Source organism: Pseudomonas sp. PB120, assembly GCF_009761815.1.
Taxonomy (GTDB): domain Bacteria; phylum Pseudomonadota; class Gammaproteobacteria; order Pseudomonadales; family Pseudomonadaceae; genus Aquipseudomonas.
Genome location: NZ_RWIN01000055.1, coordinates 1 through 56,763 on the forward strand (window position 1 = coordinate 1; position 56,763 = coordinate 56,763).

55 protein-coding genes and 1 pseudogene are annotated in these 56,763 nt (G+C 60.7%); 7 read left to right on the top strand and 49 right to left on the bottom strand.

All coding sequences use genetic code 11. The annotated features are described in order from the left end of the window. Positions 1 to 430: pseudogene (locus EJA72_RS12395) on the bottom strand (electron transfer flavoprotein subunit beta/FixA family protein); the annotation flags it as partial. A 536-nt stretch (positions 431 to 966) separates the two neighbouring features. On the opposite strand from EJA72_RS12395, the gene EJA72_RS12400 reads away from it, so the two are divergent. Next, complete coding sequence (locus EJA72_RS12400) at positions 967 to 2,631, top strand: electron transfer flavoprotein-ubiquinone oxidoreductase (RefSeq protein WP_178129331.1); 1,665 nt, start codon at positions 967 to 969, stop codon at positions 2,629 to 2,631. Between the two features lie 183 nt (positions 2,632 to 2,814). On the opposite strand, the gene EJA72_RS12405 is transcribed toward EJA72_RS12400, so the two are convergent. Continuing rightward, positions 2,815 to 3,705 carry an AraC family transcriptional regulator gene (locus tag EJA72_RS12405; protein ID WP_157711736.1) on the bottom strand — a complete coding sequence of 297 codons (891 nt, stop codon included), beginning with the start codon at positions 3,703 to 3,705 and terminating at the stop codon, positions 2,815 to 2,817. A 190-nt stretch (positions 3,706 to 3,895) separates the two neighbouring features. Between EJA72_RS12405 and EJA72_RS12410 the strand changes: the two genes are divergently transcribed. Continuing rightward, positions 3,896 to 4,948, top strand: a complete 1,053-nt coding sequence (locus EJA72_RS12410; RefSeq protein ID WP_157711737.1) for an NAD(P)-dependent alcohol dehydrogenase — start codon at positions 3,896 to 3,898, stop codon at positions 4,946 to 4,948. 11 nt (positions 4,949 to 4,959) lie between these two features. Here EJA72_RS12410 and EJA72_RS12415 read toward each other — a convergent pair whose 3' ends face one another. From EJA72_RS12415 to EJA72_RS12440, 6 genes are all read right to left on the bottom strand, one after another. Further along, positions 4,960 to 5,763, bottom strand: a complete 804-nt coding sequence (locus EJA72_RS12415) for an IclR family transcriptional regulator (RefSeq protein ID WP_157711738.1) — start codon at positions 5,761 to 5,763, stop codon at positions 4,960 to 4,962. Between the two features lie 60 nt (positions 5,764 to 5,823). Next, the gene (locus tag EJA72_RS12420; protein WP_157711739.1) at positions 5,824 to 7,134 is read right to left on the bottom strand and encodes an MFS transporter; all 1,311 of its coding nucleotides are present in this window, start codon (positions 7,132 to 7,134) and stop codon (positions 5,824 to 5,826) included. Between the two features lie 198 nt (positions 7,135 to 7,332). Continuing rightward, positions 7,333 to 8,481, bottom strand: coding sequence for a galactonate dehydratase (gene dgoD / locus EJA72_RS12425; RefSeq protein WP_007903915.1), 1,149 nt, complete (start codon positions 8,479 to 8,481; stop codon positions 7,333 to 7,335). 46 nt (positions 8,482 to 8,527) lie between these two features. Then, positions 8,528 to 9,148 (bottom strand): 2-dehydro-3-deoxy-6-phosphogalactonate aldolase, encoded by a 621-nt coding sequence (locus tag EJA72_RS12430; protein ID WP_157711740.1) that lies wholly within the window; start codon positions 9,146 to 9,148, stop codon positions 8,528 to 8,530. 19 nt (positions 9,149 to 9,167) lie between these two features. Continuing rightward, entirely contained in the window at positions 9,168 to 10,160 is a 993-nt protein-coding gene (locus tag EJA72_RS12435; protein WP_157711741.1) for a 2-dehydro-3-deoxygalactonokinase, read from the bottom strand. 149 nt (positions 10,161 to 10,309) lie between these two features. Continuing rightward, entirely contained in the window at positions 10,310 to 10,792 is a 483-nt protein-coding gene (locus tag EJA72_RS12440) for a GNAT family N-acetyltransferase (protein ID WP_157711742.1), read from the bottom strand. A gap of 345 nt (positions 10,793 to 11,137) precedes the next feature. Between EJA72_RS12440 and EJA72_RS12445 the strand changes: the two genes are divergently transcribed. Beyond that, entirely contained in the window at positions 11,138 to 12,343 is a 1,206-nt protein-coding gene (locus EJA72_RS12445; protein WP_157711743.1) for an MFS transporter, read from the top strand. A gap of 145 nt (positions 12,344 to 12,488) precedes the next feature. Then, positions 12,489 to 12,743, top strand: coding sequence for a hypothetical protein (locus EJA72_RS12450; RefSeq protein WP_157711744.1), 255 nt, complete (start codon positions 12,489 to 12,491; stop codon positions 12,741 to 12,743). A gap of 147 nt (positions 12,744 to 12,890) precedes the next feature. On the opposite strand, the gene EJA72_RS12455 is transcribed toward EJA72_RS12450, so the two are convergent. The 26 genes from EJA72_RS12455 to EJA72_RS12580 form a co-directional block, all read right to left on the bottom strand. After that, on the bottom strand, positions 12,891 to 13,820 hold the full coding sequence (locus EJA72_RS12455) for a PfkB family carbohydrate kinase (RefSeq protein WP_157711745.1): 930 nt from the start codon (positions 13,818 to 13,820) through the stop codon (positions 12,891 to 12,893). Beyond that, positions 13,813 to 15,279: a cytosine permease gene (locus tag EJA72_RS12460; protein WP_157711746.1), complete on the bottom strand. Its 1,467-nt coding sequence runs from the start codon at positions 15,277 to 15,279 to the stop codon at positions 13,813 to 13,815. Before EJA72_RS12460 ends, EJA72_RS12455 begins: the two co-directional genes overlap by 8 nt. Positions 15,280 to 15,488: 209 nt before the next feature. Further along, positions 15,489 to 16,487: an ADP-ribosylglycohydrolase family protein gene (locus EJA72_RS12465; RefSeq protein WP_157711747.1), complete on the bottom strand. Its 999-nt coding sequence runs from the start codon at positions 16,485 to 16,487 to the stop codon at positions 15,489 to 15,491. Further along, complete coding sequence (locus EJA72_RS12470; RefSeq protein ID WP_157711748.1) at positions 16,484 to 17,197, bottom strand: GntR family transcriptional regulator; 714 nt, start codon at positions 17,195 to 17,197, stop codon at positions 16,484 to 16,486. The genes EJA72_RS12465 and EJA72_RS12470 overlap by 4 nt, the downstream gene beginning before the upstream one ends. Positions 17,198 to 17,414: 217 nt before the next feature. Next, positions 17,415 to 18,383 carry an L-arabinose ABC transporter permease AraH gene (gene araH, locus EJA72_RS12475; protein ID WP_157711749.1) on the bottom strand — a complete coding sequence of 323 codons (969 nt, stop codon included), beginning with the start codon at positions 18,381 to 18,383 and terminating at the stop codon, positions 17,415 to 17,417. A 9-nt stretch (positions 18,384 to 18,392) separates the two neighbouring features. Then, positions 18,393 to 19,937 (bottom strand): L-arabinose ABC transporter ATP-binding protein AraG, encoded by a 1,545-nt coding sequence (araG, locus tag EJA72_RS12480; protein WP_157711750.1) that lies wholly within the window; start codon positions 19,935 to 19,937, stop codon positions 18,393 to 18,395. Between the two features lie 66 nt (positions 19,938 to 20,003). Further along, positions 20,004 to 21,008, bottom strand: a complete 1,005-nt coding sequence (locus EJA72_RS12485) for a substrate-binding domain-containing protein (protein WP_157711751.1) — start codon at positions 21,006 to 21,008, stop codon at positions 20,004 to 20,006. Between the two features lie 337 nt (positions 21,009 to 21,345). Beyond that, complete coding sequence (locus EJA72_RS12490; RefSeq protein WP_157711752.1) at positions 21,346 to 22,221, bottom strand: SMP-30/gluconolactonase/LRE family protein; 876 nt, start codon at positions 22,219 to 22,221, stop codon at positions 21,346 to 21,348. 70 nt (positions 22,222 to 22,291) lie between these two features. Beyond that, positions 22,292 to 23,038 carry a FadR/GntR family transcriptional regulator gene (locus EJA72_RS12495; RefSeq protein WP_157711753.1) on the bottom strand — a complete coding sequence of 249 codons (747 nt, stop codon included), beginning with the start codon at positions 23,036 to 23,038 and terminating at the stop codon, positions 22,292 to 22,294. 209 nt (positions 23,039 to 23,247) lie between these two features. Next, positions 23,248 to 23,808 carry a DUF1285 domain-containing protein gene (locus EJA72_RS12500; protein ID WP_157711754.1) on the bottom strand — a complete coding sequence of 187 codons (561 nt, stop codon included), beginning with the start codon at positions 23,806 to 23,808 and terminating at the stop codon, positions 23,248 to 23,250. 16 nt (positions 23,809 to 23,824) lie between these two features. Further along, positions 23,825 to 24,433, bottom strand: coding sequence for a DUF4823 domain-containing protein (locus EJA72_RS12505; RefSeq protein WP_157711755.1), 609 nt, complete (start codon positions 24,431 to 24,433; stop codon positions 23,825 to 23,827). Between the two features lie 234 nt (positions 24,434 to 24,667). Further along, the gene (locus tag EJA72_RS12510; RefSeq protein WP_157711756.1) at positions 24,668 to 25,636 is read right to left on the bottom strand and encodes a GTP 3',8-cyclase MoaA; all 969 of its coding nucleotides are present in this window, start codon (positions 25,634 to 25,636) and stop codon (positions 24,668 to 24,670) included. Positions 25,637 to 25,775: 139 nt separating this feature from the next. Further along, entirely contained in the window at positions 25,776 to 26,414 is a 639-nt protein-coding gene (locus EJA72_RS12515) for a TetR/AcrR family transcriptional regulator (RefSeq protein ID WP_008152317.1), read from the bottom strand. Between the two features lie 342 nt (positions 26,415 to 26,756). Further along, complete coding sequence (locus EJA72_RS12520) at positions 26,757 to 27,542, bottom strand: TatD family hydrolase (RefSeq protein ID WP_157711757.1); 786 nt, start codon at positions 27,540 to 27,542, stop codon at positions 26,757 to 26,759. Positions 27,543 to 27,556: 14 nt separating this feature from the next. After that, positions 27,557 to 27,913 carry a PilZ domain-containing protein gene (locus EJA72_RS12525; protein ID WP_157711758.1) on the bottom strand — a complete coding sequence of 119 codons (357 nt, stop codon included), beginning with the start codon at positions 27,911 to 27,913 and terminating at the stop codon, positions 27,557 to 27,559. A gap of 42 nt (positions 27,914 to 27,955) precedes the next feature. Further along, complete coding sequence (locus EJA72_RS12530) at positions 27,956 to 28,942, bottom strand: DNA polymerase III subunit delta' (RefSeq protein WP_178129332.1); 987 nt, start codon at positions 28,940 to 28,942, stop codon at positions 27,956 to 27,958. Beyond that, entirely contained in the window at positions 28,935 to 29,567 is a 633-nt protein-coding gene (tmk, locus tag EJA72_RS12535; RefSeq protein WP_178129333.1) for a dTMP kinase, read from the bottom strand. Before tmk ends, EJA72_RS12530 begins: the two co-directional genes overlap by 8 nt. A 19-nt stretch (positions 29,568 to 29,586) precedes the next feature. Continuing rightward, positions 29,587 to 30,771: an endolytic transglycosylase MltG gene (gene mltG / locus EJA72_RS12540; protein WP_178129334.1), complete on the bottom strand. Its 1,185-nt coding sequence runs from the start codon at positions 30,769 to 30,771 to the stop codon at positions 29,587 to 29,589. 3 nt (positions 30,772 to 30,774) lie between these two features. Then, positions 30,775 to 31,590, bottom strand: coding sequence for an aminodeoxychorismate lyase (gene pabC, locus EJA72_RS12545; protein WP_157711759.1), 816 nt, complete (start codon positions 31,588 to 31,590; stop codon positions 30,775 to 30,777). Beyond that, positions 31,590 to 32,834 (bottom strand): beta-ketoacyl-ACP synthase II, encoded by a 1,245-nt coding sequence (gene fabF, locus EJA72_RS12550; protein WP_178129335.1) that lies wholly within the window; start codon positions 32,832 to 32,834, stop codon positions 31,590 to 31,592. Before fabF ends, pabC begins: the two co-directional genes overlap by 1 nt. Positions 32,835 to 32,942: 108 nt before the next feature. Further along, complete coding sequence (acpP, locus tag EJA72_RS12555) at positions 32,943 to 33,179, bottom strand: acyl carrier protein (RefSeq protein ID WP_003442511.1); 237 nt, start codon at positions 33,177 to 33,179, stop codon at positions 32,943 to 32,945. A 191-nt stretch (positions 33,180 to 33,370) separates the two neighbouring features. Then, positions 33,371 to 34,114 (bottom strand): 3-oxoacyl-ACP reductase FabG, encoded by a 744-nt coding sequence (gene fabG, locus EJA72_RS12560; RefSeq protein ID WP_008014356.1) that lies wholly within the window; start codon positions 34,112 to 34,114, stop codon positions 33,371 to 33,373. A gap of 16 nt (positions 34,115 to 34,130) precedes the next feature. Next, on the bottom strand, positions 34,131 to 35,069 hold the full coding sequence (gene fabD, locus EJA72_RS12565) for an ACP S-malonyltransferase (protein ID WP_157711761.1): 939 nt from the start codon (positions 35,067 to 35,069) through the stop codon (positions 34,131 to 34,133). A 125-nt stretch (positions 35,070 to 35,194) separates the two neighbouring features. Beyond that, positions 35,195 to 36,205: a phosphate acyltransferase PlsX gene (gene plsX / locus EJA72_RS12570; RefSeq protein WP_157711762.1), complete on the bottom strand. Its 1,011-nt coding sequence runs from the start codon at positions 36,203 to 36,205 to the stop codon at positions 35,195 to 35,197. A gap of 3 nt (positions 36,206 to 36,208) precedes the next feature. Further along, positions 36,209 to 36,391 (bottom strand): 50S ribosomal protein L32, encoded by a 183-nt coding sequence (gene rpmF, locus EJA72_RS12575; RefSeq protein ID WP_004371305.1) that lies wholly within the window; start codon positions 36,389 to 36,391, stop codon positions 36,209 to 36,211. A gap of 13 nt (positions 36,392 to 36,404) precedes the next feature. Further along, positions 36,405 to 36,932 carry a YceD family protein gene (locus EJA72_RS12580; protein WP_004371317.1) on the bottom strand — a complete coding sequence of 176 codons (528 nt, stop codon included), beginning with the start codon at positions 36,930 to 36,932 and terminating at the stop codon, positions 36,405 to 36,407. A 105-nt stretch (positions 36,933 to 37,037) separates the two neighbouring features. On the opposite strand from EJA72_RS12580, the gene EJA72_RS12585 reads away from it, so the two are divergent. Beyond that, positions 37,038 to 37,616, top strand: a complete 579-nt coding sequence (locus EJA72_RS12585; RefSeq protein WP_157711763.1) for a nucleoside triphosphate pyrophosphatase — start codon at positions 37,038 to 37,040, stop codon at positions 37,614 to 37,616. A gap of 65 nt (positions 37,617 to 37,681) precedes the next feature. On the opposite strand, the gene sppA is transcribed toward EJA72_RS12585, so the two are convergent. From sppA to rluC, 3 genes are read right to left on the bottom strand one after another with little or no spacing between them, the layout of a single operon-like run. Next, entirely contained in the window at positions 37,682 to 38,671 is a 990-nt protein-coding gene (sppA, locus tag EJA72_RS12590; protein ID WP_157711764.1) for a signal peptide peptidase SppA, read from the bottom strand. A gap of 24 nt (positions 38,672 to 38,695) precedes the next feature. Then, positions 38,696 to 39,358 (bottom strand): HAD-IA family hydrolase, encoded by a 663-nt coding sequence (locus EJA72_RS12595; RefSeq protein WP_178129336.1) that lies wholly within the window; start codon positions 39,356 to 39,358, stop codon positions 38,696 to 38,698. Further along, positions 39,345 to 40,307 (bottom strand): 23S rRNA pseudouridine(955/2504/2580) synthase RluC, encoded by a 963-nt coding sequence (gene rluC, locus EJA72_RS12600; protein ID WP_157711765.1) that lies wholly within the window; start codon positions 40,305 to 40,307, stop codon positions 39,345 to 39,347. The genes EJA72_RS12595 and rluC overlap by 14 nt, the downstream gene beginning before the upstream one ends. Positions 40,308 to 41,008: 701 nt before the next feature. On the opposite strand from rluC, the gene rne reads away from it, so the two are divergent. Continuing rightward, entirely contained in the window at positions 41,009 to 44,218 is a 3,210-nt protein-coding gene (gene rne, locus EJA72_RS12605) for a ribonuclease E (RefSeq protein ID WP_157711766.1), read from the top strand. Between the two features lie 164 nt (positions 44,219 to 44,382). Here the strand turns inward: rne and EJA72_RS12610 are convergent, their stop codons facing one another. From EJA72_RS12610 to EJA72_RS12665, 12 genes are all read right to left on the bottom strand, one after another. After that, entirely contained in the window at positions 44,383 to 44,973 is a 591-nt protein-coding gene (locus EJA72_RS12610) for an NTP transferase domain-containing protein (protein ID WP_157711767.1), read from the bottom strand. Then, entirely contained in the window at positions 44,970 to 45,953 is a 984-nt protein-coding gene (locus tag EJA72_RS12615) for an XdhC family protein (RefSeq protein WP_157711768.1), read from the bottom strand. Before EJA72_RS12615 ends, EJA72_RS12610 begins: the two co-directional genes overlap by 4 nt. Then, a complete protein-coding gene (locus tag EJA72_RS12620; RefSeq protein WP_157711769.1) occupies positions 45,953 to 48,283 on the bottom strand; it encodes a xanthine dehydrogenase family protein molybdopterin-binding subunit in 2,331 nt (776 codons plus the stop codon). The genes EJA72_RS12615 and EJA72_RS12620 overlap by 1 nt, the downstream gene beginning before the upstream one ends. After that, on the bottom strand, positions 48,280 to 48,750 hold the full coding sequence (locus EJA72_RS12625; RefSeq protein WP_157711770.1) for a (2Fe-2S)-binding protein: 471 nt from the start codon (positions 48,748 to 48,750) through the stop codon (positions 48,280 to 48,282). The genes EJA72_RS12620 and EJA72_RS12625 overlap by 4 nt, the downstream gene beginning before the upstream one ends. 241 nt (positions 48,751 to 48,991) lie before the next feature. Beyond that, entirely contained in the window at positions 48,992 to 50,011 is a 1,020-nt protein-coding gene (gene murB / locus EJA72_RS12630) for a UDP-N-acetylmuramate dehydrogenase (protein ID WP_157711771.1), read from the bottom strand. Then, positions 50,008 to 50,472 carry a low molecular weight protein-tyrosine-phosphatase gene (locus EJA72_RS12635; protein ID WP_157711772.1) on the bottom strand — a complete coding sequence of 155 codons (465 nt, stop codon included), beginning with the start codon at positions 50,470 to 50,472 and terminating at the stop codon, positions 50,008 to 50,010. Before EJA72_RS12635 ends, murB begins: the two co-directional genes overlap by 4 nt. After that, positions 50,472 to 51,236, bottom strand: coding sequence for a 3-deoxy-manno-octulosonate cytidylyltransferase (gene kdsB / locus EJA72_RS12640; RefSeq protein ID WP_157711773.1), 765 nt, complete (start codon positions 51,234 to 51,236; stop codon positions 50,472 to 50,474). The genes EJA72_RS12635 and kdsB overlap by 1 nt, the downstream gene beginning before the upstream one ends. Continuing rightward, a complete protein-coding gene (locus EJA72_RS12645) occupies positions 51,233 to 51,418 on the bottom strand; it encodes a Trm112 family protein (RefSeq protein WP_007945752.1) in 186 nt (61 codons plus the stop codon). The genes kdsB and EJA72_RS12645 overlap by 4 nt, the downstream gene beginning before the upstream one ends. 25 nt (positions 51,419 to 51,443) lie before the next feature. After that, positions 51,444 to 52,454: a tetraacyldisaccharide 4'-kinase gene (gene lpxK, locus EJA72_RS12650; protein ID WP_157711774.1), complete on the bottom strand. Its 1,011-nt coding sequence runs from the start codon at positions 52,452 to 52,454 to the stop codon at positions 51,444 to 51,446. Further along, the gene (locus EJA72_RS12655) at positions 52,454 to 52,879 is read right to left on the bottom strand and encodes a biopolymer transporter ExbD (protein WP_178129337.1); all 426 of its coding nucleotides are present in this window, start codon (positions 52,877 to 52,879) and stop codon (positions 52,454 to 52,456) included. Before EJA72_RS12655 ends, lpxK begins: the two co-directional genes overlap by 1 nt. Beyond that, complete coding sequence (locus tag EJA72_RS12660; protein WP_178129338.1) at positions 52,876 to 53,511, bottom strand: MotA/TolQ/ExbB proton channel family protein; 636 nt, start codon at positions 53,509 to 53,511, stop codon at positions 52,876 to 52,878. Before EJA72_RS12660 ends, EJA72_RS12655 begins: the two co-directional genes overlap by 4 nt. A 98-nt stretch (positions 53,512 to 53,609) precedes the next feature. After that, a complete protein-coding gene (locus EJA72_RS12665; protein WP_157711775.1) occupies positions 53,610 to 55,844 on the bottom strand; it encodes a DNA internalization-related competence protein ComEC/Rec2 in 2,235 nt (744 codons plus the stop codon). Positions 55,845 to 55,980: 136 nt separating this feature from the next. On the opposite strand from EJA72_RS12665, the gene EJA72_RS12670 reads away from it, so the two are divergent. After that, complete coding sequence (locus EJA72_RS12670; RefSeq protein WP_157711776.1) at positions 55,981 to 56,496, top strand: DUF2062 domain-containing protein; 516 nt, start codon at positions 55,981 to 55,983, stop codon at positions 56,494 to 56,496. The last annotated feature ends 267 nt before the right edge of the window (positions 56,497 to 56,763 follow it).

Below are 56,763 nucleotides of genomic sequence, written 5' to 3' on the forward strand. Positions count from 1 at the left end.
ACGCGAAGGTGCCCTGACCGTAGCCGCTCAATGCAGCAAGCATCTGGCCGGTCTGGTTGTTGTCGCTGTCGATGGCTTGTTTGCCCAGGATCACCAGCTGAGGCTGTTCCTTGTCGACAACGGCTTTGAGCAGCTTGGCAACAGCCAGGGAAGTCAGGTCTTCGGCGGATTCGACGAGGATGGCGCGATCGGCACCCAGAGCCAGCGCGGTGCGCAGTTGCTCTTGAGCGGTGGACGGGCCCACGGAGACGACGACGATTTCAGTCGCAACGCCTTTCTCTTTCAGGCGTACGGCTTCTTCCACTGCGATTTCGCAGAACGGGTTCATCGACATCTTGACGTTGGCGAGGTCGACGCCGGAATTGTCCGCCTTGACGCGAACCTTGACGTTGTAATCCACAACGCGTTTGACAGCTACAAGAACCTTCATGGATTCCTCGTTACTCTCCGGTGAAAAGAAAGTCGCCTAGGCGAACCTGGCGGATGATGCTCATCGGCACAAGGGCACCTCTAAAAACGCTGGCTCAGGTCTCGAGTGGTCATCGCTCACAACAATAACGACCGTTCGTCAGTGATGACCGAGGAGTCATTCATTATCGCGACGTGTAAACTGCGCGCTCAAAGATCGCAACGCATCACCCGGTACCGCCATCGCCCTGTCTTTAGAGGTGCTCTTGAAACCTTTAGTCAGCCTACGGCGAGCGCAAAACCGACCGTATCTTGACCGGAACGCCTATTCCGGTCAATACGCCAAAATAGCCGTTCATAAGCCGCGTGACTTTGATTTATCTAGCCTGGAGCCGATTCAAACAAACGTTTGTATTGGACGCTGGGAGTGGTGTAGATATAATGCGCCACCCAGAGAGAAAGGTGGCTGCTCTCCCCGGCTTGCGCAGGGGTTCATGGATGCGACACCAAACCTCCAATTAGAAAAAAAACTGTTGAGCCTTGAGTAGGAGATAACCTGTGGAACGCGAATACATGGAATTCGACGTGGTCATCGTCGGTGCCGGCCCCGCTGGTCTTTCCGCTGCCTGCCGATTGAAGCAGAAGGCCGCCGAAGCCGGTAAGGAAATCAGCGTCTGCGTGGTTGAAAAAGGCTCCGAAGTCGGTGCTCACATCCTGTCTGGTGCCGTGTTCGAACCACGTGCCCTGAACGAATTGTTCCCGGACTGGAAAGAACTGGGCGCCCCGCTGAACACGCCGGTCACGCGCGATGACATTTTTGTCCTCAAGAACGCTGACAGCGCGCAAAAGGTTCCAGACTTCTTTGTGCCCAAGACCATGCACAACGAAGGTAACTACATCATCTCCCTGGGCAATCTGTGCCGCTGGCTGGCCCAGCAGGCCGAGAACCTGGGTGTGGAAATCTACCCGGGCTTCGCCGCTCAGGAAGCGCTGATCGACGAGAACGGCGTGGTTCGCGGGATCATCACCGGCGACCTGGGCGTTGACCGCGAAGGTCATCCGAAAGAAGGCCTGTACACCCCCGGCATGGAACTGCGCGGCAAGTACACGCTGTTCGCCGAAGGCTGCCGCGGCCACATCGGCAAGCAGCTGATCAAGCGCTTCAACCTCGACAGCGATGCCGATGCCCAGCACTACGGCATCGGCCTGAAAGAAATCTGGGAAATCGACCCGGCCAAGCATCAGCCGGGCCTGGTGGTTCACACCGCCGGTTGGCCGCTGGACGTCATGGGCACCGAGAACACCGGCGGCTCGTTCCTCTATCACCTGGAAAACAACCAGGTGTTTGTCGGCCTGATCGTCGATCTTTCCTACAGCAACACTTACCTGTCGCCGTTCGACGAGTTCCAGCGCCTCAAGCATCACCCGGTGCTCAAGCAGTACCTGGAAGGCGGCAAGCGCATCAGCTACGGCGCTCGCGCCATCTGCAAGGGCGGCCTGAACTCGCTGCCGAAAATGGTGTTCAAGGGCGGTGCGCTGATCGGCTGCGACCTCGGCACCCTGAACTTCGCCAAGATCAAAGGCAGCCACACCGCGATGAAGTCCGGCATGCTCGCCGCTGAATCCGTGGCCGAGGCGCTGTTCGCTGAAAAAGACGGCACCGAAGAGCTGACCACTTACGTCGACGCATTCAAGAAGAGCTGGCTCTACGACGAATTGTTCGCCAGTCGCAACTTCGGCCCGGCGATCCACAAGTTCGGCGCCATCGTCGGCGGTGGTTTCAACTGGCTCGACCAGAACATCTTCGGCGGCAAACTGCCGTTCACCTTGCACGACAACAAGCCGGACTACGCGTGCCTGAAGCTCGCGGCCGACTGCAAGAAAATCGACTACCCAAAACCGGACGGCAAACTCAGCTTCGACAAGCTGAGCTCGGTGTTCATCTCTGGTACCAACCACGAAGAAGAGCAACCGTGCCACCTGAAGCTGACCGATCCGAGCATCCCGATCAGCAAGAACCTGCCACTGTACGATGAACCGGCCCAGCGCTACTGCCCGGCCGGCGTGTACGAAGTGGTGACCAAGGAAGACGGCGAGAAGCGCTTCCAGATCAACGCCCAGAACTGCGTTCACTGCAAGACCTGCGACATCAAGGACCCTGCACAGAACATCACCTGGGTGACACCGGAAGGTGCTGGCGGCCCGACTTACCCGAACATGTAAGCCGAACGCTTGAACATCAAGGCTCCCGACCTGGGGGCCTTTTTGTTGCCCACTATTTATGCCGCACCACAAAACCCTGTGGGAGCGAGCCTGCTCGCGATGACGGATTACAATCCAGCATTAATGCCGACTGACACACCGCAATCGCGAGCAGGCTCGCTCCTACAAGGGATTGGTGGTGAATCAGGCAGCGCGTTCGTCGCCAGGATTACGCTCAAAGTAGCGCTTGTACTCCCGACTGAACTGCGACGTGCTCTGATACCCCACTCGATGCGCGACCTGCGCCACACCCAGCCCCTCCGACACCAGCAACGTCTGCGCTTTAAGCAGGCGCAATCGCTTCAGATACTGCACCGGCGACAACAACGTGCTGCGCTTGAAGTGCTCATGAAAGGTCGACGCGCTCATGTTCGCGCAACTGGCCAGCGTCTCGACGTTCAACGGCTCGGTGAAATGCCCGTGCAGATGGTTGAGCGACGCCGCGATCCGGGCGAACTGTCCCTGCTGCTCGACCAATGCCCGCAACACATCGGCCTGCGGTCCGCGCAATGCCACGAACAGCAATTCACGCAAACGCGCCGGCCCCATGATCTGGCACTCCAGCGGATCGTGCAGGCAGCGCAGCAACCGTTCCACGCAACCGCGCATGGCGTCGTCGAGCACTGCCGAGGTCATGGACTCCGGCGTCTGGGCAGCAATTGTGCGCCCCGGCACCAGCCCCATCGCCAACACCAACTCACCGAGCAGCGCCCGATCGATCGCGATGGACACCCCAAGCATCGGCCCATCTGGCGCCGAAAAGGTTTCGCACTCGAAAGGCACCGGCAATGCCTGAATCAGATAATGCCCGGCGCCATACTCCAGCGTTCGCGGCCCCAGGTACGCCAGTTTGCTGCCCTGGGCGATGATCACCAGGCTCGGCTCGTAGATCTGCGGGCCACGGGCCACATCACAACTGGCGCGTAAAACCTGCACGCCTGGCAACGCGGTGGGAGCGAAACCATCGCGGGTGGTCAGAGGCTGAATCAGCGAAACCAGCGTGGCATTGGCGTCGAGATGACGGGTCAACAACATGAGCGTTCTTCACCAAAAAAGTCGCGGAAAATCGGATGAAAGCATCATCGCAGGTCTGATCGCCCATTTGATCAAACGAAAGCGGATGCCGGAGGAATAGGCATGACACCCGGAGGAATCGCCATGGCCGGTGCGAGGAGCGACGCCCAAAATGCGCCGCCTCACTTGTCACAGCTTTGCGAGGTTCACCATGTACACCGCCATCGGATACGCCACCCAGTCGGCCACCACTCCCCTCGCCCCCGTGAAATTCGAACGCCGCAGCCCGCGGCCCGACGACGTTGCGATCGACATCCTGTACTGCGGCGTCTGCCATTCCGACATCCATCAGGCACGCAACGAATGGGGCATTGCCGTTTACCCGCTGATGCCCGGCCACGAGATCGTAGGCAAAGTGACCGCCATCGGTGCGAACGTCACCCAACACAAAGTCGGCGATCTGGTCGGCGTCGGCTGCATGGTCGATTCGTGCCGCAGCTGCGAAGCGTGCCAGGCCAACCTCGAGCAATATTGCCTCGAAGGTCCGACCATGACCTACGCCACACCGGACCGGGTCGATGGCAGCAACACCATGGGCGGCTACTCCGACAGCATTGTGGTCAGCGAGCACTTCGTGGTGCGCATTCCGGAAAAACTCGACCCGGCCAGCGCCGCGCCGATCCTTTGCGCCGGCATCACCACCTACTCGCCGCTCAAGCACTACGGCGTCAAGGCCGGCGACAAGGTCGGGATTCTCGGCATGGGCGGCCTCGGCCACATGGGCATCAAGTTCGCCAAGGCGATGGGTGCCGAAGTGACGCTGTTCACCCGCTCGGCGAGCAAAGCCGAGGAAGGTCGCCGCCAAGGCGCGGACCACGTGATTGTGTCCACGGATGCCGAGCAGATGAAGGCAGCGGCAGGCCAGTTCGACTTCCTGCTGGACACCATTCCAGTGCAGCACGACCTCAACCCCTACCTCGATACGCTGCGTTTCGACGGTGTGCACATTCTGGTGGGCCTGATTGAACCGGTCGATCCGCCGATCCACGCGGCCAAATTGGTACTGGGCCGTCGCGTGCTGGCCGGCTCGCTGATCGGCGGCATCGCAGAAACCCAGGAAGTGCTGGATTTCTGCGCCGAACACGGCATCACCTGCGACATCGAAATGCTCGACATCCATCAGATCAACGAGGCTTTTGCCCGCATGATTGCCGGTGACGTGAAGTACCGCTTCGTGATCGACATGGCGACGCTGAAGGTCTGAACCCTGGCGGTTTAAACCTTCAAGCCGAGTTCCGCGGAGAGCCGGGCCGTGACCCCTTTGATCAGGGGAATCAGCTCGGCCATTTTTTCCAGTGGCATGTACGGCACGGTACTGGCGATGCTGATACCGGCGACGATGCGCTTGCTGGCATCACGGATCGGCGCTGCCACGCAGCGGATCGACGGTTCGTTGTCTTCCAGATCAAAGGCGTAACCGCCCGCGACATACTCGACCATGCGCTGACGGAACTGCTCCCAGGATTGTTCCGGGTGCTGCGGCCAAAACTGATTTTTCCCACCTACGGGCAGGCTGACTTCGTACAGCCGCTGCCAGTCTTCCGGCGTGTCATCCAGCATCAGTGCCTTGCCGATCCCGGTGCGCGCCAACGGCATGCGATGACCGACCCGCGAACGCATTTCCGGACCATTGCGCCCCGGATTCTTGTGCAGGTAAAGCACCTCGTCGCCTTCACGAATGGCCAGGTGAATGGTGTCGCCGGTCAACGCCGACAGCTCATCAAGATACGGTCCGGCCAGGGTCACCAACGGCAGTTCTTCCCGCGCCTGGAAACCCAGTTCGATCAACTTGGGCCCTAACAGATAACCGACCTGTGGCACCACCCGCAGGTAACGCTCGTCCACCAGGCAACTGGCCAGGCGATGGGTGGTGCTGCGCGTGGTGCCGATCAGCCGGGCAATTTCCTTGAGATCGCGGGCGCCACTGGCCACGGCCTGAACCACACCCAAACCGCGAAGCAGTGTCTGGGTGCCGGTCGGCGCGGCGTCCTTGGCGATTTTTGGGGCGTCTTCCTGCATATCCAGCCTTTACCGTTGAGCGAGTGAACGGGCGGCATTATGGTCGCCCGACGGCTGCCACTACAACTTGATACGTTCGACTTTGCCGACCAGCAAGATGTAGGAAAGCGCCCCCATCAACGCCAGAACCGAGATGTAGGTAATCGCCGGGGCGAACGAATCACCGGTCGCCAGGAAACCGATGACAATGGGCGTGGCAATGGCGGACAAGTTACCGATGAAGTTGAACACCCCGCCGGTCAGCCCGAGCAACCGTGCCGGCGCCAGCGTTGAAACCAGTGACCAGGTGATCGACGCCAGCCCGTTGCCGAAGAACGCCAGGGCGAGGAAGGCAATGACCAGCGGTGTCGACTCAACGAAGTTGGCGCCGATGATCGAGGTGGAAATCAGCAGGCCACTGATGATCGGCAACTTGCGGGCAAAACCCACCGTGTAACCACGACGAATCAGGAAGTCGGAAAAGAACCCCGAGCACAACACGCCAATGAACGCAGCGAGAAACGGCAGCGACGCCAACAGGCCGGACTTGATGAAGTCCATGCCGCGATATTTCACCAGGTAGGTCGGGAACCACGTCAGAAAAAACCACAGCGTCGAGTTGAGGCAGAACTGACCGAGATAGATGCCCCACAACTTGCGTTTGGTCAGCACGATGCCGAGGTCGGTCCAGCTGAATTTCGCCTTGACCTTGGCTTGCTCGGCCTGAATATCCACCAGCCCGCCGCCTTCACGAATCAGGTTGATTTCCTCGTCGTTGGCGCCTTTGAAATCCCGTGGTTCGCGATACACCGCGTACCAGATCACGGCCCAGAGAATGCCCACTGCGCCGGTAGTGACGAACACCATGTGCCAGCCAAATTCATGCTGCAACCAGGCCAGTACCGGCGTCAGGAACGCCAACCCGACAAACTGCCCGGAGGTGTAGAAACCAATGGCCGTGGCGCGCTCGCGCTCGGGAAACCAGGTCGTCACCACGCGGCTATTGATCGGATAGGCCGGCGCTTCCAGTGCGCCCACGGCCATGCGCAATACAAACAGCGCGATGAAACTGCCCGCGAAGCCGAGCATCACCGTGGCCAGTGACCACAACAGCAACGCGACGCTGTAGAGGATGCGCGGCGGCACCCGATCCACCAGCCAACCGCCGGGGATCTGCATGGCGGCGTAGGTCCAGCCAAACGCGGAGAAGATCAGCCCGACATGAATGGGGTCGATGCCCAGTTCGCTGGTCAGCGCCGGGGCGGCGATGGAGAGGTTGCTGCGGTCCAGGTAATTGATCACCACGGTGATGAACAGCAGGACCATGATGAAAAAACGCTTGCGACTCGGCGTCACCAACGACGCCTGCCCTGCGAGGGTTTGCGGTTGCATGAGGAGTGCCTCTTTTTATGTTTATTGAGGTCGATGTGAAACTGGAATGATGCAGACCTCCCTGTCCATGGAGATCAAAAACTGTGGGAGCCAGCCTGCTGGCGATAGTGATGTGTCAGTCACCATTAATGCTGGATGTGCTGACCCAATCGCCAGCAGGCTGGCTCCCACAGGGGTTAAGGGGGAGTTAGGGAACACTCACCACTCGGCGAAACTGCCGTCGGCATGGCGCCAGATCGGGTTGCGCCAGCGATGGCCGACGGCCGCCCGTTCGATCACGTATTCCTCGTTGATTTCGATGCCCAGGCCCGGACCGTTCGGGATTTTCACGAAGCCTTTGTCGTAGTCGAATACCCGCGGATCCTTCACGTAATCCAGCAGGTCGTTGCTCTCGTTGTAGTGAATGCCCAGGCTCTGCTCCTGGATGAACGCGTTGTAGCAGACCGCGTCCAGTTGCAGGCACGCCGCCAGTGCAATTGGCCCGAGCGGGCAATGCAGGGCCAACGCCACGTCGTAGGCTTCGGCCATGTTGGCGATCTTGCGGGTCTCGGTGATGCCGCCGGCGTGGGACGCATCGGGCTGGATGATGTCGACGTAACCTTCGCTGAGCACACGCTTGAAATCCCAGCGGGAGAACAGCCGCTCGCCGAGGGCAATCGGCGTGCTGGTCAGCGGCGCCAGTTCCTTCAGCGCTTCGTAGTTTTCGCTGAGGACCGGCTCTTCGATGAACATCAGTTTGTACGGATCCAGTTCCTTCATCAGCACCTTGGCCATGGGCTTGTGCACCCGACCATGGAAGTCGACGCCGATGCCGACGTTCGGGCCGACCGCGTCACGCACGGCGGCGACGTTGGCCAGGGCCAGGTCGACTTTCTCGAAGGAGTCGAGGAATTGCAGCTCTTCGGTGCCGTTCATTTTCACCGCAGTGAAACCCCGCGATACCGCTTCTTTGGCTGCACGCGCAGTGTCCGCCGGCCGGTCGCCGCCGATCCACGAGTACACACGAATCTTGTCGCGCACTTGGCCACCGAGCAAATCGCTGACTGACACCCCCAAGGCCTTGCCCTTGATGTCCCACAACGCCTGATCGATACCGGCCAGCGCGCTCATGTGTATCGCGCCGCCACGGTAGAAGCCGCCGCGATACAGCACGGTCCAGATGTCTTCGATGTTGCGTGGGTCTTTGCCAATCAGGTAGTCGGACAATTCCTCGACGGCCGCCGCGACGGTATGCGCCCGGCCTTCGACCACGGGCTCGCCCCAACCGGTGACGCCTTCATCGGTTTCGACCTTGAGGAAACACCAGCGCGGCGGAACGATGAAGGTGGTCAGTTTGGTGATTTTCATCTCTTCTCTCTCTTATTCGATTCAGCGCGCTCGGCGCCAGAAAGTCTTAACGCAGAGCGTTCCATGCCGCGACATACGCCTTGGCGTTGAGGGCCACGTCTTGCGCGGTCATGCCCGGCTTGAAAAGCCCGGAACCCAAGCCGAAACCCTTGACGCCGGCGTCGATGAACACCTGCATGTTGTCCGGTGTGATCCCGCCCACCGGCACCAGCAGGGTTCCGGCCGGCAACACGGCGAGCCATGCCTTCACGACAGCTGGCCCCATTTGCTCGGCCGGGAACATCTTCAGCACGTCCGCGCCTTCGGCCAGTGCAGCGAACGCTTCAGTCGGCGTCGCAACGCCCGGCGACAGGAACAACCCTGCCGCTTTCGCTGCGCGCAGTACCTTGGGATCGCTGTGAGGCATGACGATCACCTGGCCGCCTGCCGCTTTCACCTGTTCGACCTGCTCCGGCGTCAACACCGTGCCCGCGCCGATCAGGCAATCGGCGGGCAACGTACTGCGCAGGATGCGGATACTGTCGTAAGGCTCAGGGGAATTGAGCGGCACTTCGATGACGCGGAATCCGGCGGCATACAGTACTTCGCCGATGGCCGCCGCTTCTTGCGGGCGCAGGCCGCGCAGGATCGCGATCAGACCGTTTTGCGCCAAGGCTTGCTTGAGCATGTCAGACCTCCAGTCAGGTTTAACGGGATGGGTGTGCGGGGATCAGTTCGGCGGCGACCGCCAACTGCCATAACCCGCGTTCGGTGGCTTGTTCGGCCAGTGTCACGCGCGTGAAACCGCAGGCATCGAGGGCTCGCTGATAACGGGCACAGAGTTGGGCATTACCGATGAGGATGATCGAAGGCAGGTGAACGTTGTTGCGACGACGCCGCAGAACATCGGCCAGCGCCGACAGTTCATGGCCGATCAGCAGACCGGAGAGGTAATCCGGTTGAGCGGTGGCGCTCAGTTCGCCGGTCAGCCCCAGGCTGCGGGCACTGAACAGGGTCGACAGCGGCCCGATTTCGCCGTCCACCGACAGAGCGACGTGCACACCACGATCGAACGCCTCGCCGTCAAACGACGCACCACGTTGCTGGGTGCGCCCAAGGATGCTGTGTTCACTGAGCACGGCGAAGACTTCGCCGGTCATGAACGTATCGAAATGCATGATGCAGCCATCGGCCACTTCCACCCATTTCGAATGACTGCCCGGCAGGCCGATCAACAGATCGTTACCCGCTTCACCCGGCAGGTTTTGCAGCACGCCCAGCACCTGGGTTTCTTCGCCACGCATCACGTTTGGCAGGCGCGAACGCTGAATCACGCCCGGGACAATGTGCACATCAACACCGCGAAGGCTGCGAACGGTTTGCAGGGATGTGCCGAGGTTGGCGACGTTCGCAGGTGTATCGCGGTAGACCGCTTCGCGCCAGCCCTGAGCGCTGCCGACCATGCCACAGGCAATCACCGGCAAATCGGGTTGCGCGTCGAGCCAGTCACCGCAGGCCTCATCAAACGCCAGTTCAAAACCGTTGGTGCATGCCTGGCCGGCGATGACTCGCGGCGTTGTCGGCAGCTGCATGATGCCGCACGACAGCGAACGCTGTTCGAGCACCTGGCCACCGGCGGCCAGTTTATAAGCACGTAATGAGGTTGTCCCCCAATCGAGCGCGATCAATTGCGCCAGCATCGCTTCACCTGTTTTGTTTATTGGCAGTGAGTGAGCTGGACTATAAACCCGGACGACGATAAATCTCAATATATAAATACAACTCCCATATATTGGGATGCGACCAAAAAAATCGCAGCGATTGGCTGCGATCTTTTTTAATGAAGCAATCAGTTGCCGGCAGCGAAATCCCGCAACACCGCACCATCCATCCGATACCGCACCCACTCTTCCTGTGGCTGGGCGCCCAACGATTTATAGAAGTCGATCGCCGGCTTGTTCCAGTCCAGCACGCTCCATTCGAACCGTCCGCAGTCATTGGCGCAGGCGATCTTGGCGAGGTGACGCAACAGGGTTTTGCCTGCGCCGCCGCCGCGTTGTTCGGGGGTGATGTAGAGGTCTTCGAGGTACAGGCAGTTGCTGCCGAGCCAGGTGGAATAGCTGAAGAAAAACACTGCGAAGCCGATGGGCAATCCGTCGCGCAAGCAGATCAGGCCGTGGGCGGTGGCGCCTTCGCTGAACAGGCTGCGTTCGATGTCGGCTACGCTGGCGATGACTTCGTGGCGGGCACGTTCGTAGTCGGCCAGTTCAGTGATGAACCCGAGGATTTGCGGTGCATCGCTGGGGGTCGCCGGGCGGATCTCGATCGTCATGGACGTGCCTTCGTCAAAAAGTGGAAAACGCCATACTAAGTCGGCTCCGGTTACATGGGAAATCCCGTCGCTGAGCTTTTTGTGGTGAGGGGATTCATCCCCGCTGGGCTGCGTAGCAGCCCCAATTAAGCGCCACGATCTTTCAGGTCAAACCGAGGCGCTGAAATAGGGGCTGCTGCGCAGCCCAACGGGGATAAATCCCCTCACCACATTGGTCGGTTTTCATCTTGAGAGGGCATTACTCCGGCCATCACTAACCCTGGCATCGGCAACCTCGGACCTAACATTGGCGCCGGCCATGGTAGATAGGTGGTGCTCACTTCCATCGGGTCAAGGAACCGCGTCATGTCTACTGCAACACCTCAGGTCTCAGGCAAGCTGTTCGGCCTGTTTTGCCTCGCCAGTTATTTGCTGTCGCTGTCCTACGGCTCGACGTTTTTGTTGTCGCTCTTGATCGGCTCGCGCGGTGGTAATGAACACGACGCCGGCAGCGTAATTTCGGCGGCGATGCTCAGTACGTTTGCGGCGGTGATAGCGTCCGGGCACTTGTCCGATTGGCTGGGCGCGGCGCGCTCGATTGCGCTGTTTGGCGTGTTGCTGGTGGTCGCCAGCCTGGGCTTTGCGCTGACGCCGGGCTTCGGCCATTTGCTGCTGTTTTTCGGGCTGCTGCTGGGGCTGGGTTGGGGTGTGTTTTATACCTTGGGGCCGATCATCGTCGCGAACCTGGTGACGCCCGCCCAACGCGCAAAATACTTTGCGTTGCTGTCGGGCAGCATGATGACCGGGATCGGCAGCGGACCGTTGCTGGGACGCGCGGCCAGCGCCCTCGGCTTTCCCGTTACCGCAGCGTTCTATCTGGCCGCACTGGCCAGCCTGATTGGCGTGTTGCTGTTCTGGCGCCTGGGTTCGCAGCTGAGCAAGGCGCCCTCTTCCACCGCCGTGGCTGCTCGCATTTCCTGGCGCTCGACCGCTCGCGTGCTGTCGTCGCGGGCGGTGTTTCCCATCATCATGGTCGGCCTTGGCGGTTGCGTCTTTGGTGGCCTGTCGAGTTTTCAAACCAGCTACGCATCCTCTCGCTCGCTGGATTACTCGCTATTCTTTTTCGGCTTCATGGGCGCGGCGATCAGCAGCCGCCTGCTGATCGCCGGGTTTGTGGTTAAACGCGATCCGTTCCGGGCGTCCTGCTTGCTGTCCGCGCTGATGATGGGGTCGATCGCGATGTTCGCTTTCGTGGTCGACAGCGGGCTGAGCTACGTGCTGGCGGCGATGATGCTCGGGGTCGGCTACGGCCTGACGTACTCGGTGATCAACGGCCTGGCGGCGAATGAAGCACCGAACGGCACCACCTCGCAAGCGCTGCTGCTGTTCAGTCTGTCGTACTTCATTGGCGTGTTCGGCTTCCCGTTGCTGGCCGGGAAGATCATCGTCGAACAGGGGATGACGACACTTCTTCTAACAGTTCTCGCCGTTGCGCTGCTGAACTGGCTGATCACGCTGGGCCGACTGGTCTGGCGCCGGGTTGTGAACGTGGAAACCTTGCAACAAGCCTGAACCGTTCGTCGTTCATCAGGCACAAATCAAATCGGGGGCGGACCAACATCGGTAAGGGCTTTTTAAAACCCGAAAGCGGTGCCCGCCGATTATTCGCCGACGCGAGTTGCAAGCAAGACCTTTCCACATCCATGAAGAGGTAACCATGAACGCCGATAAAAACCTTGAGCAAGAAGTCCTGACCCGTCTGCTGCACGCCCATCCAAGCGGGCTGGGCAAGGAGGTCCTGGACAATTACCGGGGGGAGAAAGTCGTGGCCAGCACCCTCGCCACGCTGCAGGATCGCGGGCTGATTCAGCATGGTCATGTGATCTGTAACGAGGCAGGCGAGCACTCGTTGAATTTGCCGATCAAACTGAGCGCGGCGGGGGTTGAGGCGGCGCGCAAGCTGGATGTTTGAGCAGGGCGCGGTAGGGGTCAGTTTTCTGTATTGAATTGAAGGGCCCCATCGCGAGCAGGCTCACTCCCACAGTGGACGGTGGGTGACACAAAACCTGTGTTCGCACCGATCAAATGTGGGAGCGAGCCTGCTCGCGATTGCGGTAGATCAGGCGCCGAAGGTCTTGCGGATCAACGCATCCACTTCAGCAGTCCCGGGCGCCGTCGCCGGCCCCCACCGCGTCACCGCCAAGGCTGCGGCCGCATTCGCCCGTCGCGCCGCATCAACCGCCGACAACCCTTGCGCCAATCCAGCCACAAACACCCCAGCATGCGCATCACCCGCGCCATTACTGTCCACGGCCTCGACCTTGAACCCCGGCACATGCTGACGGTCGCCTCGCTGGCTGACCCAGCACCCTTGTGGCCCATCGCGAACGATCATCAACACATCGGCCGGCAGATGATCAGCCAAGCGGTCCAGTGCGTGGGCAATGTCCGACGCCCCGGTAAACCGCAACGCCTCGACGCTGTTGCTGGTCCACAGATCAATGCGCGGCAACAACGCCTGCATCAACGGCGCGTCCGGTGAATCCACCAGCGGTCCCGGGTCGAACACCACGCTGATGGCGGTCGGCAACCCCAACACCCAGTCCACCAGCGCCTGGGCCTTACCGGCCTGCAACAGGCTATAGCCACTGACGTAGACATAATCGCCCGCCTCGACCGGCACGCTGGCCAACTCCTCGGCGCCCACCTCGCCTTCGGCGCCGATGTAGGAAATGAAACTGCGCTCGGCCGACGCATCCGTCACTGCGACGCACAACCCGGTATCCCGTTCAGCACGATGGGCAATACCGAGGCGAATGCCTTCAACCTTCATCGCCTCTCGCGCCAGGTCGCCAAAACGCCCGGAGCCATGGCGACCGAGGTAAACCACCGGCAAGCCATTGCGCTGTGCGGCGGCCATCACGTTGAAGCCGCCGCCGGCTTCGAAACTGGCGGATTGCGCCAGCACGTCGCCGCCGGGTTGAGGCAGTTTATCCACGGCCATGACCAGGTCGATGATGACCTGGCCGGTGTGCAACAAATTAGGCATGAGCATTCTCGAGCGACGCAGCGCGACGGTCCTTCGCCCCACCCAGCACACAATAAATTCCGCCGGCGACCAGGAACGTCACGATCCAGCCCAGGCCGTTATGCCCCAGCCACGAATCGGAGAGGAAGCCGCGGAACCAGACAGTTTGTTCGGTGGTGCCGATGGTGGTGAAGCTGAAGCCCAGCACGATCGCCACGGCCCAGGCGCCAAAGGCACGCCATTCGATACCGCCGCGATACCAGTAGGCGCTGCTCGGGCTGACGTCCAGCAGGTCTTTGGGGCTGTAGTAATGACGGTGAATCAGGTCGACCACGAAGATCCCGACCCATGCCGTGATCGGCACCGCCAGTAACGAAATGAAGGTAATGAACGGGCCGTAGAAACTGTCGGCGATCAGCATGAAATAGATCGAACCCGCGAAGATCGCAACGATATCAACCACCACCGCGTAGACGCGTTTGACCTTCAGGCCGAGGGTGAGCGTGGTCAGGCCGGCGGAGTACACCGACAGGTTGTTCGACAGCAGCAACCCGCCGAACGCAGTGATCAGGTACGGCACGGCCATCCAGGTCGGCAGCATGTCGCGAATCGCAATGATCGGGTCAGTGGCCGACGCCAGGTCGTTGTTGCCCACCGACAGCAGGCCGCCGAGGGTGATCAGCAGCACCAGCGGAATCCCCGCACCGAACGCCGCCGACGCCACCAGGCGCACCGCCTTGACGCTTCGATGCTGATAGCGCGACATGTCGGCACCGGCGTTGGCCCAGCCGATCCCGGTGCCGGCGGCCATGGTGCCGACGCCGATGATCATGGCGCTCAGCGGTGCAGGCGTGGCGTTGAACACGGCACTCCAGTCGATGGTGGCGCAGAGGAAACCACCGACCACAATGTTCAGCGCGCCGAATACGTAAGTCGCCCACTTCTGGATCACCAGCAACGTCGCATGGCCCAGGCCGGAGACGGACAAGGTCAGCAACACGAAAATCGCGATGAATATCAGGGTCAGTACCGGCGCGCTTTTGGCTTCCACCGGCGAACCGAACAGGATCGAGCACAGCGACAGCAACACGAACGCGGCGGTGGTGGTGTTGACGGTTTCCCAGCCCAGGCGCGACATCAGCGAGACCAGCGTCGGGCCGATATTGCCGCGTACGCCGAAGATCGCTCGCGACAGGGTCAGGCTCGGTGCGCGGCCACGACGACCGGCGATGGAGATAATGCCGACCACGGCAAACGAACCGGCGGCGCCGAGGATGGCGACGATGATCGCTTGCCAGATGGCCAGCCCGCGAAAGGCTACAAGTGTCGCCCCCAGCGGCAGGCCGAGAATGGAGATGTTGGCGGCGAACCAGACCCAGAACAGTTGCAGCGGATGCCCGTTGCACTCGCCTTCCGGCACCGGTTCGATGCCCCGGGTTTCCAGTTGCCCGGCGCTTGGCCCGGCGTTCGATGAACTCATGAAAAACTACTCCTGTTGCCTTTGTTGTGGTTGTGGGCAAATGTGGAAGACGACACAACATCCCGGCGGTCCTGGCCGTGTTTGTGCTTTCCGTTGCGGGTGAATGATTCAAATAGGCGGCGCGGCCATCGCGAGCCAGCACGCTCCTACAGGGAGAGTGCAAACCCGATCCTGTAGGAGCGAGCTTGCTCGCGATGAGGCCAGTCCGATTAACGCAAAGCCAAAAGCCCTGCCACCAACGGCTCCAGCTCCAACGCATTGACAGCTTTGACCTCATCGATCATCGCCACCGGCCAACTCTCCAGCCCCAGGCAGGCACCCAGCATGGCACCGAGAATCGCCGCGATGGTGTCGGTGTCACCGCCCAGGCTTGCAGCCATGCACACCGCATCAAAGGCGTTCATTTCACCGATGGCCACTTGTTGCGCCAGGGCAAACGCGACCACCACCGATTCCTGTGAAGCCACCGACGTGCCGATCACGTCGTACAGCAGGTCCGCCAGCAACGCATTGTCGCTGTCGACGCTGATACTCCGCGCCCAACTGATGCGCGAAGCGATGCGTCCGCCCGCGACCCAGTGACCACGGCTTTCAGCCTGCAGTGCGAATTGCTGGCCGAGGTTCAAGGCCTCGCCCAGGTCCATGCCGTTGATCCCGGCAGAGATGACCGCCGCCACCGCCGCCGCGCTGGAAATGCCCAGCGTGGTGTTGTGGGTGACCTGGCACGCTTGCACCACGGCATTGATGAAACGCTCCGGATCGCTGACGTCCGCCGAAATACCGACCGGCGTGATGCGCATCGCGGCGCCATTGGTGGTGCCGTACCGACCCGCGTCTTCGGCCGAGTGGCCGGCGAGGATCATCTCGATGGCGCGCTTGGTCGACGGCCCGAGCAAATCCTGCGAGCCCTTGGCGCGCATGGCGGCTTCCCATTCGATCAGCCGCTGCGCGAGCACCGTCGGTTCGATATTGCCCTCGCCCTCGATCAGCAACTGACCGACCAGGATTGCCTGTTCGGTGTCGTCGGTGATCGAACCCTTGGGCATGTTGGCGGCGATGGGCTGATCCGGACCGGCGTCTTGCAGGTCAGTGATCTCGCCGAAGCGCGCCTTGATTTCTGCGCGACTCAGGGACTGGGTCGGCATGCCCAGCGCATCACCCAGCGCCAGGCCGTAGAACGCGCCCAAGGCACGATTGAGCGCGGTCATTGTGGGTTTCCGAATTGCAGGTGCAGGCGAAAATGCACCGGATCGAGCAGGCTTTCGACTTGCTCCATGAACCGGTTTTGCCGGTCGTACGTGGTGCGCAAGGCCTTGAGAAAGACCGTGCCGACCGGCCGCCCAAGCAGCTCGGCATCTTCGGCGCCCAAGGGTTCGGCGCCAATCCATTGATCGCCGCGCTCGCCGATGTAGCCGTAAGCGGCCAGTGTGATGGTCAGGGAGTTGTCGATCAGTCCCACACGCGGCAGGCTTTCCAGGCCTCCGGTGGCGGGCATCAATGAGCGCTCGAGGGAGACCAGCGTGCCGTCGTTGGAACGGCGGCGACGGTCGAGGGTGATGAACTGGTCGGTGCCGAAGCGTGACAGCAGGTCGGGACGTGTCACCGCTTCAAACCGTAGCACTTCGGTGTTGACCAGCGCCCCGCTGTCGGCCAGCGCCTGCGCCCAGCCACTGCGCTGATCGAGCGCCACGCCGTCGAACGTGACGATGGAACCGACACCGCTTTGCGTCGCGATGTAGTTACGCCGTTTCAGTTCTGCCAACGCTTCACGCAGCGTACCGCGGCTGACTTTGAATTCTTGAGCCAACTGATGCTCGCCCGGCAACAGAAAACCGTCCTCCATGAGACCGCTTTCGATGCGCCGGATGAGTTCGTCAACCACCCGTTGTTTCTTGTCGAATCGTACCTGTCTAATCATGTACAAATTGAAACCGAAACAGGTTGGAGCGGGCAAGAAGTATTTAAGGGAGGTGACAGAAGGAATGAATGACTGTGGCGAGGGAGCTTGCTCCCGCTGGGCTGCAAAGCAGCCCCAAAACCTGCCATCCCGGTGAATCAGAAACACCGCATGGCCCGGATTTACGACTGCTGCGCAGCCGAGCGGGAGCAAGCTCCCTCGCCACAAAAGCGGAAGATCAACGTTGTTTCAGGCGGTCGATGACCACAGCCAGCAACAGGATCGACCCGCGAATCACGTACTGATAAAACGTGTCGATGTTCTTCAGGTTCATCGCATTCTCGATAATCGCCAGAATCAACACCCCGGCAATCACATGCCGGATCATGCCGATCCCGCCGCTCAACGACACCCCGCCCAACACGCACGCCGAGATCACCGTTAGCTCGAAACCCTGGCCGATCATCGGCTGACCCGAGGTCATGCGCGAGGCCAGGATCACCCCGGCCAGCGCACCGATCACGCCGTGCACGGCGAAGATAATGATCTTGGTCCGGTCAACGTTGACCCCCGCCAGCAACGCCGCTTCCTGATTGCCGCCGATGGCCATGGTGTTGCGCCCGTACGTGGTGTAGTTCAGCAGCCAGCCGAAAAACAGGAAGCAGACGATGGTGATCAGAATCGGCACGGGCACACCGAACAGCTGCCCGTTGCCGAACACGAAGAACGATTCCTGCGACACGCCCACCGCTTTGCCATTGGCAAAAATGTACGCCAGGCCACGCACGATCTGCATGGTCGCCAGCGTGGTGATCAATGCATTGACCCGCAGCTTGGCAATCACGATCCCGTTGATCAGCCCGACGATCAGCCCCATGAACAGCGCCGCCACCACGCCAAGGAAAACGCTGTCTGTATCACGCATCACCACCGCCGCGACCACGCCGGCACAAGCAATCACCGACCCCACCGACAAGTCGAAGTGCCCGGACGTCAGGCAATACAACATGGTGCACGCCGCAATCCCGGTGGTGGAAATCGCCAGGCCCAGGCCGCGCATGTTCAGCGGCGATAAAAAGTTGTCGATCAACAGCGTGCACAGCACGAAAATCCCGACGGCCGCCAGCAGCATCACCCAGTCGTCGAGAAAGCGCCGCAGGTCCAGTGGTTTGCGCACGGTCGGTAGAGCGTTGTTCTGGATTGTCATAGTCACCTCTCAGTTCGCCACGCCGTCAGCGCGTTGGCGCGGCAAAGCCAGTTGCAGCAGGTTGGATTCATTGGCCTCGTCGCGGGACAGTTCGCCGCGCATCGCGCCTTCGCAAAGCACCAGGATGCGGTCGGATATCCCCATCACTTCCATCAGATCGCTGGAGACCACGATCACCGCGATGCCGCTCTCGGCCAGGTTGTGGATGATCTGGTAGATCTCGGCTTTGGCGCCGATGTCGATGCCGCGAGTCGGCTCGTCGAGCAGCAGGACTTTCATCGGCATCGACAGCCAGCGACCCAGGATGGCCTTCTGCTGGTTGCCGCCGGACAGGTACATGATTTTCTGCGCCGCGTTGGGCGTCTTCACTTTCAGTGCCTTGATCTGCTTGTCAGCGTTGCCCTTCTCCCACAGCCCACGCAGCAGGCAGCCGAAGGTGGAATGAGCGCCGCGCGCGCTGATGTTGATGTTCTCGGCGACGCTGGAGAGCGGCATGATGCCCTCCTTCTTGCGGTCCTCGGGGCACAGCAGAATCCCGGCTGCAATCGCATCCCGGGGTGAACGCAGTTTGAGTTCATGACCGCGCAATTCCAGGCGCCCGGCCGTGTTGCGCTCCAGACCGCTGAGCATCCGGAACAGCTCCGTGCGACCGGCGCCGACCAAGCCGAACAGGCCGAGAATCTCGCCTTTGTGCGCCTCGAAACTCACCGGCTCGCGCAATCCCGGACCGACCAGGCCGTCGACCTTGAGTGCCACCGCGCCACGCTTGCGCGGGCGGTAATCGTAAATATCCTGAATGTCGCGACCGACCATGCAGGTCACCAACTGGTCGTGAGTGAGTTCACTCATGTCCTCGAAGGTGCGCACAAAACGGCCGTCCTTGAACACCGTCACCGCGTTGCAGATGCGGAACACTTCTTCCATCCGATGGGAGACGTACAGCACCACTTTGCCTTCATCGCGCAGGCGCCCGATGATCGCCATCAAGCGGTCAATTTCCCGCGCCGACAGGCTGCTGGTCGGTTCGTCGAAGGCAATCACATGGGCGCCGCGGGACAACGCCTTGGCGATTTCCACCAGTTGCCGCTGCCCCAGGGACAGGCGCCCTACTTTCTCTTGCGGATCGATTTCATCGGCCAGGCCTTTGAGGCAGGCCAACGCTTGCTGGCGCAAGGTACCGCGATTGATCAGGCCGAAACGGGCGGGCAGATGCCCGAGGAACAGGTTTTCGGCCACGGTCATTTCCGGGACCAGGTGCAGCTCCTGATGGATCACGGCAACACCGCTGCCGATGCTGTCGGCAGTGGACTTGAAGGCCATCGTCCGCTCGCCGATCTGCAGGTCGCCGCTGCTGGGCGTGTAAGCACCACCGAGGATTTTCAGCAGCGTCGATTTGCCGGCGCCGTTCTCGCCCATCAAGGCGTGCACCTGTCCCGGGTGAGCAATGAAGCTGATGCCATCCAGCGCTTTCACGCCGGGAAAGGTTTTGCCGATCCCGTTGAAGCGCAAACTGCCGCCGACGCTGTGTTGTTGTGTCTGTACTTGCGCGTGCATAAACCCACCTCATCACACAGATCAGGCAGCCCCGTCACCAGGGCCGCCGATGAAATCAACCGGCGCTCAATTCCAGAGGCCGATCTTTTCCAGTTCCTGCTTGAAGTTGTCGCGGGTGATCAGCGTCACGTCGTCCATCGCCGTGTATTTCTGCGGTGCTTTGTCGGCGGTGACCCACTCGAACATCATGTTGGCGGTGTTGTAGCCTTCGATGTGCGGGCTAGGCAGCATCGAGCCGAAGAAACCACTGTTGGGCTTTTTCAGTTCGCCGATGGCGTCGGTGCCGTTGATGCCGATTCCGATGACGTTGGCCGCTGCAAAACCGGCGCTCTCGGTGGCGCGTACGCCGCCCAACACGGTGTTGTCGTTCATGCCGCCGATGATCAGGTTTTTCGCCGCAGCGGGCAGTTTCACCAGCGCGGAGTTGGTGGCGTCCATGCTGCCTGGCACGTCGAGGGTTTTCAGGGCCGAGGTCAGAATGTGGTCTTTGGGCATGCCGGCATCTTCCAACGCCTTGATCGAACCGTCCGTGCGTTTCTTGCCGGTGTCGAGTTCGTTGAAGGTGTTGATCACCGCGTAGGTGTCCTTCCAGTCCCAGCCGCGTTTTTTCGCTTCGGCGGCCATGGCACTGCCTTGTTTCTGACCGACTTCGAACGCCGCCATGCCGAGGTAAGGCACGTCTTCCATGAACTTGCCGCTGGCATCGACGAACCGGTCATCGACAGCGATGACTTTCATGCCGTTCGCCTTGGCCTTGGCCATGATCGCCGGGCCGAGAGACACGTCTGGCGGGCAAATCACGAAGCCCTTGGCGCCGTTGGCCGCCAGGCTGTCGATGGCGGACAGGGTTTTCTCGCCGTCAGGCACGGCGATCTTGATCAGGGTGAAGCCTTTGTCTTTACCGGCCTTTTCCGCGAAGGCCCATTCAGTCTGGAACCAGGGCTCTTCCGCTTGCTTGACCAGAAAACCGATCTTCACTTCCTCGGCTGCCAGCAGCGTGCTGCTCAGGCTGACCGCGGTCACCGCCAAGGCGGCACAGCACAGGGAACGGATACCACGACGACGATTCATAAGCAGACTCCTTGTTATTTTTTTTGAGCGTTATTTTTGAAAGCCGGTGTAGCGGTAGAGCCAATAGTCATATCGTATGATGATTGAATTTCAGACGGATTTCTGCGCCTGAAACCTGAGGTGCTCAGGCGTGGTACATGACCGAGCGGGCTTTTCGCAGGCACGACAAAAACCGGGCATCTGTCGATGTCCGGCCGAAAAGTTGTGTGGAAAATCGCTGCATCACTTCACCTGTTTTGTTTTTTTAAGTGTGAGTGCGTGTAACTGATGGAGCCGACTATAAACCCGACCGACAATTAATCTCAATATATAATTTTGCATCCCATATTATGGGAATTTATCCAGCGAACCGTGTACAGCGTTTTCCGGCGACATCGACTTGAATCGATAACACCGCACCATCCAGCGGATGCTTGAGCGGGCTCGCCGCACTGGTGATGTACAGGGTTTTGAGGTCTGCGCCGCCAAACACGCAACTGGTCGGACGGCTGACTGGCAGTTCGATGACCCGGTCAACCTGCCCGTCCGGTGTGAGTCGCAGCAGGCAACTGCCATCCCAGCGGGCGTTCCAGATATAGCCCTCGGCATCCATCGCCGAGCCATCGGGCCCACCGCGACGATGGGGACCAAACCAGACCTGCGCCGGGTCGAGGTTGCCGTCGGCGCGAATGAAATACTGATGCAGCGTGCTGTCGAGGCTGTCGCCGAAATACACGGTGGTGGCGTCGTCGGTCCACAGCAAGGTATTGGGAATCCCCAGGCCTCGAAGCAACGGCGTGACGCGGGCATCGCGATCAATGCGGAACAGGCCGCCAGAACGTCGCTCGATGGGCAAGTCTTCGCCCTGTTCGCCGATATTGTTCTGCATCGTGCCCAACCAGAGCTGGCCTTGCGCATCGCACCGGGCTTCATTGCCACGATTGCCGGGTTGCGGGTCGGCGACGCAGAACAGCGTCAGTCGCGGCTCAAGCCCCGGAGAGTCGAGGTCCAGCCGGTAGACGCCACTGCTGAGCGTGACCAGGGCATCGCCGCTTTCGCAGGGAATGAACGCGGAGGCGTGTTCCGGCATTTCCCAGATCTGCACATTCGCGCCGATCAGTCGCAACGCTTGTTTGCCGGCGATATCGACCCAGTACAGCGCCTGTGTCGGCACGTCCCAGAACGGACCTTCGCCCAGCAGTGCTCGGTGTCCGGTAACCGCATTCCACGTCATGAAACCTCCTGCATTGTTCTTGTAATTTATGTAGGAGCGAGCTTGCTCGCGATGGAGTCTCAGCCGACGCCTATGTCGCTGACTCACCTTCGCGAGCACGTTCGCTCCTGCCCTTTCCGGCCATGACTTGCGGGTAGAAACGCTTGATCGCAAGGTCTGCGTTATCGATCAGGGTCATGCAGGCCCACACACCCCGCGCGGCATCCCGGGCGGCGATGGCGTCGGCCATGTCCTTGTGAATTGGCAATGTGCGACGCAGTTCGTCAGGGTCAGCGGCAGACACTTCGAAAGACACCGCCAGCAGCGCGCCCAACGCCGGGACCATTTGTTCGATGAACTGGTTATGGCTGGCGGCCAGGATGCACTCGTGGAAGAACTGGTCGGCGCGGTTGTAGTCGATGCCGCTGTCCACCGCCCTTTCCAGGGCGTTATACGCCTGGAGAATGGCTTGAACCTGTTCAACCGTCGCGCGCTCGCACGCCCAGCGCACGGCCATCGGTTCGATGGTGCGGCGCAGGTCGAGCAGGTCATCCACAAAATTTTCCGGCAAGCCGCTGCGTGACAGCCAGCCGACGACTTGCGGATCGAAGAGGTTCCAGCGACGCACTGGCAACACCCGCGTGCCGACCTTCGGCCCGACTTCGAGCATGCCTTTGGCGACCAGGGTCTTGATGGCTTCACGGATGACGGTACGGCTGACACCGAGTTGCTCGCCCAGATCGGCTTCGACCTTGAGGGTTTCGCCGGGCTTCACCTGGCCCGTGGCGATCCAGCAACCCAGCCAATCGACGGTGGACGCATGAAAACTGCTGGACATGGGCACCTCGATGCAGGGACGGCACAAAGCCGTTCGCGATGGATGCCCACGCTAATCATCATACGATTGGGTGTCAATTTGATTTTGCCAGGAATGGCAGAGATTCAATGCAGGAGCGAGCCTGCTCGCGATGGCGGTGTGTCAGTCGCCATCCATGTTGAATGATCCACCCTCATCGCGAGCAGGCTCACTCCTACAGTTTGATCTGTTTACGGCTCAAGACCGATGGGGAAGAACTCACCGCCGCTCCACACACCGAGCCAGCGCTGCCCATCGATTTCGCGGGTCACGGCCAGCTCCACCAACTGGTAGAACACGTTGCGATGGATGAGGGCTTCCAGGTTGGTGCGCACATGCACGTAAGGTGCGGGCTCTTGCGTCATCGGGTCGATCACCACGCGAATGGGATGTTCAGCACCGGCCTCGGCGGTTTCCTCGACATTGGTCGTGAAGCGCAAGACCTGAGCGTCGCCCTCACCTTCCACGTCCACGGCAATCGCCACAAACGGAGCATCGTCGACCTTGATGCCGACTTTCTCGACCGGGGTAATCAGGAAATAATCATCGCCGTCGCGGCGAATGATGGTGGAGAACAGCTTGACCATCGGCTTGCGCCCGATCGGCGTGCCCAGGTAATACCAGGTGCCATCGCGAGCGATGCGCATGTCGATGTCGCCGCAGAAGTCGGGGTTCCACAGGTGGACCGGCGGCAAGCCTTTGGTTTTGGGGATTTGCCCCAACAGGTCGTGGGCTTTTTCCGGGCCACTCATGGCGTTCTCCTTCGAATTACTGGTCGCTGAGACCCAGCAGGCTGCGCGCGTATTGCTCCAGCGGCGGGCCCATCAGGTCTTCTGGCTTGGTGTCGTGGAACGTCAGTAAACCGCCACGACTCTTGATACGTGCAGTATCAATCAAATACTGGGTGCTGGTCTCGATCAACATGATCTGAATCACGCCGGTATCGACCCCAAGGCGATCTACGGCCTCCTGATCGAGCCACTCGTCCGAGTTGCCGATACGGTCGTCGGACTTGGCGAAACGGGTATAGAGCAGGTAATGAGCACCGGCCGCACGTGCTTCACCCATGGCTTCGTCGAGGCCTTCCGGCGCACGCGCGCGACGGACCATCGGGAAATAATCGATAAAACCATCGAAGGCGACTTCGGCGATCACGTTAGGACGCGGGTAGACCGCACTGCCCGGCGGCACGAAGGCACCCTGGGCGATGTAGACGAACGAGTCCGGCTGGATGCGCAGGTTGTTCACGCGGCGGCTGTCGCTGTGGTCCAGCAGCCCTGCGTCGCTCATATGGTAGCGAGTCCCTTCAGCCATATCGCTGACATTCATGCAGCCACCAAGCGCCAAAACGGCCAGCAGCAAAACCAGGCTACGCATCCTACCCTCCAGAGGCCGGTGACGGAAAACCGGCGAATGGCCATGGGATGCAGCTTCCGCGCCAGTCCTTGCGATGATGAATACGTTCAAGTTGATTTCATGAAAGTGTGGCGAGGGAGCTTGCTCCCGCTCGGCGGCGCAGCCATCGTAAATCCGGAAAACGCGATATTGGCGATTGTTTTGGGGCCGCTTCGCGACCCAGCGGGAGCGAGCTCCCTCGCCACAGAGGCCGGTTCAGCCGCCGATAATCTTCATGACAGTGGCGCCACCCGAGAATGCCACTTCCTGCTTGTCACCCAAGGCTTTCACCAAGAGTCGCTGCAAGGCCGGCAACGCCTGATGACGCGGTTTGTCCAGCAGATCGCCGACATAGTGACGGTTGCTCGATGACAGGCAGCCATGCAACCAGCCCGTGGACGAGAGACGCAACCGCGAACACGTACGGCAGAAAGGAACGCTTTCGTTGGCGATCACACCGAAGTGGCCCAGCCCCGGAATCTGATAACGCACAGCGGTGGCATCGACCGGCGCATTGGCCTGAAGGTATTCGTAGCGCTCGCCGATCAGGCTCAGCAATTGCTGGAGGCTGACGAATTGCTGCAGGAAGGCGTTGTTGTCCGTGGCCAGGTGGCCCATGCGCATCAGCTCGATGAAGCGAAGCTCATAGCCGCGCTCCAGGCAGTAATCGAGCAGCGGCATCACTTGATCAAGGTTCTGTCCGCGCAACGGAACCATGTTGACCTTGATTTTCAGGCCCGCCGCGCTGGCCTGGTCCATGCCATCAAGCACGGTCGCCAGATCGCCACCGCGCGCAATGCTGCGGAACGCGCTGGCATCCAGGGTATCGAGGGAAACGTTGATGCGACGAATGCCGGCGTCTACCAGCAAGGGCAGTTTCTTCGCCAGCAGCTGGCCATTGGTGGTCAGGCTGATGTCTTCCAGGCCCATCTTGCCGACGGCCGTCATGAAAGCTTCGAGCTTGGGGCTGACCAGCGGCTCGCCACCGGTAATGCGCAAACGCTCGATACCGGCGGCTTCGATCAAATACGCCACTCCGCGCGCCATGGCTTCGGCCGACAATTCATCCTGCGCAGCTACCAGCCGCTTGCCGTTAGGCACGCAGTAGGTACACGCGTAATTGCAGGCTGAGGTCAGGCTGATTCGCAAATTGCGGAAACGCCTGCCTTGACGGTCAACGATCATGGATCACTCCGGCGGAAGAATATTCGGACCGCTAAAACTTGACTCACAAATCAAGTTTTAGCAATACCTAAGCCTGAGTATATTCCTGAGGTACCACGCCATGTAGCGAAATCATGGCGCGATAAGGCAACTGAATGACTCAGCTGCTCGGCGTGTCGGTATCACGCTTGCGCTTGTTGCCCATGCGTACGCCGATGTCCATCAGGAACTGGAAGAACCCTTCCTGATCTTCCAGCACATTGCTCCAGAACGGCGAGTGATACAGCGCCACCGCGCCGTGCACCAGCGCCCAGGACGCGCAGTAGTGGAAGTAAGGCGGCACGTCTTCGAGCTTGCCTTCGCTGATGCGCCCCTTGATGAGCAACGTCAGGCGTTCAAAGTTCGAGGCACGGATCTTGTGCAATTCCTCGACCATCTCCGGTACCTGGTTGCCCTTGACCACCTTCTCTTCCAGGCGATCAAACAACCGATAGCGTTGCGGGTCGCGCATGCGGAATTCGAAGTAGGCCCGGGACAGCGCTTCCTTGTCCTTGTCGACATCGGCCGAATGCAACAGCTCGTTCAAATCGCGCTCGTAATCGAGCATCAGGCGCAGGTAGATCTCCGCCTTGGATTTGAAGTGCTTGTAGATCGTGCCTTTGCCGATACCGACGGCATCAGCAATCATCTCGACGGTGACACTGTCTTCACCCTGATCGAGGAACAGCTTGAGCGCGGTATCGAGAATTTCTTGCTCGCGGCGACGAAACTCACGGACCTTACGAGGTTCTTTATGCATAAGAAAAGGTCTGTAGGGGTCAAAATTCGAAGCCGCGTATTATGCCTAACTTACGCAAAAATGCACGGATCATCCGACCATATCTGTGTTTCTTGAGGATTTCCCGCAGGGTCGCCCGTTGATGAGAACGCTTCCGAAGCGGACGTATTCCAAAATTGTTTAAAAACGTGGGCCGGTAAACTGGACTCGGCGCAATACTGATCAATACTTCAACTGTCGGCGGGGCATCTCCCCCAAGTGTCACGCCGATATTGGTACCAACGGACCGCGTACCATTGTTTTACTCCTAATGGTCTTAACCCGGATTCACCCCCCAGAACCCGGGTTTTTTTTGCCTGCGATTTAACCTTTCACATGCGCCAGCGGGAACAGCCGCTTGAAGTTTTCGGTCGTCTGCTCGGCAAATCGCTCGAAAGGCTCACCACGCAACATTGCCAGAAATTCCGCTACGTCTCGCACGTACTGTGGCAGGTTCGGCTTGCCGCGATGCGGGATCGGCGCCAGATAGGGCGAGTCCGTTTCTACCAAAAGACGATCCGCCGGCACTTTGCTAGCCACATCGCGCAATGCATCAGCATTGCGGAAAGTGACAATACCGGACAGGGAAATGTAGTACCCCATGTCCAGCGCCGCTTTTGCCATGTCCCAGTCTTCGGTAAAGCAATGCAGCACGCCCGCCTGAGGCAGTGCGGCCTCACGCAGAAGGTCCAACGTATCGGCACGCGCACCACGGGTATGGATGATGACCGGCTTGCCGGTCTGCTGCGCCGCTTGCAGGTGCAGGCGAAACGACGCTTGCTGCAACTCCGCCGCTTCCGGTTCGTAGTGATAATCCAGGCCGGTTTCACCAATCGCCACCACCCGTGGATGGTTAAGCTCTTGCAGCAACCAGTCCAGCGCCGGCGCGGCACCGGGCTGCACATCCAGTGGATGCACGCCTACGGAGCAGTCGACGTCGTCATAGCGCTCGGCCAGGGCTTTGACGTCTGCCGCGTTGTCGACGCTGACGCCGATGCACAGAAAGTGCCCCACGCCGCGCTGGCGGGCGGCATCGAGGGCGGCATCCAGCGAGCCGTCATGGGCGGCCAGGTCGAGGCGATCAAGGTGACAATGGGAATCTACAAGCATAAAAGGGCTGCAACTTACATCGTATGAGTGGGACGGTCGGATTTAAGGGCTCCGGCCAGATGGGTTTCGATTCGACTGCGCGCGGCGTTGTCACCGTCGTTGAACTGCACGCCGACCCCGGCGGCCCTATTGCCCTGAGCGCCCTTGGGGGTGATCCAGGCAACCTTGCCGGCAACCGGGATTTTTTCGGCCTCATCCATCAGGTTGAGGAGCATGAAGACTTCATCGCCCAACTTGTAGCTCTTGTTGGTCGGGATAAACAGGCCACCGTTCTTGATGAATGGCATGTAGGCCGCGTAAAGCACGGACTTGTCCTTGATGGTCAGGGACAAAATGCCGTTGCGCGGTCCCTGGTTGACGGCTTCATTCATGCTCACCTCCACTGCTGACGTTTAGAGTCTAGGCTCAGACGCTCACTTCTGGATAGGCAAAGACGCCCATTGCACCAGCAGCGCCTCGAGCAACAGCACACGGTTGAGGTTGGCTTTACTCATGACTTTCTGGCGCTGGGCGAGGATCCAGTCCTGAATATTCAGGACTTTTTCCTGACTGGTTTTCTGCGCCAGGTACTGAACCACCTTGCGCATGTCCGCCAACCCCAACCCTTCTTCATCCTGGGTCAGCTGATAACGAAGAATCAGGCTCGACCAATCGCAGAACCAGTCAAACAGCAGCAACAACGGAATCGCGTTCCAGCCTTCGGCCAGTTGGGTCGGCGATTGTTGCTGCTTGAGTAATTTTTTGACGCCGTCGACCACCTGGGCGCGCTGTTCGCGTACGCCCTGGGCCTGCAGATTGACCGCAGCCAATGGCGAACCGGCGGCCAACGTCAGCAGTTCGATGCGTTCCTCTTCCGAGCAGTCAGGCAACGCCTTCGCCAGCCACGCCAGGCTCATGGCTTCGCTCGGCAACGGACAGGCTTGCTGCACGCAACGGCTCTTGATGGTGGGCAACAGACGGCTGGTCTGGTGGCTGACCAACAGCAAAACGGTATCGCCCGAGGGTTCTTCCAGACTTTTGAGCAAGGCGTTGGCGGCATTGATGTTCATCGACTCGACCGGCTCGATCAGCACTACCTTGCGGCCGCCCATTTGCGAGGTCTGGACCACAAAGCTGACCAGGTCACGGACTTGATCGACCTTGATCGCCTTGTCGGCTTCTTCCGGCTCAAGGATGTAGTTGTCGGGATGACTGCCCGCCTTCAGCAACAGGCAGGATTTGCATTCGCCGCAAGCGTCCTGCGCGGTCGGGCGCTGGCACAGCAAGCTGGCCATCAAACGTTCGGCCAGCGCCCGCTTGCCGATCCCGGCCGGACCGTGCAGCAGATAGGCGTGAGCATGTTGCTTGCGACCGGCCAACTGCTGCCAGAGACTGTCCTGCCACGGATAGGCTTCAGCCACGAGTCAACTCCAGCAAGCGCGGGAGCAAGGCGTCCAGGGATTGCTGAACCTGAGCCAGCGGTTGCGCGGCATCCACCAGCACGTAACGCGCAGGATAAGCATCGGCGCGCTTGAGGAAGGCACTGCGCACGGCGTCGAAAAAGGTTCGACCTTCGAGTTCAAAGCGATCCAGTCGGCCCCGCGCGCTGGCACGGGCCAGCCCGACTTCGACCGGCAGATCGAAAATCAGTGTCAGGTCCGGGCGCAGGTCACCCTGGACGAAGGCTTCCAGCGCGGCGATCCGTTCCAGCGACAAGCCGCGACCACCGCCCTGATAGGCGTAAGTCGAATCGGTGAAACGGTCACACAGCACCACGGCGCCACGGGCCAGTGCCGGGCGAATCACCTCGGCCAGGTGCTGGGCCCGGGCGGCGAAAACCAGCAACAACTCAGTGTCCGGGTTCATGACTTCGTCGACCGGTGCCAGCAGCACTTCACGGATCCGCTCGGCCAACGGCGTGCCGCCCGGCTCGCGGGTCAGCACCACCTCGATACCGGCATCGCGCAGGCGCCCGGCCAGGTATTCGCGGTTGGTGCTCTTGCCGGCGCCTTCCGGGCCTTCCAGGGTAATAAACAAGCCAGTCACAGGCAGTCCTTAGTCAGAGTCATTGCGGGCTTTGCGGCGCGGTTGCATCCGGTTCCGGCACGGGCGCGGGCGCAGGTTCCTGCGGCGCTACGGGCGGCAGTTCTTCAGGCGCGACATCAGGCGAAGCTGCCGGGATCGCATCCTGTGCCTGCGGCTCGTCCGGCGTCGTCACCGGCGCCGGGCTGGAACGGTAATCGGCACGGCGCTTGAGCTGGAATTCGCGCACGGCGTTGTTGTGGGCATCCAGATCATCGGAGAACACATGGCTGCCATCACCGCGAGCCACAAAATACAAACTGTTGCCGGCCACCGGATTCAGCGCGGCATGAATCGCTTCGCGCCCGACCATCGCAATCGGCGTCGGCGGTAAACCGGAAATCATGTAGGTGTTGTAAGGGGTCGCTTCCTTGAGATGGGCACGCGTCAGCTTGCCGCTGTAGCGATCACCGAGGCCGTAGATCACGGTCGGATCGGTTTGCAGCAGCATGCCGATCGCCATGCGTCGCACAAACACGCCGGCAATTTGCCCGCGCTCCTGCGGCACACCGGTTTCCTTCTCCACCAGCGAAGCCATGATCAACGCCTGATAAGGCTCGGTGTACGGCACATCGGCGGCGCGCTGATCCCACTCCTTGGCGAGGACTTCATCGAGGCGATCATAGGCTTTTTTCAGCAGCTCGACGTCTGTCATGCCCCGCACGAAACGGTAGGTGTCAGGGAAAAAGCGCCCTTCCGGAAAGAGCCCGGCGTGACCGAGTTTTTCCATCACCTGGCTGTCGCTCAAGCCGTTCAGCGTCTGCTCGATTTTTTCATCCTTGGCCAGGGCTGCGCGGACCTGATGGAAATTCCAGCCTTCGACCAGAGTCAGGCTGTACTGAACCATTTCCCCGCGCTTCCACAAGTCGATCAGTCCTTCGACCGTCATGCCGGGTTGCATGCGGTATTCGCCACTGTGCAACGGTTGCCGGGCCAGATTGAATCGCCAGTAAACACGCAGCCAAAACGCGTCCTTGATGACGCCCTCGGCTTCGAGGCGATAGAAGGTGCGGGTGGGTGTCGTGCCTTTGGGCACATTCAGCAGCTGTTCCTGGGTAATGTTCAGCGGTTGTTCCAGCGCCGAATGAATCTTCCAGGCCGAAGCGCCCAGACACAGCCCCGCCAGAACCAATCCGGTTTCCAGCAACAGCAAGAATTTACGTCTCACGTATCAAGCATCCAGTAGCGCGCGGGCAATGATTTGGAGTTTACGGGTGAGCGGCCCAACCGGCCAGCTCAGTGCGGCGTAGGCGCGTACCGGCCACACGCCATAGACACTGTTGCAGACAAAGACTTCATCCGCCCATTGCAGCTGTTCGAGGGTGATGTCGGTGATTTGCGTGGCGATGCCCAACGACTCGGCTTGAAACAATAATTCCGCACGCATCACGCCAGCCACGCCGCAGCGCTTGAGGTCGGCGGTAATCAACACCCCGTCGCGAATCAGGAACAGATTACTGAACACCCCTTCTATCACGCGCCCGGCCTGGTCGAGCATCAGACCTTCGGCATGCTCGGCATCCTGCCATTCGGAACGGGCGATGACTTGCTCAAGTCGGTTCAGGTGTTTGAGCCCGGCGAGCAGGGGTTGTCTGGACAGTCTTGTGGCGCAGGGAAACAACCGAATGCCCTGCTCACCATGCATTACTGGATAAGCAGCGGGAGGATTGCCTTGCAGAATGCGTCGGGCCTGGGCCGAGGGATCAGGGGCGTAGCCGCGCAGGCTGTCGCCACGCGTGAGGATGAGCTTGAGCACGCCCTCACCCAGTGCGGCGGCGTAGGCCAACAGCTCGCTGCGGATCAGCGCGTGATCGGCAGCGATCGCCAGGCGCGAACAGCCTTGCGCCAGACGCGACAGGTGCCGATCCAGCAACAGCGGCTGCCCGCCGCGCACGGCAATGGTCTCGAACAGACCATCACCGTAAGCCAGGCCGCGATCCTTCAGCGACAGAGCGTCAGCCGGCTGACCGTCGACCCAGCTGTCCATCAGCCGGCGAACCGGCGGAACACCAGCGAGCCGTTGGTACCGCCAAACCCGAACGAGTTGGACAGCACCACATCGATGTCCATGTTGCGTGCGGTGTGCGGCACGAAGTCGAGGTCGCAGCCTTCATCCGGCTCATCGAGGTTGATGGTCGGAGGCGCGACCTGGCTGTTGATGGCCAGCACACTGAAGATCGCTTCAACCGCGCCCGCCGCACCCAACAGGTGACCGGTCATGGACTTGGTGGAGCTGACCGCCAGCTTGTAGGCGTGATCGCCGAACACCGACTTGATCGCGCAGGCTTCAGCGAGGTCGCCGGCCGAAGTCGAGGTGCCGTGGGCGTTGACGTACTGCACTTGGTCGCCATTGATCTTCGCGTCGCGCAAGGCATTGGTGATGCAGCGCGCTGCGCCGGCGCCATCGGCGGGTGGCGAGGTCATGTGGAAAGCATCGCCACTGGTGCCAAAACCGATCAGTTCGGCGTAGATGGTCGCGCCGCGAGCCTTGGCGTGTTCCAGCTCTTCCAGAACCAGCGCACCGGCACCGTCGGACAGGACGAAGCCATCACGGCCCTTGTCCCAAGGACGACTGGCGCGGGTCGGCTCATCGTTGCGGGTCGACAGCGCGCGGGAGGCACCGAAGCCGCCCATGCCCAGACCGCAAGCGGCCATCTCGGAACCGCCGGCAATCATCACGTCGGCTTCGTCGTACATGATGTTGCGGGCTGCCATGCCAATGCAGTGCGTACCGGTGGTGCACGCGGTGGCGATAGCGTAGTTGGGGCCCTGTGCACCCAAGTGGATCGACAGGAACCCGGAAATCATATTGATGATCGAGCCAGGCACGAAGAACGGAGAAATCCGTCGTGGGCCGGTGTCATGCAGCGTGCGGCTGGTTTCTTCGATATTGGTCAGACCGCCAATACCCGAACCCATGGCCACGCCAATGCGTTCACGGTTGGCGTCGGTGACTTCCAGACCGGAATTGCGCACCGCCTGAAAACCTGCGGCCAGACCGTACTGAATAAACAGGTCGAGCTTGCGAGCTTCCTTGACCGACAGGTATTCCTCGACATTGAAGCCCTTTACCGAGCCGCCAAAACGGGTGGAATAGGCAGAAAGGTCGGTGTGTTCGATCAGACCAATGCCACTGCGGCCAGCCAGAATGCCCTGCCAACTGCTCGGCACGTCCGTGCCCAGTGGCGACAACATACCCATACCGGTGACTACGACGCGTCTACGCGACACAGCACTCTCCTTTTTCAAATGACGACTTTGCATCAGGCCTAAAGAAAAAACCGCACGCCATGATGGCAGTGCGGTTTTTCCATGACAGCAAGCAACGATTACAAGCTATTAAGCCTGGTGGTTTGTAACGTAATCGATTGCAGCTTGTACGGTAGTGATCTTCTCAGCTTCTTCGTCAGGGATTTCGGTCTCGAATTCCTCTTCCAGAGCCATCACCAGCTCAACGGTGTCAAGGGAGTCGGCACCCAGGTCTTCAACGAAGGAAGCAGTGTTGACCACTTCTTCTTCTTTAACGCCCAGTTGCTCAGCAACGATTTTCTTGACGCGCTCTTCGATGGTGCTCATACCTTGTTTTCACTCCTAATGGACAAATTCAGGCAGCTGGCCAGTGGGTAAGTGTATAGAAAGACTTTTCAGCATTTCAACTGAAAGCTTCACTCCTCAAACCCGGTGGCCCTCTGCCTATAAATAGATTGCAGCTTTATAACGGATTTTAGACAGCTCGTATGACATTTTTTTGAAGCAATCCGTCACATTTAACTCATGTACATCCCGCCGTTCACCGGGATTGTAGCCCCAGTAACGTAAGCCGCACCGTCGGATGCAAGAAAAGCGACCACAGACGCGATCTCTTGTGCTTGTCCCAGACGGCCCAGCGGAATCTGCGTCTGCAAGGCTTCACGCTGTGCCTCGGGCAGTTCGCGGGTCATATCGGTGTCGATGAACCCTGGGGCCACCGAGTTTACCGTAATCGAACGCGAACCGACTTCACGCGCCAGTGCACGGCTGAAACCTTCCAGACCGGCCTTGGCGGCAGCGTAGTTTACTTGGCCTGCGTTGCCCATGGCACCCACAACCGAGCCAATACTGATAATTCGTCCCCAACGGGCTTTGGTCATGCCGCGCAAAACGCCCTTGGACAGGCGGAACAGACTGTTCAGGTTGGTATCGACGACGTCATGCCACTCGTCGTCTTTCATGCGCATCATCAGGTTATCGCGGGTGATACCGGCATTGTTGACCAGGATCGCCGGCGCACCGAACTGCTCCTGGATGCTCGCCAGCACCGCTGCAACGGATTCGTCGCTGGTGACGTTGAGTTCCAGGCCTGTGCCTTGAATACCGTTTTCTTTCAGGGTGGCGGCGATGCGCTCGGCACCCGAGGCGGAGGTCGCGGTGCCAATGACGATGGCGCCCTGACGACCCAGCTCCAGGGCGATGGCCTGGCCGATACCGCGGCTCGCACCGGTGACCAGTGCAACTTTACCTTGCAGACTCATGCAAGCTTCTCCTGATTCAGACCAGCGCTGCACGGGCGGCAGCGAACGCATCTGGGGTATTGAGGTTGGATGTCGACACGCCTTCGGCGCAACGTTTGTTCAGGCCGGCCAGTACTTTGCCCGGACCGCATTCTACCAACTGGGTGGCGCCCTTGGCGGCCAGCGCCTGGACCGATTCGACCCAGCGCACAGGCTTGTAGAGCTGTTCAAGCAGATCACGCTTGAGGGTGTCCAGATCCGCCGGCACGCTGGCGCTGACGTTTTGCACCACGGGAATCTGTGGCGCCTGCCAGTCAATGGCGGCGATCGATTCAGCGAAGCGCTCGGCAGCCGGGCGCATCAGCTCGCAATGCGACGGCACGCTGACCGGCAACGGCATGGCGCGCTTGGCACCACGGGCCTTGCAGCCTTCAATGGCGCGCTCGACCGCAGCCTTGGCACCGGCGATGACCACTTGGCCCGGGGAGTTGAAGTTGACCGCACTGACCACTTCGCCTTGCGCCGCTTCGGCGCAGGCCGCCAGCACGTCAGCATCGTCCAGACCGAGAATGGCAGCCATGCCGCCCTGCCCGGCCGGAACGGCTTCCTGCATCAACTGACCGCGACGCTCCACCAGTTTCACCGCGTCGCCCAGGCTCAGGCTGCCCGCAGCGACAAGCGCGCTGTACTCGCCGAGGCTGTGGCCGGCAACGTAAGCCGGACGCGCACCGCCTTCCGCCAGCCACAGGCGCCACAAGGCGATCGAGGCGGTCAGAATGGCCGGCTGGGTTTTATCGGTTTGATTGAGTTGCTCTTCCGGCCCCTGTTGGGTCAGTGCCCACAGGTCGTAACCGAGAGCGTCGGAAGCTTCTTTGAATGTTTCGAGGACTACCGGATGTTGCGCGCCCAACTCGGCCAGCATGCCGAGGGACTGCGAACCCTGTCCTGGAAAGACGAATGCGAGGGAAGCAGACATGTAACAAGCCCCTAATGATCTTGTCGTCGGAGAATTGACGTCCCGTGCGAGGGACGCAAGAAACTGACAGTTGGATGGCCAATTGAACTGAGCGGTCACATTTAAGCATTGTCCGACGAAAACGCCTAAAGCAACAAATCCTCCAGACGACCGTGAATCCGCTCAGGCAGGTTTTCCTGAATCTCGATCAGCGCTCGAGAGATCGCACTCTGAAACCCCTGGACCCCTGCAGAACCATGGCTTTTCACCACAATCCCCTGCAAACCAAGGAAACTTGCGCCGTTATGCCGCGCGGGCGCCAGGTCGGCTTGCAGACGCTTCATCAGCGGCAACGCCAGCGCACCGACCATTCGCGACGCGACACTTTTCTTGAACAACGCTTCGATGCGCCCGGCAATCATGGTCGCCAGGCCTTCGCTGGACTTGAGCAGGATATTGCCGACAAAACCGTCGCACACCACCACATCTGCTTCGCCGCGGTACAAACCGTCCCCTTCGACAAATCCGATGTAATTGATGCCACGGGCAGCCTGCAGCAAGGTCGCCGCGAGCTTGACCTGCTGATTACCCTTGATGTCTTCGGTACCGATGTTCAGCAGCGCCACGCGCGGGCGCACGATGCCCAGGGTTTCCGCCGCCACCGAGCCCATCACCGCGAATTGCAGCAAATGCTCGGCACTGCAATCGACGTTGGCGCCCAGATCAAGCAGCTGGCAATAACCTTTCTGTGTCGGTATCGCCGCCACCATGGCCGGACGATCGATGCCCGGCAAGGTCTTGAGCACAAACCGAGACAACGCCATCAGCGCACCGGTATTGCCGGCACTGACGCAGGCCTGGACCTTGCCGTCGCGCAGCAACTCGAGCGCCACGCGCATCGACGAATCTGGCTTGCCGCGCAGGGCCTGGGCAGGCTTCTCGTCCATGGCGATAACTTCGGACGCCGGCGTAATCGACAGCCGCGAGCGATCCACAGCCGATTGGCCAGAGAGCAGTTCTTCAAGTAAGGAGGGTTGACCGACAAGGGTCAGGTGCAGCGAGGGCGTAGCAATCAGACAAGCAAGGCTGGCCTGAACAATGCTGCGGGGACCGAAGTCCCCGCCCATTGCGTCAATCGCGATGACTTGAGCAGACAAGGATTACTCGTCAGCGCCCTTGTCGATCACTTTACGGCCACGGTATACGCCTTCTGGCGATACGTGGTGACGCAGGTGAACTTCACCGGTGGTTTTTTCTACAGACAGAGTGCTTGCCGTCAGGGCGTCGTGCGAACGACGCATGTCACGGGCAGAGCGGGATTTTTTGTTCTGCTGAACAGCCATAATTGATTAACTCCTAAACGTTTGGGTCACGCTTTAACTGCGCCAATACACTGAACGGGTTGGACCGCGTTACCTCGTCCTCGCTCGGTTCGGGCTCATCGAGACCCGCCGGCTGCTGGCATTCTTCCGGATGATGAGCAGGCACAATGGGCAAGGCGAGCAGAAGCTCCTCCTCGATCAGTGACTGCAGATCCAAAGGATCTTCGCCCAGTTCCAGCACGTCATAACCTTTCGGCAACGACTGGGTATTCGCACCCTCCTTCACCACAGCATAACTGCATTCGCTGTGGATCGGCAGGGTGACCAGCTCAAGACAACGCTGGCAAACCATTTTGACTTCGGTGTCGATAAAGCTGTGGATGACCACAGATTTACGTTCATCTCGTTCAAAAACGAATTTAGCCTGCACCGTACCGACAGTGTCGGAAAGCGGGTCGCAGAGTCTCTCCAAATCGGCCAGCAGCAGTTCACCTTGAAGGGTGGTGCCACGGTCAGCCAATTTGCGCGGGTCAACGTGAGGTGGAATCGGGTCATTCAACATAGGCGCAGCATTATAGGGATGCCCCCAGCCATGTCAAAGGAAATTCAGCCCTGTCCGTCACCTGGAAGCCTCGCTAGAATTCGCACCTGTCTTCTGGAGATGCGCATGCTGCCTTTATTACTCGCTTCGAGCTCGGTGTATCGCCGGGAATTGCTGGCCCGCTTGCAGCTGCCATTCACCTGCAGCTCGCCGGATATCGACGAAAGCCACCGCACGAATGAGCCCGCCATCGAGCTGGTAAAACGCCTCGCCAAAGAAAAAGCCCAGGCCCTCGCCGGCAGCCATCCCGCTCATCTGATTATCGGCTCCGACCAGGTCGCGGTGCTCGGCGACAGGATTATCGGCAAACCCCACACCTTCGAAAAGGCCCGCGAGCAGCTGCTGGCCTCAAGCGGTGCCAGCGTGACGTTCCTGACCGGCCTCGCCCTGCTCAACAGCCAGACGGGGCACTGCCAGGTCGACTGCGTGCCCTTCACCGTGCACATGCGCACACTCGATGCTGCGCGCATCGAACGCTACCTGCGCGCCGAACAGCCCTACGATTGCGCTGGCAGCTTCAAGGCGGAAGGATTGGGGGTGAGCCTGTTTCAAAGCACCGAAGGCCCTGACGCCACCAGCCTGATCGGCTTGCCGCTGATTCGCCTGATCGACATGCTGCTGGCTGAGGGAATTGAAATCCCCTGAACACCACAGGGAATGCGCTTACAAAAAAACCGGCCACTAAGGCCGGTTTTTTTACGCAAGAAGCATCAGCGCAGCGACGGACCGTGAAAGCCCATCCACATCGCCAATTGCTCCGCCACACTGGCGCCGAGCTTTTTCGAGAAGCGATCAAACGGCGATTCCTGAACAGTGAAGTCCACCAACTCCTTCTCGCCAATCACATCCCGCGCCACCGAACTGGCATTCCCCAGCCCATCGATCAGACCCAGCGGCAATGCCTGCTCACCGTTCCACACCAACCCGGAGAACAGCTCCGGATGCTCCTTGTCCTTGAGACGGTCGCCACGGCCCTGCTTGACGCTGTTGATGAACTGCTGGTGGGTAGTATCGAGCACGCCCTGCCAGAATTGTGTCTCTTCAGGCTTCTGCGGCTGGAACGGATCGAGGAACGATTTATGCTCGCCCGAGGTGTAGGTCCGACGCTCGACGCCGAGCTTCTCCATCGTACCGACAAAACCGTAACCCGCCGCCGTCACGCCAATAGACCCCACCAGGCTCGCCTTGTCGGCATAGATCTGGTCGGCCGCACTGGCAATGTAATAAGCGCCGGAAGCCCCCAGGTCGGAGATCACCGCATACACCTTGGTATCCGGGTGCAGACCGCGCAAACGACGGATTTCGTCATAGACGTAACCCGACTGCACCGGACTGCCGCCCGGACTGTTGATGCGCAGGATCACGCCCTTGACCTTGTCATCTTCAAAGGCTGCGCGCAGGCTGCCGACGATGTTGTCAGCGCTGGCCGGCTCCTTGTCGGCGATCATGCCGGTGACATCGATCAACGCGGTGTAATGGGCGCTGCGGGTGGCGGCTTTTTCCATGTCCATCAGCGGCGTGAACAGCACCAAGGCGCCAAACAGGTACACGAAAGTCAGCAGCTTGAAGAAAATCCCCCAGCGACGCGACCGGCGCTGTTCCTGCACGCTGGCCAGCAGAGTCTTTTCCAACAGCTTCCAGCTTTTTTCGTCACCGCTCTCCGCGCTCGCCTTGGCGGGCGCTTTCCATTCGTCGGTCATGACATCTTCCCCAGCAACATCCGGTTAAGCCCGCTGACTCAGCCAGGCATGCAATTCTGAAAAACGATCAATGGCCAGGGTCGGCTGGAACAGCTTCAGCGCCTCAATCGATTGAGCGCCATAGCTGACCGCCACCGAATCCATCCCGGCGTTGCGCGCCATCTGCAGGTCAAACGACGAGTCGCCGACCATCAACGCGTGCTCCGGACGAACCTCGCAATGGGCGAGGATCTGCTCGAGCATCAGCGGATGGGGCTTGCTGGCGGTTTCATCGGCGGCACGGGTGATGTCGAAATAGCCTTCCCAGCCGTGCGCCTTCAGCACCCGATCCAGCCCGCGTCGGGCCTTGCCGGTGGCCACAGCCAAATGATAACCCTCGGCGCGAAACGCCTCCATCGACTCGACGACGCCTTCAAACAACGGCGAAGGCACGGCTTCGGACGCGATGTAGTGGTCCGCATAATGCTCGCGAAACGCCATCAGTTCGGCATCACTGATCTCGGGATACAACGTGCGAATCGCTTCCGGCAGACCCAGCCCAATGATGCCTTTTACGGCAAAGTCATCGCACAACTGAAAACCGGAACGCTCGGACGCAACGTGCATCGCCTCGACTATCCGACCAATGGAATCGGCCAGCGTGCCGTCCCAATCAAAAATCAGCAGTTTGTAATCAGAGGGGTGCACTCAGGCGCTCCACGGTCTTGGCCCACATTTCGTCCACGGGCGCCTGCAACTTCAACTCACCGCCATCGGGTAACGGCACGGTCAGCATGTAGGCGTGGAGGAACAGGCGCTTGCCGCCCAGATCACGGATTTCCTTGCTGAAGTCTTCGTCGCCATACTTGGTGTCGCCAGCGATGCAGTGCCCGGCGTGCAGGGTGTGGACGCGAATCTGGTGAGTCCGGCCGGTGATCGGCCTGGCCTCGACCATCGTGGCGAAGTCGCCGAAGCGGCGCAGGACCTTGAACACGGTCACCGACTCCTTGCCCTCCTCCTCGTCGACCTCGACCATGCGCTCGCCGGAGCGCAGATTGCTCTTGCCCAGCGACGCACGGACTTGCTTGATGGAGGTCGCCCAGTTACCGCGGACCAGCGCCATGTAGCGCTTATCGACGCCATCGCCGCGCAATGCCGTGTGCAAGTGGCGCAACATGCTGCGCTTTTTGGCGATCATTAGCAGACCGGAGGTGTCACGGTCCAGACGGTGGACCAGCTCGAGCTCCTTGCAGTCGGGACGCAACTGACGGAAGGCTTCGATCACGCCGTAGGTCAAGCCGCTGCCGCCGTGAACCGCAATGCCACAAGGCTTGTTGATCACGATCAGCGCCTTGTCTTCGTAGACAATCGACGCTTCGAGGCGTTGAAGCAGGCCTTGGGCCAGAGGGATCGGTTCGTCACGCTCAGGCACGCGAACCGGCGGCACGCGCACGATATCGCCCGCCTGCAGCTTGTATTCGGGCTTGATCCGGCCTTTGTTCACTCGCACTTCGCCTTTGCGCAAAATGCGGTAAATCAAGGTCTTGGGCACGCCTTTGAGCCGAGCGAGCAGGAAGTTATCAATACGTTGGCCGGCATATTCCGGCGAGACCTCAAGCAGTTGTACGCTTGGGGTCGAAGGGGCTGTAGTCGTCATGGCGCGGATGATAACAATTTTTTATGGAATTGAAGCACTTAATCATTGCTGCTATAGTCGCGAACGCCGCCAAAAGCGGCCTGGACAGCGGACTAACGGTCAAAAACCGGCCCTGACCAACGCAATTCACCAGGACGCGAGGCCGTCCTACGGGGCTTTCGCTACGTAACGGTGGAGTTTGCAGGTGTAACGAGCGCAGGTGACATGAGGCCTGAATCAAGCGGCAAAGCAGAGTTTTCACTCGCCTTGCGAGCCAATATTCACGGCCAGTTCACAAAGTGCAGTCAGCTGCAAATGACCCCGAGCGAACACTTCGGAAACAACGCCTAAATTAGCCATGATGCGTGACCTCCCCTTTCGGAGCTCACGGTAAATGCCAACCCGCTGCGGATTCTGCGCGCGGCAGCACCCGAATTATCAGGGATACGTGTAGGGTGGAGATGCACAACCGCTGGACTGTGTAGCAATAGGCTTTATCAAGACGCTTCATCTCGTCCACAGCCGCTGGTTGATTCCTCCTCCTGACTGAGTGCTTAAGTAGCCACAGCAAGCAGGACGCGTACGTCGCGACACCGACCCACATTGGTCGGGGTTCGCTAGACACTGGAGTGTCCAACCACTCCTGACGCACCTGACACCGACCGTGAGAAGTCGTGTGTGCCGAACGCCGTTTCCGGCAGCCCGGAAACCGACGGTACTACATGAAAAGAATGCTGATTAACGCAACTCAACCCGAAGAGTTGCGTGTTGCACTGGTAGATGGCCAACGCCTCTACGACCTGGACATCGAATCCGGTGCACGCGAGCAAAAGAAGGCCAACATCTATAAAGGCCGGATTACTCGCATCGAACCAAGCCTTGAGGCTGCCTTTGTCGATTTCGGCTCCGAGCGCCACGGCTTCCTGCCCCTCAAAGAAATCTCCCGCGAATACTTCAAGAAAGCTCCTGAAGGCCGCGTCAACATCAAGGACGTCCTGAGCGAAGGCCAGGAAGTCATCGTTCAGGTCGAAAAAGAAGAACGTGGCAACAAGGGCGCCGCCCTGACCACCTTCATCAGCCTGGCCGGTCGTTACCTGGTGCTGATGCCGAACAACCCGCGTGCCGGCGGCATTTCCCGTCGCATCGAAGGTGAAGAGCGCAACGAACTGCGTGAAGCCCTGAACGGCCTGGTTGCGCCAGCCGATATGGGCCTGATCGTTCGCACTGCCGGCCTGGGCCGCAGCAGCGAAGAAATGCAGTGGGACCTCGATTACCTGCTGCAGCTCTGGACCGCCATCAAAGAAGCGTCGCTGGATCGCTCCGCGCCATTCCTGATCTATCAGGAAAGCAACGTGATCATCCGCGCCATCCGCGATTACCTGCGCCAGGACATCGGTGAAGTGCTGATCGACAGCGTCGAAGCCCAGGACGAAGCCCTGACCTTCATCCGCCAGGTGATGCCGCAGTACGCCAGCAAGATCAAGTTGTACGAAGACAGCGTTCCGCTGTTCAACCGTTTCCAGATCGAAAGCCAGATCGAGACCGCTTTCCAGCGCGTCGTTGAACTGCCTTCCGGCGGCTCCATCGTTATCGATCCAACCGAAGCCCTGGTGTCCATCGACATCAACTCGGCGCGCGCTACCAAAGGCAGCGACATCGAAGAAACCGCCCTGCAGACCAACCTTGAAGCCGCCGAAGAAATCGCCCGTCAGTTGCGCTTGCGCGACATCGGCGGCCTGATCGTCATCGACTTCATCGACATGACCCCTGCCAAGAACCAGCGCGCCGTGGAAGAGAAAGTCCGCGAATGCCTGGAAGCCGACCGCGCTCGCGTGCAAGTCGGTCGCATCTCGCGCTTCGGCCTGCTGGAAATGTCCCGTCAGCGCCTGCGTCCATCGCTCGGCGAAAGCAGCGGCATCGTTTGCCCGCGTTGCAACGGCACCGGCATCATCCGTGACGTTGAATCGCTGTCGCTGGCGATCCTGCGCCTGATCGAAGAAGAAGCCCTGAAAGACCGTACCGCCGAAGTTCGCGCCCAAGTGCCGATCCCGGTGGCTGCGTTCCTGCTCAACGAAAAACGCAACTCGATCACCAAGATCGAACTGCGCACCCGTGCCCGCATCGTCATTCTGCCGAACGACCACCTCGAAACGCCGCACTTCGAAGTTCAGCGTCTGCGCGATGACAGCCCGGAAGCCAGCATCAACCAGTCCAGCTACGAAATCGCTGCTGCCGCTGCCGAAGTCGAAGAAGTCCAGCCAGCCGCTGCGACCCGCACCCTGGTTCGCCAGGAAGCCGCGGTCAAGACGGCCCCGGCCCGCGCCAACGCTCCGGTCCCGACCGAAGTCGTCGCCGCTCCTGTGGCTGCACCGGTCGCCGCGCCTGAGCCAAGCCTGTTCAAGGGTCTGGTGAAGTCGCTGGTCAGCCTGTTCGCGTCCAAGGAAGAGCCTGCTGCTCCGGTTGTGGTTGAAAAGCCAGTGACCACCGAGCGTCCGGCCCGCAACGAAGAGCGTCGCAACGGTCGTCAACAGAGCCGCAACCGTAACGGTCGCCGCGATGAAGAGCGCAAGCCTCGCGAAGAACGTGCACCGCGTGAAGAACGCGCACCACGTGAACCACGCGAAGCTCGTGAAGAAACGCCGGCAGTTGCTCGCGAAGAACGCGCTCCACGTGAAGAGCGTGCACCACGTGCCCCTCGCGAAGAACGTGCACCGCGCGCACCTCGTGAAGATCGCAAGCCACGTGGCGAGCGTGAGGAACGCGTTCGTGAACTGCGTGAGCCGCTGGATGCCGCCGCTCCGGTTGCCGCCGCTGCCGCTGCCGTGACGGCTGAAGAGCGTCCGGCTCGCCAGCCACGTGAAGAGCGCGCTCCACGCCCACCGCGTGAAGAACGTCAGCCACGTGCCGAGCAGGCTGCTGCCGCCGTTGCCGAAGAAGAACTGACCGGTAACGAAGAGCAACTGCAGGAAGACGGTCAGGATGGCGCCGAAGGCGATCGTCCACGCCGCCGCTCCCGTGGCCAGCGTCGTCGCAGCAACCGTCGTGAGCGTCAACGCGATGCCAACGGCAACGTGATCGAAGGCTCGGAAGAGTCCGAATCCGCCGAAGGTAACGAAGGCGCCGAAGGCCGCGAAGCACCAAGCACTGACGAACTGGCTGCCGGCCTGGCTGTTACCGCAGCCGTTGCCAGCACTGTGATCAGCGCACCTGCTGAAGCACAGGCCAATGAGCAAGCCGAACGCGCCACGGCCGCTACGCTGGAAACTGCTCCAGTCGAAGCGCCAGTCGTTGAAGCGACCACGCCTGTAGAAGTCACCGCCGCTCCGGAAATCGAAGTGGCACCGGTTCAGGAAGCACAGCCTCAGGTTGAAGCTGTCGTTGAACCTGCTGTGGTGGCTGAAGCACCTGTCGTGGTTGCAGAGCCGACAGTTGAAGCCGCTGCTGAAACCGTCTCTGAAACAGTGACTGAAACCGTTCGTGAAGTTCGCGAAGAGCAAACAGCGTTCAACTGGGTTGCCGAGCCGGCCACCGTCGAAGCACCGGCGCCTGCGCCAGTTGCTGAAGTAGCGGTTGTCGAGCCAGTGGTTGTAGTTGCTGAACCAGAGCCTGCTCCGGTTGTTGAAGCCCCTGTTGAAGCCCCTGTTGTAGCCGAAGTGGCTGAGCCGGTGGTTGTAGCAGCCCCTGCCAGCGCCCTGACCGAAAATGGCCGCGCACCAAACGACCCGCGTGAAGTGCGTCGTCGCAAGCGTGAAGCCGAGCGCCTGCAGAAGGAAGCCGAACTGGCTGCCGCTACTGCTCCGGTTGAAGCGGTTGAGCCGGTTGCTGAGCCAGTTGCATCGGTCATTGACGAAGCACCGCGCTCCGTTCAGGAAGCGGTTGAGCAACACGAGCAAGCCCTGGAAAAAGAGCACGAGCCTAAACCTCTCGTCTGATTCCATCGGCCACTAAAAAGCCCCGCCTGGTGATCCAGGCGGGGCTTTTTTTTGCTTCTTTTTGATAGACCGAGTCGCCTGCCATCGCGAGCAGGCTCACTCCCACAGGGTTAGGTGGCGATTACAAAACCTGTGGGAGCGAGCCTGCTCGCGATGGCGATAGATCAGGCGAAAACCAACGCCTCAGGTGTATCCACATCCCACAACACCCCAGCGTCATCGACCGCAACTTCAACCACCCGGCCCTGCGCAAACAACGGCTTGGCCCCACGATCACCCGCCAATGCCATCAATCCCGGGCCAAATTGCCGACCGAATCCCACCGGATGGCCAAATTCACCCTCATGCACTGGCACGCTGATCGAGTCATCCGAAACGCCAGCCAACACCCGCTCAATACTCGACGGCAGGATAAACGGCATATCCCCCAGCACAATCAACCAGCCGCCGAGCTGCGGACAGGCCGCCACCCCGGCCGCAATACTGTCGCCCATGCCGGTCGACTCGATCAGCACGATCTCGAAACCATACGCCTGCGCCATACGAATCACCTGCGGGCGATCCTCGGTGGTGACCAGCACGCGCTTGTCCAATCCAGACGGCAGATTCACCAATACCTGCTCAATCACGGAACGAACGGCGCCATCCCGACCAGCGCAGTCCGCCAACAGCTTGTCCTTCCCAGCACCGGCAACCTGCCTGAAGCGACTGCCCTGCCCCGCCGCCAACACGATGACGCCGATTGGCTCACTCATGCTCCCTCCTGCAACCGCTTTTTCTGCTTCAACTCGACGCCATTTTTTACCGCCACGATTTCCGCCATCAACGACAAGGCAATTTCCGCCGGAGAATGGCTGCCGATGTGCAGGCCGATCGGGCCGTGCAGGCGCTCGATGGCCTCTTTCGACAAGCCTAGCTGAGCCAGGTTTTCCCGGCGTTTCAGGCTGTTGACCCGCGAACCCAGCGCGCCGACGTAGAACGCCCGGGAATCGAGCGCCGTAAGCAGCGCCATGTCATCCAGGCGTGGATCGTGGGTCAGCGCGACAATCGCCGTGCGCTCGTCGGTCTGTATATTCAGCACGGCTTCGTCCGGCATGCCCGAAACAAAGCGCCCATGCTGCTCTTCCCAGCCGTACACAAACTCGGTGCGTGGGTCGCAGATCAACACTTCGAAATCCAGCAGCCGCGCCATCTCCGCAACATAACGGGACAATTGGCCGGCGCCGATCAGCAACAACCGCCAGCGCGGGCCGTAGATGGCGCGCAACGTGTTTTCGTCGAAACTCAGCACATCGCTCTTGATCGCCGGTTGCAGCGTCACCTCCCCGCTCGCAATGTCCAACGAGCGCGCCGTGATTTCATGGGCCTCGCAGCGCGCCAGCAATTCAGCAACCCACGCCGGATCGCCAACCCGCTCCTCGGTCAAACGCAAGGTCCCACCGCACGGCAAACCAAACCGTGCAGCTTCTTCGCGGGTCACGCCATAGGTGATCAACTGCACCGGCGGCCCGTCCGGGGCAATCCGGCCATCGTGCAACCGGGTAATCAAATCGTCTTCGACACAACCGCCGGACACCGAGCCAATCACCACGCCGTCTTCCCGCAACGCCAGCATTGCTCCCGGCGCCCGGGGCGCGGTGCCCCAGGTCTGGACCACGCTGTACAACACCACCCGCTGACCGGCGCGGCGCCATTCCAGCACGCTGCGCAGGACATTCAGATCGACGCTGTCCATCAGGCCTCAGCCTTCTGCCAACCTTGCAGCTGATAGCGAACCGGTAAGTTACGGATGCGCTTGCCCGTGGCCGCGAAGATCGCATTGCACAGGGCCGGCGCAATGGGCGGCACGCCCGGCTCACCGACACCGCCCAACGGGACATTGCCCGGCGGCGTGACCAGATGCACGGCGACTTCCTTCGGCGCCAGGGACATGCGCGCCACTTCATACATGTGGAAGTTGTCCTGCTGGACCTTGCCGTCCTTGAAGCTGATCTCGCCCAGCACCGCGTTGCCCAACCCCATCACGCAGGCGCCCTCGAACTGCGAGCGGATGCGTTCAGGGTTGATCTGTGGCCCGCAATCCACAGCGATGTCGGCCTTGTGCACGATCAACGTGCCATCGTCTTTGACTTCGACTTCGATCACCGCCGCCACATAAGTGACGAAGCTGTAATGCACCGCCAGTCCCAGGCCACGGCCCTTGGGCAGCTCGCGCCCCCAGCCGGCAGCCTTGGCAGCGGTTTCCAGCACCGTGCGCAGACGAGCGGTATCGATCGGGTAACGCTCAGGCGATTCGCCGTAGTTCCACTCTTCACTCAGGGTGCGAGGGTCGATCTGACGGTCCGGACCGAGCAATTTGATCTGGTACTTCAGCGGGTCCTGCCCGGCCTTGTGCGCCAGCTCATCGACAAAGCTCTGAATCGCGAAGCCGTGAGGGATGTTCGACACCGAGCGGTACCAGCCAACCCGGGTGTGAATCGTCGCTTCCGGGTTTTCCAGCCGAATGTTCGGGATTGCGTACGCCATGTTTGTGAACCCCATGCCCAGCTCGAACGCTGCTTCGTGGTTCATGCCTGGCGCGAACAGCGCGGTGATACTGGGTGCCACGGTGCGGTGCAACCAGCCGGACGGCAGGCCGTCCTTGTTCAGACTGGCCTTCAGGTATTCAGCCGACACCGTGTGGAAGTAGGAGCAATGGATGTCGTCTTCACGGGTCCATTGCACCCGCACTGCCTTACCGGGAAATTCCTTGGCGAGGATGGCCGCTTCGATGATGAAGTCCGGCTTGGATTTGCGACCGAACCCGCCGCCCAGCAACGTGACATTGAACGTGACGTTATCGAACGGGATCCCGAGGCGTTCGCCGATGCGGGTGCGGGTGACTTGCGGCGCCTGACTGGGGCCCCAGGCTTCGCACACGCCGTCCTTGAAGCGGGCGATGGCGACCATCGGTTCCATCGGCGCCTGTGCGAGGTGTGGCAAATAGTAGGACGCTTCCAGTGTGCTGTCGGCGCTGCCCATGGCTTCGTCGATGTTGCCGGTGTTGCGCACCACTTTGCCGGGCTTGAGAGAGGCGGCTTCCAGTTCCTTGCGATAAGCAATCGAGTCGTAACTGGCGTTGGGGCCGTCATCCCACTCGATTTTCAGCGTCTCGCGGCCCTTGATTGCTGCCCAGGTATTGCTCGCGATCACTGCCACACCGCCCAGCGGCTGGAACTCCGAGGGCAGCGGACGGCCTTCGATCTGGATGACTTTGAGCACGCCGGGGACTTTCAACGCCGCAATCGAATCGACGGATTTGACCTTGCCGCCATACACCGCCGGCCGCGCAATGGTGGCGTAAAGCATGCCGTCAAAATGCACATCGGCACCGTAGACCGCGCGACCGTTGACGATGTCCGCACCGTCGATGGCCTTGGTGCCCTCCTTGCCGATGTAGCGAAACTCCGACGGCTGCTTGAGCCGCAGGCTTTCACGGGCCGGCACTGCCAACGCACTCGCCGCGGCGGCCAACGCGCCATAGCCGAGCTCGCGGCCGGTCGGTTTATGAATGACTTTGTGCAATTGCGCATGACACTCGCCGACGGGCACTTTCCACTGCTCGGCGGCGGCCTGTTCGAGCATGGTCCGGGCGGCAGCGCCGCAGCGGCGCATCGGCTCGTACCAGTGCCGCATGCTGCGGGAACCGTCCGTGTCCTGGTTGCCAAAGCGCACTTCGTCGCCCGGCGCCTGTTGCACCTTCACCATCGCCCAGTCGGCTTCCAGTTCGTCGGCCACCACCATCGTCAGGCTGGTGCGCACGCCCTGGCCCATTTCCGAACGGTTGCAGACCACCGTCACCGTGCCATCGGCGGCGATGCTGACGTAGACCTTGGGATCATCGATCGCGCCGTGAGGCATGCCGTCTGCGCCGAATTTCTTCTCTGCCTCCTCGGCGAACGCGTCCTGCCAGCCCCAACTCGCGGCCAGCACCAGCACGCTGGTGGCGCCTACGCCCCTGAGGAAGCTGCGACGACTGAGGTTGCTGAGATTGCTCAGCGCGAAATCATTCGGTAACTGGCTCATGCCTTGGCCTCCTTCAGATGAGTGGACGCCTGGCGGATGGCGGTCTTGATGCGGTTGTAAGTGCCGCAACGGCAAATATTGCCCACCATCGCTTCTTCAATCTGTTCGTCGCTGGGGTTGGGATTTGTCTTGAGCAACGCCGTCGCCGACATGATCTGCCCGCCCTGACAGAAACCGCACTGAGCGACAGCGGTGTCGAGCCAGGCTTGCTGGACGACTTGCCCGACCGGGTCGGCGTGGAGGTTGTCGATGGTGGTTACGTTCTGGCCGCCCACCGAGCCGATCGGCGTGATGCAACTTCGCGCCGGGGAACCCTCGATATGAATCGTGCAAGCACCGCAAAGGCCCATGCCGCAGCCAAACTTGGTGCCGCTGTAGCCCGCCACGTCGCGGATTGCCCAGAGCAGCGGCATGTCCTCGGTCACGTCGAGTTGATGGTCTTGACCATTGAGTTTCAGGGTAATCATGGGCACGCCCGCATAGATAAGGTTATGGGGTCGAGCAATCTGCCGCCGGGGATGGCGGTTGGCAGCACGCAGATCGGCTCAGGCTAATGAGGCTCTCTTATGCGGACGCAAGCGTCTGCATCGGGCCTTTGGTGGAGCAAATGCTTGCATCGTCAGGTGGCTACGTTAACCCGGCATTAACAAAAAAGCCCTGCACCATTGAAGTGTGCAGGGCTTTGAAATCAGTCCTTGAAGCGTAGCTTCAATACTGGTTCGGCTCCATTTCCAGGTCGACCTGGAAACGCTGCGAAATATCTTTCTGGATGCGCTGCGCCAGGTTAAGCAATTGCAGGCCGCTGGCACTGCCGTAATTCACCAGCACCAGCGCTTGCAACTTGTGCACGCCGGCGTCGGCGTCACGAAAACCTTTCCAGCCCGCCCGCTCGATCAGCCAGCCCGCGGCCAGTTTCATTCGCCCGTCAGGTTGCGCGTAGGCCACCAGGTCCGGGTATTCAACCTTGAGGCGGGTGACCAACGCCGCCGGAACCAGCGGATTCTTGAAGAAGCTGCCGGCATTGCCGAGCACGGCCGGGTCCGGCAGTTTTTCGTTGCGGATGCTGCAAATGGCCTGGCTGACATCGGTGGCGGTCGGGTGATCGATGCCTTGCTCGGTCAGGCGCTGACGCACCGGCCCGTACTCCAGATGCAGGTGCTCGACACGGTCCAGAGCGAACCGGACCCGCAAAATCAACCAGCGCCCCGGCGCCTGTTTGAACAGGCTGTCGCGATACGCAAAATTGCATTCCTGCAGCGTGAAGTCGCGCAACTCTCCGGTCTGGCGATCCAGCGCGGTCAGGCCGGCGAACACGTCCTTGATCTCCACACCATAGGCGCCGATGTTCTGCATCGGGGCTGCGCCCACGGTGCCCGGGATCAGGCTGAGGTTTTCCAGGCCGGACAGGCCCTGCGCGAGGGTGTGCTGCACGAACGGATGCCAGGGTTCGCCTGCTTCGGCTTCTATTACTACTTTGCTGCCGTCATCGTTCAGGATGCGAATGCCACGGGTGGCCATGCGCAACACCAGCGACTGGATATCCGCGGTCAGCAGCAAGTTGCTGCCGCCGCCAATTACCAGCAACGGCACATCGTGTTGCACCGCATAGGCCAGCGCTTCGCGCACGTCATCGTCGCTGTGGGCTTCGGCAAACAACCGGGCCTGAACATCCACGCCAAAGCTGTTGTAAGGCTTGAGCGAAACCTGCGGTCGTACCTGCAAACTCATAAGCGGCCCTTCAATTCGACCACCAGCAGGTCGCTCGCGCGTTCGATCAGATCCAGCACGTACTCGAATCCCTGATCGCCGTCGTGGTACGGGTCTGGCACTTCATCGATTTCCGACTGGTAACGACGCAGGAACAGGTCCAGCTCCGCTTTGCTCCTGGCCGGCTGCAAGGCCTTGAGGTTGCGCAGGTTGTTGTGGTCCATCGCCAGAATCAAGTCGTAGGTGGCGAAATCGGCACGGGTCACTTGTTGGGCGCGCTGAGCGGACAGGTCGTAACCGCGCTGCTTGGCCGCGGCCTGGCTGCGTCGGTCCGGAGCACTGCCGACGTGCCAGTCACCGGTGCCGGCAGAGGCCACTTCGATTTGATCGGCCAGCCCCGCCTCACGCAACTTGTGGCGCAGCACGCCTTCGGCTGTCGGTGAACGGCAGATATTACCCAGGCATACGAACAGAACCCTCATCAGGCCTCCAGCAGACGACGAACGCGCTCGAGGTCTTCAACGGTGTCGACGCCGGTGGGCGGTGCGATCAACGCATTGGCAACGTGAATCCGCACGCCATGCCACAGCGCACGCAACTGCTCGAGGGATTCGGTATTTTCCAGCCAGCACGGACCCCAATTGACGAAGTCCTGCAGGAAGCCGGCGCGGTAGGCATAAATGCCGATGTGGCGGCGATACGGCACACCGTGTGGCAACTCATCGCGATTTTTCGCAAACGCGTCCCGGGCCCACGGCAAGGTGGCGCGACTGAACGTCAGCGCCAGGCCGTTAAGGTCGCTGACGACCTTGACCACATTAGGGTTGAACAGGGTTTCGACGTCTTCGATTGGCTCGGCCAACGTGGCCATGCGCGCTTCGGTGTGGGCAGCCAGGTTGGCGGCCACTTGGTCGATCACGCTTGGCGGGATCAGCGGTTCGTCACCCTGGACGTTGACCACGATGGCGTCGGAGGCCAGGCCCAGCTTGGCGGCAACTTCAGCCAGGCGATCGGTGCCGGAGTTGTGATCTTCGCGGGTCAGCACCACTTCGGCGCCAAACGCCGTGCACGCCTCGACAATGCGCGCATCGTCAGTGGCAACCACCACGCGCTCGGCGCTGCTTTTGCGCGCCTGTTCCCAGACGTGCTGGATCATCGGCTTGCCAGCGATCAGCAGCAGCGGTTTGCCCGGCAGACGGGTCGAGGCGTAACGCGATGGAATGACAACGGTAAAGGCGGTGGTCATTTATCCAGACGCTCGTCGGTGGTCAGGGTGCGGGCTTCGGTTTCGAGCATCACCGGAATGCCGTCACGAATCGGGTACGCCAGGCCGGCGCCTTTGCTGATCAGCTCGGTTTTGTCGGCGCTGAGCTTGAGCGGGCCTTTGCAGACCGGGCAAGCGAGGATGTCGAGCAATTTGGTGTCCATGAGCATTCCCTGGATAAAAACGGATTTAAGGCAAAAGACGATCCGGCAACAGGCGCATCAGCTGCGTATCGAACCAGGCCACGAAGGCCGGCGATGGCGCAGCATCGACCGCCAGGTACCACCAGTCGGCGGCGGCGAAGGCACGGCACTTCACCGCGTCCTTTTCAGTCATCACCAATGGCAATGACGGTGTGAAATTCAACGCCTGCACGCTGTATTCGGCGTGGTCGGCAAACGCGTGGGGGACTGGCTGCCAGTGTAGCGTTTCGAGGGTTGTGAAGAAACGCTGCGGATTGCCGATCCCGGCCACGGCATGCAGGGCCTGGCCTGCGGGGAAGTGATCGAGGGGACGTCGCTCGCCGCTCTTCAGGTTGACCAGCTCGGTGGGTTGCAGCTGAAAGGCAAAACCGTGGTCGCGATCATGGGCGGCGCCGTTGTACAGCACAGCATCGACGCTCTGCAGACGCTCGACTGGTTCGCGAAGTGGCCCGGCAGGCAAGCAACGCTGATTGCCCAGGCCCCGGGCGGCGTCGATCAGCACCAGCTCAAGGTCCCGGGCCAGCCGGTAATGTTGCATGCCGTCATCGGAGAGAATCAGGTCCAGCGGCTCACTCGCCAGCAAGGCTTTGACGGCACTGCTGCGGTCCGGGTCGATCATCAACGGCACGCCGGTGCGTTGCACGATCAACAGCGGCTCGTCGCCCGCCAGATCAGCGCTTTGATCCGCTTCGACGCGCCATGGCAATTGTGGCGGTTTGGCGCCGTATCCCCGACTGACCACGCCGACGCGCAAGCCGCTGCGCTGACAATGCTGAATCATCCAGAGAATGAGTGGCGTCTTGCCGGTACCGCCAACGGTGATGTTGCCGACCACGATCAATGGCACGGGCGGCTGGTAGATCTCACCCTCGCCCGCCAGGAAACGCTTGCGCTTGCCCATGACCACGCGCCGATACAGCCATTCCAGCGGCTGCAACAGCTTCAGGGCCGGATGACCGTCGTACCACGCGGCGAGCAAGCGATCGGACATGGCCATCAGGGTGCGGGCGCCGCCTCGACAGTGGTCATGCGCAAGTGGCTGAACCCCAGCTTGCCGGCGGCGTCCATGGCGGTAATGACGCTTTGGTGCTGGGTCTTGCCATCAGCACTGATGGCCAGCGGCCTGTTGGTGTCGCCGTTGGATTCTTTCTGCAGCGCGGCCATCACGGTGGCCAGGTCGCTTTTGGGCAGCACCTGGTTATTCACCGAGAACGTCCCGTCGGCGCTGATGGCGATGTCCAGCTGTTTGCTCTGATCTTCGGCCGGTGCACCGCTGGCCGCTTCCGGCAGGTCGACGCGCAACTGGGTTTCACGTGTGAACGTGGTGGTCACCACGAAAAACAGCAGCAGGACAAACACCACGTCGATCAGCGACACGAGGTTGATGTCCACGTTCTCCCGTTGCTTGCGGCGGAATTTCACGCTTTGCCCTCAGCCAGATCAACGTCACGGTCGCCCTGCACCACTTCAACCAGCTTGATGGCTTCCTGTTCCATGCCGACGACGAGTTCATCAATGCGCCGTTGCAGGAAACGGTGGAAGAACACCGACGGGATACCCACGATCAGGCCGGAAGCCGTGGTAATCAAGGCTTTGGAAATACCGCCGGCCAGTACAGCGGCGTTGGTCGTCATGCCCGTGCCCATGAACGAACTGAAGATATCGATCATGCCCAATACGGTACCGAGCAACCCCAGCAACGGGGCCATGGCGGCGATGGTGCCCAGAGCGTTGATGTAGCGTTCGAGCTCGTGGACCACCCGCGCGGCGGCCTCTTCGATGCACTCTTTCATGATCTCGCGACCATGCTTGGAGTTGGCCAGGCCGGCGGCCAGAATCTCGCCCAACGGCGAATTGGCACGCAATTCCTTGAGTTTTTCTTTGTTGAGCTGTTTGTCCTTGATCCAGACCCAGACCTGCCCGAGCAGATGCTCCGGGGTCACACGACTGGCTCGCAGGGTCCAGAGGCGCTCGGCGACGATCGCCATGGCCGCGATGGAACTCAGAATGATCGGCAGCATCATCCAGCCGCCGGATTTGACCAATTCCCACACAGTGACAATCCCCTCGAAAAAGTGCGCCACTCTAACATAGGGGGTCGGCGCACCGAAGACCGGGATGTCGCATCCGGTCGGGGTTTCATAACTCGCCGTTATGGGTCGACCACTGGAGGATCGCGCCAGAAGCGCCGTTCCAGACGCATTGTCCAGGGAGGCTCGAAGCGTCCGAGTTGCAGACGAATGGCGCCCTGCCCGGCGCTGTCGTAGACCGCCATGCCACGTTTTCGATAGCGAGACATGACGGTGGGATGCGGATGACCGAACGAATTGCCCTGTCCGCGGGAGATCAGCACCGCGCGAGGTTGCAGCACGGCCAGCAATGCCATTGACGAGGAGCTGCGGCTGCCGTGGTGGGGTGATTGCAACCAATCGGTCGGCACTGCGAGCGGGCTGTCGAGCAAGACGCGCTCGGCGGCGGTGTCGATATCGCCAGTGAGCAGGATTCGCTCGCCGTTGGCTTCTATTTGCAGCACGCAGGACTTTTGATTGCTGTCGCTGGCTGACGTCCATTGCCAGAGTTCGAAGTTCACGCCGTCCCAATGCCAGCGCTGGCCGCTTTCACACGGCTTCGCCTGCAATTCTGCGGGCAGAGCCTCGGGGTCACCGCTCAGCACCCGCTTCACCGGCAAGCCATCGGCCACCGCCCGGGCACCGCCGGCATGATCGGCATCGGCGTGGCTGATCAGCATCAGGTCGATCCCGTCCACTCCCAGCTTGCGCAAGGTCGGCAGCACCACGCGCGCGCCCAGGTCGAAATCACCGAAACGCGGCCCGGCGTCATACAGCAAGGTGTGATGGCGGGTGCGCACCAGGATGGCCAGCCCCTGACCGACATCCAGTTGCAGTATTTCGGCAAAACCCTCTGGCATGGACTCCTGGGGTGGAAAGACCAATAACAACAGCAGTGGCCAACCCAATGGCCGCAGCGGCACGCCTCGGGGTAGCAACAAAAGAACCGCACCGAGCGCGCCAAGCACCCAGACCCACAAGGGTACCGCGACGGGCACCCAGGCCGGCAACTCACCTGCCATCAACGCCAGCCCTTTGAACAGCCAAGCGATCAGGCCGCCCGCCAGCCACAACAACCCTTCTCCCACATAAGGAATGGGCAACAATAAAGTCCCGAGCAACGCCGGCGGCAAGACAACCAGGCTGACCCAGGGCACCGCGACCAGATTGGCCAGCGGCCCGCTGATGCTGATAGGCAACCCCAACACCAGCAGCAGCGGGCACAAGCCGATTGCAATCAGCCATTGGGCGCGGGTCCAGGTTTGCCACCAGTGCCAAGGGCCCAACCGGCCGCCGAAGGTGAAAATCAACACCGCCACCGCGGCGAAAGACAACCAGAAACCGGGCAGCAAACTCGCCAGCGGGTCCAGCAGCAAAACACCAACGAGGGCCAGCAGCAGCGGCCACCAGGCTCCTAGATGACGAAAACGCAGGCGCCATAACAGCACCAGGCCGATCATCACGCAGGCCCGACGCACCGGCACCTCAAAACCGGCGAGCAGCCCGTAACCAAGCGCCGCCGTGAAAGCCAGACCACAGGCCCAAGGCAACCAGGGCAAGCGATTTGGCCACAACCCATAACGCGCCAACCCGGCGATCAGCAGATACACCACGCCCGCGAGCAAGCCGATGTGCTGACCCGAGATCACCAGCAGGTGCACGGTGCCGGTGTCTTGCAACACCTGCCAATCATCACGACTAAGCCCGGCACCGTCCCCCAGCACCAGCGCGATCAGTGCACCGCTTCGGCCCTGCGCGTCCACTGCCTGCAATCGCTGGCGGATGCTGTCACGCCAGGCCCATCGGGCTTCACCGTGTTTCACGCCGTCCTTGACCGTGCCGGTTGCGCCAATGTGTTGCGCCAGCAACCACGCGTCGTAATCGAAGGCATGCGGATTGAGCAGCCCGGCCGGCCGCTTGAGTTTCACCGCCAGTCGCCAGCGTTCGCCGCTGTTGACGGGCGGCCCGTCGTACCAGGCCAGGCGCATTTGTGCGGGCAGTTTTGTGCGTCGTGAATGACTGTCAGTCAGCTCGAACCGCACCACGCCGTCGGCATTTTGTGGCAGGCCTGTCACCCGCCCTTCAATCCAGCGTGTCTCGCCATCCAGCGTTGGCGGCAAGCGATCATCCAGCGCCCACTGCGCATTCGCACAGGCCCAACTGAGGCCGAACAGGAAAAATGCCACCGGATACGTTCGAAACGGCAGCATCATCAACGCCATTACGGGCAGCAGTATCCATAACCAGACCGGCGGTAAAGCCGGCAAAAAACGCAGGGCCAAAAGACCCAGCGCCAGCGCCATCATCCCTGTGCGCATACGCCCGTCCTTGAGAGTTCCCTTTCCAGGCATAGCCGGCCAGGCGCACGGGCGTCGTTATTAATTGTCACAAAGTCTGAATGGGCAGCTCATAGAATCAAGACATACTTGCCGCCTTAACCGACCGAGAAGCCCTATGCCCCGGCGCTTATTCAAACGTTACATGCCAGACCCGACGAGCATCAGGGAACACAAGTCCTTACGCTTTCTCGGCACACTGCTGCATGACCCGAACCTCTGGCATCTCAATCGCCACTCCGTCGCCCGGGCCATGGCAGTGGGTTTGTTCGCGGCGTTCCTGCCGATTCCGTTGCAAATGCTGGTGGCGGCCACTCTGGCAATCATGGTGCGCGGCAATATGCCGATTGCGGTGAGCCTGGTCTGGCTGACCAACCCGATCACGATGCCGGCGGTATTCTTTTGCACCTATCAGACGGGCGCCTGGTTGATGGATGTGCCCGCCCGGCATTTGCCGGATGAGCTGACCTGGGAGTGGATCAGCGGGGAGCTCTCTACGCTGTGGCAGCCGTTTTTGCTGGGCTCGGTGGTGGTGGGGTTGGTTTTGGGTGCGCTTGGGTATTGTCTGACGATGTTGTATTGGCGTTGGTGGGTTGCGCGGCAGTGGCAGCGGCGTAAGCAAAGGCGGATGTGAGAATGTAAAACGGCCTCCGTGTTGTGAGGCCGTTTTTTTGCCGGGGGGGGGGGGATTGGGGTATATCCGTTTTTTCGGTAACGGCTGCTATTGGTTTCGCCCTTACGGCGAGTCACTTGGAAAAGCCCCAAGTAACCAAGGGCTCTTGCCCCACCACTCGGTGCCTCGCCTAGGCTCGGCATGCCCTCACTCCGGCATTGCTCCGTGGGCCCGCCGCCATCGGCCATCCATGGCCGGGGGCGGCTAACCCGGCATCCATGCCGGGTT

Excerpts from the sequence above, each read along its gene's own strand:
- araG (WP_157711750.1), bottom strand. The coding sequence starts at position 19,937 with ATGCACGCGCAAGTACAGACACAACAACACAGCGTCGGCGGCAGTTTG.
- dgoD (WP_007903915.1), bottom strand. The coding sequence starts at position 8,481 with ATGAAAATCACCAAACTGACCACCTTCATCGTTCCGCCGCGCTGGTGT.
- sppA (WP_157711764.1), bottom strand. The coding sequence starts at position 38,671 with ATGACCGACGAATGGAAAGCGCCCGCCAAGGCGAGCGCGGAGAGCGGT.
- EJA72_RS12525 (WP_157711758.1), bottom strand. The coding sequence starts at position 27,913 with ATGAATGAAGCCGTCAACCAGGGACCGCGCAACGGCATTTTGTCCCTG.
- EJA72_RS12665 (WP_157711775.1), bottom strand. The coding sequence starts at position 55,844 with ATGCGCACAGGGATGATGGCGCTGGCGCTGGGTCTTTTGGCCCTGCGT.
- EJA72_RS12450 (WP_157711744.1), top strand. The coding sequence starts at position 12,489 with ATGAACGCCGATAAAAACCTTGAGCAAGAAGTCCTGACCCGTCTGCTG.
- lpxK (WP_157711774.1), bottom strand. The coding sequence starts at position 52,454 with ATGGCCATGTCCGATCGCTTGCTCGCCGCGTGGTACGACGGTCATCCG.
- rpmF (WP_004371305.1), bottom strand. The coding sequence starts at position 36,391 with ATGGCTGTTCAGCAGAACAAAAAATCCCGCTCTGCCCGTGACATGCGT.
- EJA72_RS12515 (WP_008152317.1), bottom strand. The coding sequence starts at position 26,414 with ATGCATAAAGAACCTCGTAAGGTCCGTGAGTTTCGTCGCCGCGAGCAA.
- EJA72_RS12620 (WP_157711769.1), bottom strand. The coding sequence starts at position 48,283 with ATGAGCCAGTTACCGAATGATTTCGCGCTGAGCAATCTCAGCAACCTC.
- pabC (WP_157711759.1), bottom strand. The coding sequence starts at position 31,590 with ATGGACAGCTGGGTCGACGGTCAGCCGGCTGACGCTCTGTCGCTGAAG.
- EJA72_RS12455 (WP_157711745.1), bottom strand. The coding sequence starts at position 13,820 with ATGCCTAATTTGTTGCACACCGGCCAGGTCATCATCGACCTGGTCATG.
- EJA72_RS12635 (WP_157711772.1), bottom strand. The coding sequence starts at position 50,472 with ATGAGGGTTCTGTTCGTATGCCTGGGTAATATCTGCCGTTCACCGACA.
- EJA72_RS12580 (WP_004371317.1), bottom strand. The coding sequence starts at position 36,932 with ATGTTGAATGACCCGATTCCACCTCACGTTGACCCGCGCAAATTGGCT.
- EJA72_RS12625 (WP_157711770.1), bottom strand. The coding sequence starts at position 48,750 with ATGATTACCCTGAAACTCAATGGTCAAGACCATCAACTCGACGTGACC.
- EJA72_RS12520 (WP_157711757.1), bottom strand. The coding sequence starts at position 27,542 with ATGCTTGTAGATTCCCATTGTCACCTTGATCGCCTCGACCTGGCCGCC.
- EJA72_RS12645 (WP_007945752.1), bottom strand. The coding sequence starts at position 51,418 with ATGGACACCAAATTGCTCGACATCCTCGCTTGCCCGGTCTGCAAAGGC.
- EJA72_RS12670 (WP_157711776.1), top strand. The coding sequence starts at position 55,981 with ATGCCCCGGCGCTTATTCAAACGTTACATGCCAGACCCGACGAGCATC.
- EJA72_RS12445 (WP_157711743.1), top strand. The coding sequence starts at position 11,138 with ATGTCTACTGCAACACCTCAGGTCTCAGGCAAGCTGTTCGGCCTGTTT.
- EJA72_RS12410 (WP_157711737.1), top strand. The coding sequence starts at position 3,896 with ATGTACACCGCCATCGGATACGCCACCCAGTCGGCCACCACTCCCCTC.
- rluC (WP_157711765.1), bottom strand. The coding sequence starts at position 40,307 with ATGACGACTACAGCCCCTTCGACCCCAAGCGTACAACTGCTTGAGGTC.
- EJA72_RS12585 (WP_157711763.1), top strand. The coding sequence starts at position 37,038 with ATGCTGCCTTTATTACTCGCTTCGAGCTCGGTGTATCGCCGGGAATTG.
- EJA72_RS12430 (WP_157711740.1), bottom strand. The coding sequence starts at position 9,148 with ATGCTCAAGCAAGCCTTGGCGCAAAACGGTCTGATCGCGATCCTGCGC.
- EJA72_RS12405 (WP_157711736.1), bottom strand. The coding sequence starts at position 3,705 with ATGTTGTTGACCCGTCATCTCGACGCCAATGCCACGCTGGTTTCGCTG.
- araH (WP_157711749.1), bottom strand. The coding sequence starts at position 18,383 with ATGACAATCCAGAACAACGCTCTACCGACCGTGCGCAAACCACTGGAC.
- fabG (WP_008014356.1), bottom strand. The coding sequence starts at position 34,114 with ATGAGTCTGCAAGGTAAAGTTGCACTGGTCACCGGTGCGAGCCGCGGT.
- kdsB (WP_157711773.1), bottom strand. The coding sequence starts at position 51,236 with ATGACCACCGCCTTTACCGTTGTCATTCCATCGCGTTACGCCTCGACC.
- EJA72_RS12610 (WP_157711767.1), bottom strand. The coding sequence starts at position 44,973 with ATGAGTGAGCCAATCGGCGTCATCGTGTTGGCGGCGGGGCAGGGCAGT.
- EJA72_RS12485 (WP_157711751.1), bottom strand. The coding sequence starts at position 21,008 with ATGAATCGTCGTCGTGGTATCCGTTCCCTGTGCTGTGCCGCCTTGGCG.
- EJA72_RS12470 (WP_157711748.1), bottom strand. The coding sequence starts at position 17,197 with ATGATTAGACAGGTACGATTCGACAAGAAACAACGGGTGGTTGACGAA.
- EJA72_RS12420 (WP_157711739.1), bottom strand. The coding sequence starts at position 7,134 with ATGCAACCGCAAACCCTCGCAGGGCAGGCGTCGTTGGTGACGCCGAGT.
- EJA72_RS12460 (WP_157711746.1), bottom strand. The coding sequence starts at position 15,279 with ATGAGTTCATCGAACGCCGGGCCAAGCGCCGGGCAACTGGAAACCCGG.
- EJA72_RS12500 (WP_157711754.1), bottom strand. The coding sequence starts at position 23,808 with ATGAGTGGCCCGGAAAAAGCCCACGACCTGTTGGGGCAAATCCCCAAA.
- EJA72_RS12440 (WP_157711742.1), bottom strand. The coding sequence starts at position 10,792 with ATGACGATCGAGATCCGCCCGGCGACCCCCAGCGATGCACCGCAAATC.
- murB (WP_157711771.1), bottom strand. The coding sequence starts at position 50,011 with ATGAGTTTGCAGGTACGACCGCAGGTTTCGCTCAAGCCTTACAACAGC.
- EJA72_RS12490 (WP_157711752.1), bottom strand. The coding sequence starts at position 22,221 with ATGACGTGGAATGCGGTTACCGGACACCGAGCACTGCTGGGCGAAGGT.
- EJA72_RS12495 (WP_157711753.1), bottom strand. The coding sequence starts at position 23,038 with ATGTCCAGCAGTTTTCATGCGTCCACCGTCGATTGGCTGGGTTGCTGG.
- EJA72_RS12435 (WP_157711741.1), bottom strand. The coding sequence starts at position 10,160 with ATGCTGGCGCAATTGATCGCGCTCGATTGGGGGACAACCTCATTACGT.
- EJA72_RS12505 (WP_157711755.1), bottom strand. The coding sequence starts at position 24,433 with ATGCGTAGCCTGGTTTTGCTGCTGGCCGTTTTGGCGCTTGGTGGCTGC.
- EJA72_RS12415 (WP_157711738.1), bottom strand. The coding sequence starts at position 5,763 with ATGCAGGAAGACGCCCCAAAAATCGCCAAGGACGCCGCGCCGACCGGC.
- EJA72_RS12615 (WP_157711768.1), bottom strand. The coding sequence starts at position 45,953 with ATGGACAGCGTCGATCTGAATGTCCTGCGCAGCGTGCTGGAATGGCGC.
- rne (WP_157711766.1), top strand. The coding sequence starts at position 41,009 with ATGAAAAGAATGCTGATTAACGCAACTCAACCCGAAGAGTTGCGTGTT.
- EJA72_RS12510 (WP_157711756.1), bottom strand. The coding sequence starts at position 25,636 with ATGATCGTTGACCGTCAAGGCAGGCGTTTCCGCAATTTGCGAATCAGC.
- EJA72_RS12465 (WP_157711747.1), bottom strand. The coding sequence starts at position 16,487 with ATGACCGCGCTCAATCGTGCCTTGGGCGCGTTCTACGGCCTGGCGCTG.
- fabD (WP_157711761.1), bottom strand. The coding sequence starts at position 35,069 with ATGTCTGCTTCCCTCGCATTCGTCTTTCCAGGACAGGGTTCGCAGTCC.
- acpP (WP_003442511.1), bottom strand. The coding sequence starts at position 33,179 with ATGAGCACCATCGAAGAGCGCGTCAAGAAAATCGTTGCTGAGCAACTG.